Origin of the sequence: Rhodococcus xishaensis, assembly GCF_004011825.1 — a bacterium.
Classification (GTDB): domain Bacteria; phylum Actinomycetota; class Actinomycetes; order Mycobacteriales; family Mycobacteriaceae; genus Prescottella; species Prescottella xishaensis.
Genome location: NZ_RKLO01000004.1, coordinates 173015 through 230316 on the forward strand (window position 1 = coordinate 173015; position 57302 = coordinate 230316).

General features: G+C 65.6%; 54 protein-coding genes and 1 CRISPR repeat array (2 of these 55 running past the window's edge). Of the genes, 12 read left to right on the plus strand and 42 right to left on the minus strand.

The features are described 5' to 3' along the window. On the minus strand, positions 1-168 hold the 5' end (the start) of the coding sequence (locus EGT50_RS10900; protein ID WP_127954905.1) for an MFS transporter. It extends 1041 nt beyond the left edge of the window; the window shows 168 of its 1209 coding nt (coding positions 1-168); its start codon is at positions 166-168; its stop codon lies off the left edge, out of view. A 338-nt stretch (positions 169-506) separates the two neighbouring features. Next, entirely contained in the window at positions 507-1346 is an 840-nt protein-coding gene (locus tag EGT50_RS10905) for an IclR family transcriptional regulator domain-containing protein (protein WP_127954331.1), read from the minus strand. A 264-nt stretch (positions 1347-1610) separates the two neighbouring features. Here EGT50_RS10905 and EGT50_RS10910 point away from each other — a divergent pair, with 264 nt between their 5' ends. From EGT50_RS10910 to EGT50_RS10925, 4 genes are read left to right on the plus strand one after another with little or no spacing between them, the layout of a single operon-like run. Next, positions 1611-2894 (plus strand): aromatic ring-hydroxylating dioxygenase subunit alpha, encoded by a 1284-nt coding sequence (locus EGT50_RS10910; protein WP_127954334.1) that lies wholly within the window; start codon positions 1611-1613, stop codon positions 2892-2894. A gap of 32 nt (positions 2895-2926) precedes the next feature. Continuing rightward, positions 2927-4126, plus strand: coding sequence for a zinc-dependent alcohol dehydrogenase (locus EGT50_RS10915; RefSeq protein ID WP_235870702.1), 1200 nt, complete (start codon positions 2927-2929; stop codon positions 4124-4126). Continuing rightward, positions 4123-4629, plus strand: coding sequence for a hypothetical protein (locus tag EGT50_RS10920; RefSeq protein ID WP_127954340.1), 507 nt, complete (start codon positions 4123-4125; stop codon positions 4627-4629). The genes EGT50_RS10915 and EGT50_RS10920 overlap by 4 nt, the downstream gene beginning before the upstream one ends. A gap of 1 nt (position 4630) precedes the next feature. Beyond that, the gene (locus EGT50_RS10925) at positions 4631-5608 is read left to right on the plus strand and encodes a PDR/VanB family oxidoreductase (protein ID WP_127954343.1); all 978 of its coding nucleotides are present in this window, start codon (positions 4631-4633) and stop codon (positions 5606-5608) included. A 17-nt stretch (positions 5609-5625) separates the two neighbouring features. Here EGT50_RS10925 and EGT50_RS10930 read toward each other — a convergent pair whose 3' ends face one another. The 4 genes from EGT50_RS10930 to EGT50_RS10945 form a co-directional block, all read right to left on the minus strand. Beyond that, the gene (locus tag EGT50_RS10930; protein WP_127954346.1) at positions 5626-6420 is read right to left on the minus strand and encodes an IclR family transcriptional regulator domain-containing protein; all 795 of its coding nucleotides are present in this window, start codon (positions 6418-6420) and stop codon (positions 5626-5628) included. Continuing rightward, positions 6417-7664 carry an MFS transporter gene (locus EGT50_RS10935; RefSeq protein ID WP_127954349.1) on the minus strand — a complete coding sequence of 416 codons (1248 nt, stop codon included), beginning with the start codon at positions 7662-7664 and terminating at the stop codon, positions 6417-6419. Before EGT50_RS10935 ends, EGT50_RS10930 begins: the two co-directional genes overlap by 4 nt. 130 nt (positions 7665-7794) lie before the next feature. Continuing rightward, on the minus strand, positions 7795-7980 hold the full coding sequence (locus EGT50_RS10940) for a hypothetical protein (protein WP_127954353.1): 186 nt from the start codon (positions 7978-7980) through the stop codon (positions 7795-7797). A 187-nt stretch (positions 7981-8167) separates the two neighbouring features. Further along, a complete protein-coding gene (locus EGT50_RS10945) occupies positions 8168-9910 on the minus strand; it encodes a cutinase family protein (RefSeq protein ID WP_127954356.1) in 1743 nt (580 codons plus the stop codon). Between the two features lie 195 nt (positions 9911-10105). Here EGT50_RS10945 and car point away from each other — a divergent pair, with 195 nt between their 5' ends. The 4 genes from car to EGT50_RS10965 all read left to right on the plus strand — a co-directional run bounded on the left by car (position 10106) and on the right by EGT50_RS10965 (position 15798). Next, positions 10106-13627 (plus strand): carboxylic acid reductase, encoded by a 3522-nt coding sequence (gene car, locus EGT50_RS10950; RefSeq protein ID WP_127954359.1) that lies wholly within the window; start codon positions 10106-10108, stop codon positions 13625-13627. A gap of 161 nt (positions 13628-13788) precedes the next feature. Then, positions 13789-14718 carry an ABC transporter ATP-binding protein gene (locus tag EGT50_RS10955; protein ID WP_164873390.1) on the plus strand — a complete coding sequence of 310 codons (930 nt, stop codon included), beginning with the start codon at positions 13789-13791 and terminating at the stop codon, positions 14716-14718. Further along, positions 14715-15566 (plus strand): ABC transporter permease, encoded by an 852-nt coding sequence (locus EGT50_RS10960; protein WP_127954362.1) that lies wholly within the window; start codon positions 14715-14717, stop codon positions 15564-15566. Before EGT50_RS10955 ends, EGT50_RS10960 begins: the two co-directional genes overlap by 4 nt. Then, positions 15556-15798, plus strand: coding sequence for a helix-turn-helix transcriptional regulator (locus EGT50_RS10965; RefSeq protein ID WP_127954366.1), 243 nt, complete (start codon positions 15556-15558; stop codon positions 15796-15798). Before EGT50_RS10960 ends, EGT50_RS10965 begins: the two co-directional genes overlap by 11 nt. Before the next feature lie 115 nt (positions 15799-15913). Here the strand turns inward: EGT50_RS10965 and EGT50_RS10970 are convergent, their stop codons facing one another. Continuing rightward, entirely contained in the window at positions 15914-16435 is a 522-nt protein-coding gene (locus tag EGT50_RS10970) for a hypothetical protein (protein ID WP_127954369.1), read from the minus strand. A 298-nt stretch (positions 16436-16733) separates the two neighbouring features. Here EGT50_RS10970 and EGT50_RS10975 point away from each other — a divergent pair, with 298 nt between their 5' ends. After that, positions 16734-17195: a VOC family protein gene (locus EGT50_RS10975; protein ID WP_127954372.1), complete on the plus strand. Its 462-nt coding sequence runs from the start codon at positions 16734-16736 to the stop codon at positions 17193-17195. A gap of 118 nt (positions 17196-17313) precedes the next feature. Here EGT50_RS10975 and EGT50_RS10980 read toward each other — a convergent pair whose 3' ends face one another. From EGT50_RS10980 to EGT50_RS11090, 21 genes are all read right to left on the minus strand, one after another. Then, complete coding sequence (locus EGT50_RS10980) at positions 17314-17664, minus strand: hypothetical protein (protein WP_127954375.1); 351 nt, start codon at positions 17662-17664, stop codon at positions 17314-17316. 848 nt (positions 17665-18512) lie between these two features. After that, positions 18513-18731 carry a hypothetical protein gene (locus EGT50_RS10990; RefSeq protein WP_127954381.1) on the minus strand — a complete coding sequence of 73 codons (219 nt, stop codon included), beginning with the start codon at positions 18729-18731 and terminating at the stop codon, positions 18513-18515. A 147-nt stretch (positions 18732-18878) separates the two neighbouring features. Continuing rightward, positions 18879-18944, minus strand: coding sequence for a DUF2510 domain-containing protein (locus EGT50_RS17400; RefSeq protein WP_127954909.1), 66 nt, complete (start codon positions 18942-18944; stop codon positions 18879-18881). A 421-nt stretch (positions 18945-19365) separates the two neighbouring features. Beyond that, entirely contained in the window at positions 19366-19737 is a 372-nt protein-coding gene (locus EGT50_RS11000; protein WP_127947558.1) for a DUF4345 family protein, read from the minus strand. A gap of 8 nt (positions 19738-19745) precedes the next feature. After that, positions 19746-20102, minus strand: a complete 357-nt coding sequence (locus EGT50_RS11005; protein WP_127954384.1) for a hypothetical protein — start codon at positions 20100-20102, stop codon at positions 19746-19748. A 367-nt stretch (positions 20103-20469) separates the two neighbouring features. Next, a complete protein-coding gene (locus EGT50_RS17405) occupies positions 20470-20640 on the minus strand; it encodes a helix-turn-helix domain-containing protein (RefSeq protein WP_127947557.1) in 171 nt (56 codons plus the stop codon). 56 nt (positions 20641-20696) lie between these two features. Continuing rightward, positions 20697-22085 carry a replicative DNA helicase gene (gene dnaB, locus EGT50_RS11015; protein ID WP_127954911.1) on the minus strand — a complete coding sequence of 463 codons (1389 nt, stop codon included), beginning with the start codon at positions 22083-22085 and terminating at the stop codon, positions 20697-20699. Positions 22086-22625: 540 nt separating this feature from the next. Continuing rightward, positions 22626-23078 (minus strand): 50S ribosomal protein L9, encoded by a 453-nt coding sequence (gene rplI / locus EGT50_RS11020; protein WP_127954388.1) that lies wholly within the window; start codon positions 23076-23078, stop codon positions 22626-22628. Between the two features lie 16 nt (positions 23079-23094). Next, positions 23095-23337 carry a 30S ribosomal protein S18 gene (rpsR, locus tag EGT50_RS11025; protein WP_127954391.1) on the minus strand — a complete coding sequence of 81 codons (243 nt, stop codon included), beginning with the start codon at positions 23335-23337 and terminating at the stop codon, positions 23095-23097. A gap of 39 nt (positions 23338-23376) precedes the next feature. Beyond that, the gene (locus EGT50_RS11030; RefSeq protein ID WP_127954393.1) at positions 23377-23904 is read right to left on the minus strand and encodes a single-stranded DNA-binding protein; all 528 of its coding nucleotides are present in this window, start codon (positions 23902-23904) and stop codon (positions 23377-23379) included. A 101-nt stretch (positions 23905-24005) separates the two neighbouring features. Then, positions 24006-24293: a 30S ribosomal protein S6 gene (gene rpsF / locus EGT50_RS11035; RefSeq protein WP_127947541.1), complete on the minus strand. Its 288-nt coding sequence runs from the start codon at positions 24291-24293 to the stop codon at positions 24006-24008. A 509-nt stretch (positions 24294-24802) separates the two neighbouring features. Then, a CRISPR array of direct repeats spans positions 24803-27169; the repeat unit is 37 nt; unit sequence GTTGCGATCCTCATCGGCCCCGAGGGGCCGATGCTGC. 122 nt (positions 27170-27291) lie between these two features. Next, positions 27292-27582, minus strand: a complete 291-nt coding sequence (gene cas2 / locus EGT50_RS11040) for a CRISPR-associated endonuclease Cas2 (protein WP_127954396.1) — start codon at positions 27580-27582, stop codon at positions 27292-27294. 1 nt (position 27583) lies between these two features. Then, positions 27584-28606 carry a type I-C CRISPR-associated endonuclease Cas1c gene (cas1c, locus tag EGT50_RS11045; protein WP_127954400.1) on the minus strand — a complete coding sequence of 341 codons (1023 nt, stop codon included), beginning with the start codon at positions 28604-28606 and terminating at the stop codon, positions 27584-27586. Then, positions 28599-29240 (minus strand): CRISPR-associated protein Cas4, encoded by a 642-nt coding sequence (cas4, locus tag EGT50_RS11050; protein WP_127954913.1) that lies wholly within the window; start codon positions 29238-29240, stop codon positions 28599-28601. Before cas4 ends, cas1c begins: the two co-directional genes overlap by 8 nt. Next, positions 29237-30094 (minus strand): type I-C CRISPR-associated protein Cas7/Csd2, encoded by an 858-nt coding sequence (gene cas7c / locus EGT50_RS11055; protein ID WP_127954403.1) that lies wholly within the window; start codon positions 30092-30094, stop codon positions 29237-29239. The genes cas4 and cas7c overlap by 4 nt, the downstream gene beginning before the upstream one ends. After that, positions 30091-31890, minus strand: coding sequence for a type I-C CRISPR-associated protein Cas8c/Csd1 (gene cas8c / locus EGT50_RS11060; protein ID WP_127954406.1), 1800 nt, complete (start codon positions 31888-31890; stop codon positions 30091-30093). Before cas8c ends, cas7c begins: the two co-directional genes overlap by 4 nt. Further along, positions 31890-32576, minus strand: a complete 687-nt coding sequence (gene cas5c, locus EGT50_RS11065; RefSeq protein ID WP_206615798.1) for a type I-C CRISPR-associated protein Cas5c — start codon at positions 32574-32576, stop codon at positions 31890-31892. The genes cas8c and cas5c overlap by 1 nt, the downstream gene beginning before the upstream one ends. Continuing rightward, positions 32573-34852: a CRISPR-associated helicase Cas3' gene (gene cas3 / locus EGT50_RS11070; RefSeq protein WP_206615799.1), complete on the minus strand. Its 2280-nt coding sequence runs from the start codon at positions 34850-34852 to the stop codon at positions 32573-32575. Before cas3 ends, cas5c begins: the two co-directional genes overlap by 4 nt. Positions 34853-34903: 51 nt before the next feature. After that, positions 34904-36436, minus strand: coding sequence for a glycosyltransferase family 87 protein (locus EGT50_RS11075; protein WP_127954917.1), 1533 nt, complete (start codon positions 36434-36436; stop codon positions 34904-34906). Positions 36437-36506: 70 nt separating this feature from the next. Continuing rightward, on the minus strand, positions 36507-38597 hold the full coding sequence (locus tag EGT50_RS11080; RefSeq protein ID WP_127954918.1) for a transglycosylase domain-containing protein: 2091 nt from the start codon (positions 38595-38597) through the stop codon (positions 36507-36509). Positions 38598-39180: 583 nt separating this feature from the next. Beyond that, entirely contained in the window at positions 39181-39609 is a 429-nt protein-coding gene (locus EGT50_RS11090) for a DUF5318 domain-containing protein (protein ID WP_206615800.1), read from the minus strand. A 311-nt stretch (positions 39610-39920) separates the two neighbouring features. On the opposite strand from EGT50_RS11090, the gene EGT50_RS11095 reads away from it, so the two are divergent. Together EGT50_RS11095 and EGT50_RS11100 are read left to right on the plus strand one after the other, a co-directional pair. Continuing rightward, positions 39921-40484: a PadR family transcriptional regulator gene (locus tag EGT50_RS11095; RefSeq protein ID WP_127954412.1), complete on the plus strand. Its 564-nt coding sequence runs from the start codon at positions 39921-39923 to the stop codon at positions 40482-40484. After that, positions 40477-41571 (plus strand): inositol-3-phosphate synthase, encoded by a 1095-nt coding sequence (locus EGT50_RS11100; protein WP_127954416.1) that lies wholly within the window; start codon positions 40477-40479, stop codon positions 41569-41571. The genes EGT50_RS11095 and EGT50_RS11100 overlap by 8 nt, the downstream gene beginning before the upstream one ends. Before the next feature lie 146 nt (positions 41572-41717). Here EGT50_RS11100 and EGT50_RS11105 read toward each other — a convergent pair whose 3' ends face one another. From EGT50_RS11105 to EGT50_RS11115, 3 genes are read right to left on the minus strand one after another with little or no spacing between them, the layout of a single operon-like run. Further along, complete coding sequence (locus EGT50_RS11105) at positions 41718-42479, minus strand: SDR family oxidoreductase (protein ID WP_127954419.1); 762 nt, start codon at positions 42477-42479, stop codon at positions 41718-41720. Beyond that, positions 42476-43549, minus strand: coding sequence for a phosphotransferase family protein (locus tag EGT50_RS11110; RefSeq protein ID WP_127954919.1), 1074 nt, complete (start codon positions 43547-43549; stop codon positions 42476-42478). The genes EGT50_RS11105 and EGT50_RS11110 overlap by 4 nt, the downstream gene beginning before the upstream one ends. An 8-nt stretch (positions 43550-43557) precedes the next feature. Further along, positions 43558-44790, minus strand: a complete 1233-nt coding sequence (locus tag EGT50_RS11115; RefSeq protein WP_127954421.1) for an acyl-CoA dehydrogenase family protein — start codon at positions 44788-44790, stop codon at positions 43558-43560. A gap of 94 nt (positions 44791-44884) precedes the next feature. Between EGT50_RS11115 and EGT50_RS11120 the strand changes: the two genes are divergently transcribed. Then, positions 44885-45481: a TetR/AcrR family transcriptional regulator gene (locus EGT50_RS11120; protein WP_235870703.1), complete on the plus strand. Its 597-nt coding sequence runs from the start codon at positions 44885-44887 to the stop codon at positions 45479-45481. Between the two features lie 52 nt (positions 45482-45533). On the opposite strand, the gene EGT50_RS11125 is transcribed toward EGT50_RS11120, so the two are convergent. The 11 genes from EGT50_RS11125 to EGT50_RS11175 form a co-directional block, all read right to left on the minus strand. Continuing rightward, positions 45534-46763, minus strand: a complete 1230-nt coding sequence (locus EGT50_RS11125) for an alkaline phosphatase family protein (protein WP_127954427.1) — start codon at positions 46761-46763, stop codon at positions 45534-45536. Next, complete coding sequence (locus EGT50_RS11130; protein ID WP_127954430.1) at positions 46760-47662, minus strand: LysR family transcriptional regulator; 903 nt, start codon at positions 47660-47662, stop codon at positions 46760-46762. The genes EGT50_RS11125 and EGT50_RS11130 overlap by 4 nt, the downstream gene beginning before the upstream one ends. Continuing rightward, positions 47662-48501, minus strand: coding sequence for a phosphonate ABC transporter, permease protein PhnE (gene phnE / locus EGT50_RS11135; protein WP_127954435.1), 840 nt, complete (start codon positions 48499-48501; stop codon positions 47662-47664). Before phnE ends, EGT50_RS11130 begins: the two co-directional genes overlap by 1 nt. Before the next feature lies 1 nt (position 48502). After that, complete coding sequence (gene phnC, locus EGT50_RS11140; RefSeq protein WP_127954438.1) at positions 48503-49276, minus strand: phosphonate ABC transporter ATP-binding protein; 774 nt, start codon at positions 49274-49276, stop codon at positions 48503-48505. Further along, positions 49273-50166: a phosphate/phosphite/phosphonate ABC transporter substrate-binding protein gene (locus tag EGT50_RS11145; RefSeq protein WP_127954442.1), complete on the minus strand. Its 894-nt coding sequence runs from the start codon at positions 50164-50166 to the stop codon at positions 49273-49275. Before EGT50_RS11145 ends, phnC begins: the two co-directional genes overlap by 4 nt. Before the next feature lie 253 nt (positions 50167-50419). After that, a complete protein-coding gene (locus EGT50_RS11150; RefSeq protein WP_127954445.1) occupies positions 50420-52585 on the minus strand; it encodes a transglycosylase domain-containing protein in 2166 nt (721 codons plus the stop codon). Positions 52586-52745: 160 nt separating this feature from the next. After that, positions 52746-52943: a hypothetical protein gene (locus tag EGT50_RS11155; RefSeq protein WP_127954448.1), complete on the minus strand. Its 198-nt coding sequence runs from the start codon at positions 52941-52943 to the stop codon at positions 52746-52748. A 1-nt stretch (position 52944) separates the two neighbouring features. Next, complete coding sequence (locus EGT50_RS11160) at positions 52945-53793, minus strand: carbohydrate ABC transporter permease (RefSeq protein ID WP_235870727.1); 849 nt, start codon at positions 53791-53793, stop codon at positions 52945-52947. A 128-nt stretch (positions 53794-53921) separates the two neighbouring features. Beyond that, on the minus strand, positions 53922-54995 hold the full coding sequence (locus EGT50_RS11165) for a carbohydrate ABC transporter permease (RefSeq protein ID WP_127954451.1): 1074 nt from the start codon (positions 54993-54995) through the stop codon (positions 53922-53924). A 35-nt stretch (positions 54996-55030) separates the two neighbouring features. Beyond that, positions 55031-56317 (minus strand): ABC transporter substrate-binding protein, encoded by a 1287-nt coding sequence (locus EGT50_RS11170; protein WP_127954454.1) that lies wholly within the window; start codon positions 56315-56317, stop codon positions 55031-55033. 146 nt (positions 56318-56463) lie between these two features. After that, positions 56464-57302 carry the 3' portion of an ABC transporter ATP-binding protein gene (locus tag EGT50_RS11175; RefSeq protein WP_127954458.1) on the minus strand. Its footprint extends 244 nt past the window's final position, so 839 of the gene's 1083 nt are visible here — the last part of the coding sequence; its start codon lies beyond the right edge, outside the window — the gene reads right to left on this strand; it ends in the stop codon at positions 56464-56466.

Consider the following 57302-nt stretch of genomic DNA (forward strand, 5'->3'; position numbering starts at 1 on the left):
GCCGGTCATGGCGTTCGAGCACACATATCCGATGTAGTACGCGGTGGCGAACACGCCGAGGCTTGCGAGCGGTACCCCGAGATCTTCGCCCACGAAGACCGAAGCCGGACCCCAGGTGGAGCGATCCACGGAGGTCATTGTGAAGGCGAGCCAGCACAACAGGAGCATTATCCAGCGGTTACCGCTGCGGACCTGCTGTCCGCGTTTGGTTGAAGTCGCTTCCACGTCCTCGTTCCCGTCTGAGTCTGCTCGACCATTTGCCGCAGGCCGAAGTTGGAACCGAAATCCCGAAGATGCTCCAGGTGGGGCGCTGCCGCTCGGTTGGACAGCGATGCGCCCTCGAGGCTGTGTCCGAGCCCGAAGTGCGAACGGCGAAACAATGGCCGGTTCGCGTGAAGCACGAGGCGCTCAGGACTCAGTCAAGCACCACACATTTTCTACCTAGGTGATCGTGCCCACACAAGAAAAAAGTCCGTATGAAGCCGGATTGCGCGCAAAGCGGACGCTTATGTGTGCTGCAGCTCGATTCCGTTGCGCAACTCGAGGGAGATCGCTCCCGCTGTTTCGAGGAGGCGTGGAAGGCAGCGTGCGACGAATGCGCGGGAGGGTTCCTGGGACTCGACCACCGATGCACTCAGCGCACCGATCGTCCGCCCGGAGCGCGTGCGTATCGGAACCGCAAGGGCGCGGACGCCCACGTCGAGGAGTTGATCTGCGAGCGCCCACCCCTGGTTGCGGACCGTGGCCAGTTCTCGGAGGAGCCTGTCCCCCCGTGGGTCAGGGGTGGCTCCACCAGTGGGAGGTGGCGATGCCGACGACAGGTGGGCGGCAAGGTCCGGTTCGGGCAGGGCGGCAAGCAATACCCGCCCGCCGGCCGTCAGGTGCGCCGGGATACGGCTGCCGACCTTGATGGATATGGACATCGCCCCTGCGACGGATGCCCGGCAGACGTATCGCACGTCCGAGTCGGCGAGCACGGTGACGGAGGCGGACGACCGCAGCGAACGCACAAGTGAATTCAGATGCGGTTGGCACACATCTGCCAACGTGAAGTTCGAGACGTTCGCGTACCCCAGTTCCAACACTTGCGGCGTGAGGGCGAACCGGCGCCCTGTCGCTGTCACGTAACCGAGTTCGACGAGAGTCACGAGAAATCGTCTGGTTGCCGACCTGGGTAAACCGCATCGCGAGGCCGCTTCCGTGAGCGTAAGCGAGGGGTGTTCGGCGTCGAAGGCCGTAAGGACAATGATGCCTCGCTCGAGGGACTGAACCACGTCCTTCGGGCGCGCACCCACTCCGATGGATCGGGGTTCGTCCCCATCGGACGAGTTCGTGGGTTGAGGCATGTGCACTCCTGTAGGCGGTGAGACCGGCCGGGCACGCATCCGTCCGCATGGCGCGCACCTTCGATCGACTCGGTAATTGTCGCAGATCGCACGGTCGCGATCTCTGACCGGACGGGTGGAGATCCCTCGCTGGATCCGGCGGACGGTTGACGTCGAGAAGCCGGATGTGCGAACGTTTCAATATTCGCGCGCCTGCGCGCTATGCGGACACACTGCCGTGGTTTACCGGCCTCCGCTCGAGATACCCATCCGAAAGGGACCGTCATGCTGACCCGAGACCAGAACACACTGCTTGTTCAGACCGGACCGGATACGCCGATGGGACGCCTGTTCCGGCGGTACTGGATACCGGCCCTTCTCGCCGAAGAGTTGCCTGGGCCCGACTGCGACCCGGTGCGGGTCAAGCTGCTGGGTGAGCAGTTGATCGCGTTCCGCGACAGTGAAGGCCGGATCGGCCTTCTCGACGAATTCTGCAGCCACCGCACGGCATCGCTGTACTTCGGGCGTAACGAAGAGTGCGGACTGCGCTGCGCCTACCACGGCTGGAAGTACGACGTCGAGGGCAACTGCGTAGACATGCCCTCGGAGCCCGCGAATTCGAAGTTCAAGAGCCGGATCAAGCAGAAGGCCTACCCGTGTGTCGAACGTGGGGGCGTCATCTGGACCTATATGGGTCCGCCGGAACTGAAGCCGGAAGTACCCGAGCTCGAGTGGGCGATGCTCGGCGACGGACAACGCTTCGTCTCCAAGCGTCTGCAGGAATCCAACTACCTCCAGGCGATGGAGGGGGGCATCGACTCGAGCCACGTCTCGTTCGCGCACCGGTTCAACCTCGACGACGACCCGATGCACTCCGGAACCGAGGGCAACAAATACCTCAAGGCGGACACCCGCCCGAAGTTCGAGGTCGCGGAGAGTGACGGTGGTCTGGTGATCGGGGCCCGGCGGAACGCGAACGACGAGGAGTACTACTGGCGCATCACACAATGGATCATGCCGTGGTACACCATCATTCCTCCGTTCGGAACACACAATCCGCTCGGCGGTCACGCTTGGGTGCCGATCGATGACACGACCTGCTGGGCGTGGAGCATCAACTACCACCCGACTCGCGAACTGCGTGAGGACGAACTCGCCGCGATGCAAAACGGTGACGGGATCCACTCCAAGTACGTTCCTGGCACCTATCGACCTCTGGCGAACAAGGACAACGACTACCTGATGGATCGAGAGGCCCAGCGGCAGAAGAAGACGTTCTCTGGAATCGAGGGCATCTCCGCTCAGGACTTCTCCCTGCAGGAGTCGATGGGTGCGATCTGCGATCGCACCAAGGAGCGGCTGGGCACCTCCGACGCCGGCATCATTCTGGCCCGCCGACGCCTCCTCGCTGTTCTCGACAATCTCGAGGACGAGTCGCTGCCCGGCCTCGAGACCGAGCACCAGCGAGTGCGGTCGACCTCGATTTTGCTGCCGAAGGCCACTCCGTTCAAGGAAGGTGCCGGAGAGGCCTTGCACATGGTCGAGGGCGAGGACTTCGTCTCCATCTGAGGGGCTGCCGCAAAGATCGACGAGGAGATCGCGTGAACAAGGACGCAGGCGCTTCTGTGAAATCCATTGCCGCCGATACGAAACAGAGGCGGCCGCGGTTGGTTCGTGCGGCGGTTTCGCTGCCCGACGCCACGACCACGGTGCGGATGCTCGACGCCGACCTCGCGATCGACGCAGTGGGTTGGCTCGAAGTAGAGTCGTCCGCGGTGTGTGGCACCGACATCGGCCTGTACCGGTCTGGTCTCGACGGTCCGACAGTTCTCGGACACCACGTGGTGGGCTCCATCGTGTCCCTCGACGCCGCGCAAGCCGAGGCCTGGGGTGTCGCCGTCGGGGACCGTGTGGCCCTCGAGGAGTACCTGCCCTGTCAGGATGCGGCGTGCGCGGCCTGCAGCAGTGGCTGCTACCGGATGTGCCCGCAGACCGACCTGTGGAAGGGGAAGCGTCGCGTCGGTCTCGTCTCCGCAGAGGAAGGCTCCGGACTGCACGGCGGCAACGCCGAGTTCATGCAGTTGGCGGCCAACAGTATCGTGCACAAGTTGCCCGCTGATCTCGACCCGGACCTGGCGGCTTGGACCCAGCCCTTCGCCAACGCGATCGACTGGACGATCAATGTCGGCGGCGCTCAGGAAGGGACGACGGTCGTCGTCGTCGGCCCCGGCTATCACGGAATTGCCGCGGTGGCGGCGGCCCGGGCCGCCGGGGCGGCACAGATCGTCGCGATTGGGCTGTCGAGTTCGCTCGAGGGTCTGGAGATTGCGGAAGTGCTCGGCGCCACTCCGGTGGTCCACGACGGCGGTGATCTGGGCGAGGTCATTCTCCGGGCCACTGCGGGTCAGGGTACCGACGTGCTTGTCGACACCGTCGGACTCGAGGGCTCGGCCGTGGCGGCGTCCGCGCGGAGCCTGCGCACCGGGGGACGTCTCGTGGTCTCGGGCCTCGGATCGACGCCAGTGAATCTGGACCTGAAAGCGCTGGTACAGGGTGCGCATTCGATTGTCGGCGTGCGCGGCCGATCACCATCGGCGGTCACGCGCAGCATCGATATTCTCGCCTCCGGACGCTCCGGACTCGACGTCGTGCCGACGGTTGCCGTCCCTCTGGACGAGGTCGATGAGATGTTCGCCCGGATGGTTGAAGGGCGCGGTCCCTCGAGCCCCCATGTCGTTGTCCGTCCGCAACCGGTTCTCGCGGAGTCGGCCGGCCGGACCGAGGAAAGTAGAGTGTCATGACAGATACGTCCCCGCGCCGGGTTTCCTACGAAGCGCGAATTCTCCTGGTCCCCTTGGGCTCTTCCGGTCTGTCAACCGTCGAGCAGATGGCCTCGGCAGGGCTGACCGGGGTCCGGGTTGTCACGGAACAAGGGGCGTCGTCGGTGGCAGTACGCGCCATCGATGCCACCGACGAGAGCACGGAATCCCTCGACGATCTGGTCGCGGCGTCCGACATGGTCATCCTGATCGGGTCCCGGCTTCCCGAAGTACCGGTGAGGTTCGCATCGGCCATGGCCGATAGTGCCCGCCGATCGGGCAACCTACTCGCCGGAGTCCTCGTCGACCAGCAGGACTGGGAGTCCTCGCTCGGCGCCGAAGCGCTGGCGGTGCTGAGGATGGAACTGGACATGCTGGTCTCGATCAGCCAGGTGTCAATGGCCACCGCGTTCATCGACGTCCTCAAGGGCGGCTATCGCACGGAAAAGCGTTATGCCCCACTGATCACCGCGGGAAGGAACTGAGATGGCGGAGGCGGGGCGAGCGACGCTGGTGCGCCAACAGCGACTCGAATCCGACGGAGTGTTGTCGCTGCAGCTCGAAAGTCCGGACGGGTGTGATCTGCCGACATGGGAGCCGGGCGCCCACATCGACGTGATCCTCCCGTCGGGGGCTGTGCGTCAGTACAGTCTGTGCGGGGATCCCGCCGACACCGCAAGCTATCGGATTGCGGTGTTGAACGAAGCGAACGGGCGTGGCGGTTCCAGGGAGATTCACGAGGTGCTCCGTGTCGGCGATACCGTGACGGTACGAGGTCCACGCAATCATTTTCCGCTCGAGCCGGCCGCTCATTACGTGCTGATTGCCGGCGGTATCGGCATCACCCCGCTTCTCTCGATGGCGCGCCAACTGACGAAGGAAGGCGCGTCCTGGTCGCTGCTCTACGGCGGCCGATCTCGATCGTCGATGGCCTTCGTCGACGAGCTCGCTGCCCTGGGTGGAAACGTTACGATCGCCGCGTCGGACCGGGGCGACGCCCTCGATCTCGAGTCGGCGCTAGCCGACGTGCCGTCCGGAACCTCCGTCTATTGTTGCGGCCCAACGCGATTGCTCGACGCAGTGCAGGATTCTTGTGACCGTTTCCTTGGTGCCTATGCCCTGCACTTCGAACGGTTCGCCGCACCCACCACCACTCAGCTGCCGGTCGATTCCGGCACCGACACCTGCGACGGCCCAGCCGAGTTCGAAGTGGAGTTGCGCCGGAGCGGGCGCACCGTCAAGGTTCCTGCAGACCGGTCTCTCCTCGAAGTAGCGCTCGAGGTCAACCCGGATATCCTTTGTTCCTGCGAGGAAGGTTTCTGCGGATCCTGCGAGACCCTCGTACTCGAGGGTGTCCCGGAGCACCACGACTCGATTCTCACGGAGGCGGAGCGGGAGAAGGGTGAGTCGATGATGATCTGCGTCGGGCGTTCCCGCACAACGCGTTTGGTGCTCGACGCCTGACGATCACCCGTCGGTGTTCAGACGGCGGCAATATCCTTGCTGATCCGTGCCGCCGCTCTCTGCAGTGCGAACAGAATGGATCCGCGCATGTGGTCGAGCGACACCCGTGATGCCTGGGCCGAGACATTGAGGGCCGCGATTGCATGGCCATCGGCGTCGCGTACCGGCACGGCGATCGACCGGATCCCCTCGGTGAGTTCCTCATCGGCCAGAGACCAGCCTTGCTCCCGGGCAGCGAGGATCTTCGCGCGCAACTCCGCCGCGTCGATCGTCGTCGCCTTGGTGAAACTGTGTGCATCGACGGTTGCGAGGTACTTGTCGATGTCGGCGTCGGAACGGTCCGCGAGGAGTACGCGCCCGGTAGCCACCGCATACGCGGGCAAGCTGGTGCCGACCACGATCGCGACCGTGAGGACCCGGTCTGCCTGCACCCGATCGACGTAGAAGATCTTGTCGCGGTGAAGCACTGTGAGGGACACCGTCTCCTGCGTCTCCTCGGCGAGCCGTTCCAGGTAGGGATGTACGACGGCGGGAAGTCCGCTGCTGAGCACATAGGCGTCGCCGATCTCCAATACCGCAGGCCGAACCGCGTAGGCCGTGCCGTCATACGAGAGATAGCCCATGTATTCCAGGGTCAGCACCAACCGCCTCGCGGCGGTCCGGGTGATTCCCGAAAGGGTGGCAACTTCGGTGACGGAGAGGGGCCGCCGTTCCCGGCCGAAGAGTTTGAGCACCTCCAGTCCGCGCCCCAGCGCCTGAACGTGGTCGCGGTTCTGTTCCGGAGACTTCGTGTCCGCATTGTTCTTGCTCACCGAGTCAACCTATCCGCTTCGACCGTCATCGCCGGCTCCACGTCTGCCGGAGTGGTCCGGACGCCCAGGATGGCGAGAAGGGCGCACGCAGCGTACATCGTCGCTGCGACCATCCAGCCGGCCGCGAACCCTGCGGTCACGTCGAACAGGAAGCCCGTCAGCGCTGGACCGCCCGCGAATCCGAGGTACATTCCTACGGCGATCAGACTCGATGCGCGACCCACGGCGGTCCTCCCCACCACGCGGAGTACGCCAGCCATCAGCAGGACGTTGGCCGCGAGAGCGGTCGCACCGTGGAGCGTGACGCCGAGCCACAGCAACGGTAGCCATCCCACCAGTTGTGCCATGAGCAATGCGAGTGCACCCAGGGTCGAACCGGAGGCCAAGATCAGCAAGAGCACGAACGTGCCGATCTTGCCGGAGAGCGCGCGACCCCAGAAGATTCGGGAGGTGACACCGATCGCGCCGGCGATTGCCGCGGTCAGGCCCGCCACTGTCAGTGTGAGCCCCATTCCTTCGAGTGCAAACAGTGGGAGGTAGACGTTGGTGGCCTGCACGCCGGTGCCCGAAAACAGGGCATAGGCGGCGAGCACCCATACCGCCCGAGGCATCGATCGCGCCTTCGAGCCGGTCGTGCGTAGCGCGTTGACGGACGTCGCGACTTGCGTCGACGCTTGCGGGGAATGGGGGGACGGTGATCGTCGCCATGCGACCAGTGCCGACACACCCGCGACAACGGCGCCGATCCACAGGGCTCCGCGCCAGCCCCACGCCAGCGCCAGGACGGGACAGCCCACACCGGCGACGAGTTGAGCCACCTGCACCCCCGACTGCTTCACCCCGATCCACTGCGCCCGTTTGGGTTGCGGAGCGCGCTCACTGATCACGCGGTTCGTCACGGGGTTGGACAGCGCCTGAGCGGCTCCGGACAGCGCCATGGCGCCCAACAGCCAGAGATAGTTGGTGGACAGAGCGGCGAGGACGTAGGACATGGCGGCGCCGACGAACACGGTAACGAGCAGGCCACGAGTGGAGAAATGGTCGCCGACGTGGCTGAACGTAAGAGCCAGGGTGGCTGCGGTCAGGAATGTGAGGGTGGAGAGCATCCCGAACTGGGCGACTGTGATGTCGAGGGAATCTATGACCAGTGCACTGGTCGCGCTCAACGCGTAGGTCAGCAGTGGACCTATGGCCATGGCCGCGGTCAAGAGCGGAAGAAGTCCTCGTGTATCGCGGTCGGCCATTGTGAACCCTTCCCGCCGACTGCCCGGCCCCACCTGTCGACAGCGGGGCACCGCGTCGTGCCACTACCCATTGCGTCCGTATGCCGCGCAGGAAGTCTATATGCGGACACTCGATGCCGGAACCACCTCCTCACGAGAATGCGGGCGACGGTCTGGTCTGGTCGGCTCGCGCAGTCACGGCGCCGAGTCGCTCAGTGGTCGATACGCCTTGCGTCTCGTAGCGGAGCGTGCACTCGACGAAGACATTGATGCCGACGCCGCCGACGCCCTGAGAAAGGTGGCGCACAGGGAGATCGATGTACGCGGTTTCGTGCATGCGAACCCGTGGCCTCCGGCGAGCAGCGAGGGCTCCTGTCGACAATCGGCACCTGTGCCCCACAGAACGACTCTCGACTCGACAACCGCGGGCAGCCAAGGCCGCCGCGGAAGCCGAGCGCCGCTACGACACCGTCACGGGAGACCAGAGCAACGGAGTTCCTGCCGACAACTGAGCGGCATTGGGGCTATCCCGCCGGCGTCGGCACCGGGGCGGTGACGGGCGTGGTCGCCTCGGACGCGACCGTCGTCTCCGCGGGGGTGCTCGTGGTGGGTGTCGCCGTGGTCTCGGGTGTGACCGCGGTCTGGGTCGGCTCTGCAGTAGCGGTCTCGGCGGCGTCGCTGGGTGCCGGGGTGGTGGTGGGCGCAGCTCCCGGGGTGGTCGTGGGGAGCGTCGGAGCCGGTGTGGTCTCGGCCGGCTGCACTGCACCCGACGGCGTTGCAGCCAATGACGGCGCCGCACCTTCCGACAAGGTGGTCACAGCCTCCTCCAGGACCAACTCCTCGAGGGCCGCGGACAGTTCGGCCGCGCTCGGCGTCGCCTTCGGATCCACCGGCTCCCCGGCCTGAGCCTGCTGTGCGAGGTAGGTCAACCACGCTGCCGCGTAGTCGGCGGAGGTCAGGTCCTTCCCGTTCTCGGGATCGGCGTCACGCCAGTAGTCGAAGTGGTGCCCGATCTCCGGGCCGAGCGTCAACTGGTAGGGATCGCTCATGATCACCGGAATGGTGTTCTGATTCGTCACGATCAGGCCGACGATCTCCTTGAACAGCTTCTGCGGCAGGTACGCCAGCGGCGACATCTCCTCGGTCGAGATCGAGTCCTGCTCTCCCGAGACCGCAGTCATATCCGAGATGTCCGAGGCGTCGGTCTCGGGCGTTGCCGGTGCCGCGGTCGGCCCGTCGTACGACGGATCCGACACCTTGAGCAGCACCTCCAGGAACGTCTCGTCGCTGCGAATCCAGTCCGGCTGCGAGCGGATGTCCGCGAATGCGTCGAGCGCGATCCGGGACATCACCGTCGCCACGTCGATTCCCGTCGCGGGGGTCAGCTGTTCCCGTTCGAGTGCGTCGACGTCGAGTTGCCGGCCGACGTTGACGACCAGCTGCAGCAGCGAAATGTTCTCTGGTGCAGCACAGGTGAGGTCACCGTCGGCGCAGAACGAAGCGATCCGTCCATTCAGGGCCCCGAAGTCGTCGCCGCCGGTGTCAGGCAGGGCGCCCTGGCCCGGAACAGCGGCCGTGCCGTCCTGGTACTCCAGGTCGAACCCGTCCGGGTTGGTGAAGGGATTCTCAGCACCCGGGAACGGACCCTGGCCGTCGACGCGGCCGGCGTCGGCGAGGATCACGACACCGACGACGTTGGTCGGATCCACGATCCCGTACGTGCCGTCCTCGTTCGGTTCCTGGTGGCCGACGTTCATGGCGACGCGGCGTGCCACGTCGGCGCCCTCGCTGTAGCCGACGATCGCGAACTGGGTGTCCGGGCACGAGACCCGAATGGCCTCCATCACCGCTTCGGTGTTCGCGACACCGGTGTTCACCGCATCCTCGTAGCTCGACATGTCCGCCGGGTAGGCGATGTACATCGCTGCGTACGAGTCCCGCCCGACTTCGGCGAGCGGAGCACTGGATGCCTGATCGATCCACGTGCTCACGTAGTCGTCCGCAGATGCCGCGGGCAGTTCGTTGCCGTTCTCATCGACGAGCATCTTCGTGGTGCCCGGGCGCGGTGTGTCACCACGACCGGCGATCGAGAGGGTCACCATGTCCTTGCAGTCGGTGGTCGACGCCACCAGCGCAGTGTCGACCGTGCGGGTCGGTGACGACCACAACGCCCACGTCAAGGTCACCAGCAGCGCAACCGCCACCACGGCCGAGGTGAGCACCCGGGCAGCAGGTCCACGCTGCGTGAAGAACCGTCGAATTGTCATACCTAACTTCTCCCCAGACCAACCCAAAGATGACGCGCGTCCCGTCCCCCGCACCGCGCTTTATGTCAGGCGGAATGTCGGGCGGTGAGTCTGATGCGTTACATCGCGCACCTGACCCGGTGTCGCGAGAGGACAATGGCTTCTTGAAGAGACCCTGGGGTTTGTCGAAGAGACACTGGCGTCCGGAGGGCGGTCATGACCACAGACACTTCCCGAGATGCACGATTCGCCGGACGCGTCAGCGAGCTGTACGCGACCGATCCCCAGTTCCGGGCAGCGGCCCCGTTGCCAGCTGTGATCGCCGCCGCACACGAACCGGGTCTGCGACTCACGGAGATCCTCGACGCGTACTTCGATGGGTATGCCGACCGGCCCGCGCTGGGCCGCCGCAGCCGCACACTGACACGGGACGCGGACGGCCACACGATCTCGACACTGCTTCCCAGCTTCGAGACCATCACCTATCGCGAGTTGCGCGACCGTGTCGCGTCGCTGGCCGCCGCGTGGCGCACCGAGGCCGGGATCACACCGGGGGACTTCGTCGCGGTACTCGGTTTCACGAGCATCGACTACGCAGTGGTCTACCTCACCTGCCTTCACCTCGGTGCCGTGTTCGTCCCGCTGCAGAGCAGCGCATCGGCCGCCCGACTGGCACCGATCCTCGCCGAGACGTCACCGCGGATCCTCGCTGCCGGGATCGACTCGATCGACACAGCCGTGGACCTCACGACCGCCACACCGTCCATCGAACGACTGGTGATCTTGGACTACGAGGCCGGAGACGACGAGCAGCGCGAGCGCTACGAGGCCGCACGCGCCCGCGCCGCCCACTCCAGGCTCGTGGTCGAGCTCGGCCCGCTCTCTGACGACCTCGACATCGGCGAGACGCTGTCCGCGGTGCCACCCTTCGTCGCCCCCGCGGGCGACGATCCGCTGGCATCGCTGATCTACACGTCGGGTAGCACGGGCGCCCCGAAGGGGGCGATATACACCGCCGACATGGTGACGCGGATGTGGGTGCAACCGCCGAACCCCATCGAGGGCTTCGACGGCGAACTACCCGCGATTTACCTGCAGTACATGCCGCTCAGCCACATCTTCGGGCTGGGCTGGCTGACCACGACCCTGGCCTCCGGCGGCACCGGCTACTTCGCGGCGAAGAGCGACATGTCGACGCTGCTCGACGACCTCTCCCTCACCCGGCCGACCGCCTTGAATCTGGTTCCGCGCGTGTGCGACATGATCTTTCGCCGGTACTGCACTGAGATGGACCGGCGGCCCGGCGGGGATGGCGACTCCGCGGACGTCAAGCAGGCACTGCGCGACGACGTTCTCGGCGGACGTGTCCTCGCTGCTCTGTGCGGGACCGCCCCACTATCCGACGAGATGCGTGAGTTCGTGGAGTCCACCCTCGAGATCCCCGTCACCACAAGCTACGGCGCGACCGAGACCGCCGTCTCGGTGCTGCGCAACGGGACGATCATGCGCCCGCAGGTCACCGACTACAAGCTCGTCGACGTACCGGAGCTCGAGTACCACACAACCGACCAACCGCACCCGCGCGGCGAGCTACTCGTCAAGTGCGACAGCATGATTCCCGGATACTACAAGCACCCTGAGATGTCGGCGGATATCTTCGATCGGGACGGCTTCTACCGCACCGGCGACATCATGGAGGAGATTGCACCCGATCACCTCATCTACCTCGAGCGTAGGAAGAACGTCCTCAAGCTCTCCCAGGGCGAGTTCGTCGCGGTGTCGACACTCGAGGCCGCGTACGCCACGTGTCCGCACGTCCGGCAGATCTTCCTGTACGGCAGCAGCGAACGCTCCTTCCTGCTCGCAGTGATCGTGCCCAATCCTGGCGGCACCAGCGACGGCGACCTGCACGCCCTGATCACCGCCGAGCTGCGGCACGTCGCCCAGATGAATACCCTTAACCCGTACGAGATTCCGCGAGACTTCGTGATCGAATCCGAGCCGTTCAGCCCCGACAACGGACTGCTGTCCGGGGTGGGCAAGCTACTGCGCCCGGCGTTGAAGGCCCGCTACGGGGAGCGCCTCGAGCGCATGTACGTGGAGATCGCCGAGGGACAGGGCGCCGAGCTCGAACAGCTGCGGGCCGACGCCGCCACCTTGCCGACCCTCACGACGGTGCGCCGGGCGGCCGCCGCCACGCTCGGACTGTCGACGACGGAGGACTTGCCTGACGACGCGCGGTTCATCGACCTGGGTGGGGACTCGCTGTCGGCGTTCTCGTTCTCGACCCTGCTGGGAAAGCTGTTCAATTTGGAGGTGCCTGTGCAGTCCATCACCGGTCCCACCGCGGACCTCGCGACCATTTCGCATTACCTTGATCGTGAACGTCTCGAGACGTCCACTCGTCCCACCTTCGAGTCGGTGCACGGCCTTGACGCGGACGTCCTCCGTGCCGCCGATCTCGAGCTCGGCAAGTTCATCGACGCCCCGACTCTGGCCGCCGCGCCCTCACTGCCCGCACCGTCGGGCACTGTCCGGACCGTGCTGATGACCGGCGCGAACGGGTATCTCGGCCGCTTCCTGTGTCTGTCTTGGCTCGAACGCCTCGCGCAGGTCGGCGGAAAGCTGATCTGCATCGCGCGCGGCGCCGACGCCGAGACGGCCCGACGACGTATCGAGGAAGCAATCGACAGTGGCGATCCAGAACTGTCGCAGCACTTCCGTGCGCTCGCGGACGTTCACCTCGAGGTGCTCACCGGTGATCTGGCCGAGGCAGATCTGGGCCTCGACACGGCAACCTGGGATCGGCTCGCGCAATCGGTGGACCAGATCGTGCACTGTGGGGCGCTCGTCAACCACGTGCTGCCGTACCGCCAACTCTTCGGCCCCAACGTCGTCGGTACCGCCGAAATCGTCAAACTCGCCCTCTCGACGCGCCTCAAGCCGGTGAACTACCTCTCGACCTTCGCGGCCGCCTTACTGCCCGGTGGCGGTTCGATCGGAGAGGACGAGGACGTCCGGCAGGCGATTCCGACTCGACCGCTCGATGATTCGTACGCCAACGGGTACAGGACCAGCAAGTGGGCTGGGGAGGTCATGCTGCGCGAGGCGCACGACCTGTGTGGACTACCGGTGGCAGTGTTCCGACCTTCCATGATCCTTGCGCACGGCCGATACTCTGGGCAGCTCAACGTGCACGACCGGCTCACCCGGCTGATTTTCAGCATTGTCGTGACGGGACTCGCGCCGCGCTCGTTCTATCGTCTCGACGCCGAGGGCAACCGACAGCGCGCGCATTACGACGGCCTACCCGCCGATTTCGCGGCTGAGGCCATCGCCACGCTCGGGGCCGGCGCGACGTCCGGGTACCACACCTACAACGTGCTCAACACACACGACGACGGTATCTCGATGGACCGGATCGTCGACTGGCTGATCGAGGCAGGGCACGATATCGAGCGGATCGACGACTATGACGAATGGTTGCGCCGATTCCGGTCGGCCATCGAATCGTTGCCGGACGAGCAACGCCGGCGCTCCGTGCTCCGGCTGCTGAACGCCTACGCCGCTCCGGAGCCGCCGACGCAAAGCGTGCAGCCGTCGGCGGAAAGGTTCCGTGCAGCAGTGCAATCCGCCGGGATAGGGGAGACCGGAGATGTGCCGCACCTGACGTCGTCGCTGATCAACAAGTACGTCGCCGACCTGAAGCAACTCGGCCGGCTCGACGGCGCCAAGTAGTCATAAAGCTGCTGCGTTCTGCAACAGCTTTCGTTCCCACGCGTGCCCAGTCCATCCGGGCGTGACGAGCACGAACGGCCTGCCATCTCCCCATGAGTATTGCCACAACGCTATGTAGTACATATGCTACGAAGCGTCTAAGAGTAATGATGGGGAGGCTCATGAATTCGCGAAGTGGGATCGTGCTCGACGTCGACGGACTGCGGATGCGATACGGCGACAACGATGTTCTGCTCGACGTGACGTTCCAGGCCCGGCGCGGCGAGGTACTGGTGATGCTCGGTCCCAATGGGGCCGGCAAGACGACGACCGTCGAGATCCTCGAAGGGTTCCGCAACCGCTCGGCGGGCCGCGTCACGGTGCTGGGCGTCGATCCCCAGGACGGCGACGAACACTGGCGCGCTAGCATCGGCGTCGTTCTGCAATCCTGGCGCGACCACGCCAAGTGGCGTGTGCGTGACCTGCTCGCCCATCTCGCCGCCTTCTATCGGCCGTACTCCACGGTCGACGGCCAACAGTCCTGGGATACAGACGAACTCCTCGACCTCGTGGGGCTCACCGAGCAGGCACGAGCCAAGATCGCGAATCTCTCGGGTGGTCAGCGCCGCCGACTGGACGTCGCGATCGGCATCGTAGGCCGACCGAAGGTGCTGTTCATGGACGAACCCACCGCCGGCTTCGACCCCGCGGCTCGCAGAGACTTCCATGATCTCGTGCATCGTCTGGCCGACCTCGAGGAGACAACGGTGTTGCTCACCACCCATGACCTCGACGAGGCGGAGAAGATTGCCGACCGGATCCTGATCCTCGCCGGCGGCCGCATCGTCGCCGACGGCTCGCCCGATGCGTTGGGTCGCGAGATCGCGAGTGAGGCCGAGGTGCGCTGGACCGTCGACGGCCAGCGCTTCGTACACACCACCACCGAGTCGACGAAGTTCGTCCACGAATTGTTCAGGCAACAAGGTGATTCCATCGGTGAGCTCGAGGTGCGCCGTGCCTCGCTGGAGGACACCTACATGGCGCTGGTCCGCCGCCACGAGACTGGCGACGTCGAGACCAGCGCAGTCACTCTCGCGGAGGTTGCACGATGAACCCCACTGCCAACGCAGTCCGCGCCGGCCTCGCCCGCGGCTGGATCGAACTTCGCCAACTGTTCACCACCGGTCCCGACCTGATCGGTCAGTTCATGAGCCCGGCCATCGCACTGGTCGTGCTCTACCTCCTACGCAATCGTGAGTACGCGGGCAGCGACCTCTCGATCGCCGAACTCGCGGTCCCCGGTCTCATCGGGTCGATCATCGTGTTCAACGGACTGTTCGCGATCACCAATGTGCTTGTCCTGGACCGCGAGGACGGCACGCTACTGCGGGCCAAGGCGGTGCCGGGCGGGATGATCGGCTACGTGGTCGGCAAGATCGTCTCGGCCGCAGGATCTGTCGTCGTGCAGGTGGCGGTGGTGCTCGCGGTGGGTATGGCGGTAATCGGAGGGGCGTCGCTGGGCGGCCTCAGCGTGTGGGCGACCTTCGTTTGGGTTCTGCTGCTCAGCCTGCTCGCCGCCCTGCCGCTCGGCGCGATCCTGGGCGCCGTCCTCGACGGCCCCCGCGCGACGTTCCTGCTGACGATGCCGCTCATGGGGCTCGTCGCCATCTCGGGGATCTTCTACCCGATCACGGCGCTGCCGGGGTGGCTGCAGGCCATCGGCCAGATGTTCCCGATCTACTGGAGCGGCCTGGGGATGCGCTCGGCATTGCTTCCCCCTGATGCAGTGGCGGTCGAGATCGGCGAGTCCTGGCGGCACGCCGAGACCGCCGCCGTGCTGGGCGCCTGGGCTGTCGCGGGACTGCTGATCGCGCCGGTAGTGTTGCGGCGCATGGTGCGTCACGAATCGGGATCGAGTATGGCCGCACGACGTGAGAGGGCGATGCAGCGTGCCTTCTGAGGTCATCTACAACCGCATCGCGATGCTGCGCGCCGAGCGGGGCATCTCGCGGCGGGAGTTGGCCGAGGCGCTGGGCGTCCACTACCAGACGGTGGGCTACCTCGAACGCGGCGAGTACAGCCCCAGCCTGCACCTGGCGCTGCGTATCGCCGCCTACTTCGAGGTGGCGGTGGAGGTCGTGTTCTCCACCGAGCCGTTTCCAAGGCTGGGGTCGGGCGCCGAGTCAGCGTGACCCGACGTCTGGCCCGGGAAGATGATCGCCTGTAGTTCAGCTCCCCACCGGAAGGCGACAACCGGTGAGGAGCTGAGCGCAGGTGCCGGGTCAGCTACCGAAAAGCAGGGGTCCCTCAGCTACCGGAGCTGCCGAAAGCAGGGACCTCGGCACTGCCGGAGCTACCGAGGCTGCCCGTGTCCAAGTCCACCACTGCAAGAACCTCGGGCTCGGTGATCGTCGGGCCCGCGACGAGGTCCAACAACGATATGCACCCACCGACGACGCCATACAGGCCGGGCTCCACGTCCTCGACCTCGTAGTGTCTCGTTTGGCCTGGAAGGACGCCGAACAGGGACTCGACGGTGTCGAACAGCGGGAAGACCACGACACCGGGCTGGAGGAGCTCGAGGGGATTGTCGACGATGGCGGGAATGCTCGAGGCGTCGACGATCATCGCGTTGCAGCCAGCTAGCTCGATAGGCGCGTGCGGGTTGGTGATCGAGATGTTGATCGTGGTGCCGGACGACGACGCCTCCACTAGCGGCGGTTGAACGGCGGCCGATGCGGTGGCCGGCGCGGCGAGCGCGATGGTCGCGACGGTAGCCGCCGTGGTCACGGCACCGGCGGCGAACCTCTTCATGCGGGCAGCAGGCATGGATTACCTCCCAGTTGTCTTGTCCGAGTTGGCTTGCGCTCGTTCGTTGGTCGTTAGATTTAACCGCTAAGAGGGCTCCGCCTGACCGAGTTTCGGAAAGATTCTCATTCCGTCGCGGTCGGATCAATGCACCGAAGCGGTCGCGGCTGGCGCCATCGAAGCCCGATCGACCTACTTCTCAGCAGTTCAGGAGACGATTCGACTCTTCCCACTCGGGCTCGCCGCTGTTCGGAATCTTCACCGACGCCCGCGCTGCGGGACTTGACCTTTACGCGGCGTCAAGTTGGAGGCTGGAGTCATGACGATCTCAACGGAAGCGGCTATCGACCGCTCGATCTATCCCATGCCCATGTTCGCGTCGTTCCTGGTGCGCGATCTCGACACCAGCGCGAGGTTCTACAACCAGGTTGGGTTCATCACCCTGGCTTCGATTCCCGGACCCACCGGAGTTCAGTTGATTCACCTGCGGCGCGAGAAGTACCAGGATGTGCTGCTCACGCAGGGCGAGGCGGTCACCGGTAGCGTCACGGTGTCGTTCGCTGCCGGCGCCGACGACCTCGCCGCCCGGGCGGATGCGCTGGCAGGAATGCCTGACCTCGCGGGGACCGTCGAGGGCCCGACGGACACCCCCTGGTTCACGACGGATCTCACGATCACTGATCCCGACGGCAACCGCATCATTCTGACCGCTCCTCGAACAGCCGATCACGCTGCCGCAGCGGAATGGTTGGAGAGCGCAACTGGAGAGTTCCGTTCGTAGGAGGCAGTGAGCTCCAGCGCCGACGGCACCGCGAGATGGATGGGTCACCGCTCGCGGTGCCGTTGTTGTGGTCGAGATGCACGGGAGAGGCAGTCTCGGCGGCTGTGGCCAGGTCCCCTCAGCGAGCTTGCATATCGGTGAGCTCTGTCCCAGCAGGGAATGGAAGCGTGAACTCTTCGCCGACATCGCCGACGGCATCGGAGACTGCGGTAGACACAATGACACGGTCCTCGTAGAGCTGCCGGATTCTCACAGTGTGTCCGCGGTAGTGGAACCGATTCAGCAGAAAACCCATGCCACGCTTCTCGAGTGCTTCCTCCGCGGCGGGCCAGTCGGGAACTGGTTCGAGGGGCCGGCCCAGACGATCGACGGGGATCAGGTCAGGCGCCTGAGAGTCCAGGTCGATCCAACCGACAACTTCACCGTCCTCACGGCGGTGTGGAATCCAGTGACTCGGAATGGCGCTCATGGACCCTCACACTATCCGGACCCCGGGATGTAACCGGTGTCGATCCGCGGTGCGTCGTCCCGGTTTGATTCGCTCACCGGCCACCACGTGCTCGATTGTCTCGGCCGGACGCGCATTTCGCCTACTCTTCGCTGCACCTCGACAATTGCGCCCGGCCGCCGCTGTCGAGTTCCGCGATGTTCGCGCCGCGCACCTTGCCGTGAATGGCTTTTGCGCACGCTCTACAGATTCGACTGAAGAGAATGGCGAGCTCGAGATCAACTACATGGATGGCCCAACCCCCTACCCTCGTTCGAATGCGTGCATTGAGGAAGAACGAGGTCCGCGGCCTGACCGCTGGGTTGGTGAGTCTGACGATAAGTTCGGTCGCCATTGGTGTGGCGAACCAGTCCTGGACCAACTTCGTGCTGATGTTCCTCGTGGGGCTAATCTTCTTAGCTGCAACGCTTGTGGCGGTTCGTCTCCTGGCCTCGCCGAAACGCTAGCAACTGAAGAACGACGAGTGACACAGCTCACCGAGATCCAAGCCGGCTGAGGGGACCTGGCCACAGCCACCGAGACTGCCTGTCACGTGAAACTCCAACCCCCGGGCCGCACACCGTGCACCTACTTGGACGGGCGTCGGCGACTGGCGCGGGATCCGTCAAAGTAGCAGGGCGTGTCTCGCTAATCTTCGCTGCATCTCGACAACTATGTCGAGATGCAGCGAAGATTAACGGGACTCGCCGGTGCAGTTTGACGGACCTCGGGCGTGTCGAGGGGTCTCGCTAATCTAGGTGCAACGAGCGGAGCTGAACGCCGCCGCGCGTAGCTACTCGCGAAATTCGGGCAGCGTGCCCTCGCCACTCTCAAGCCTGCTCCTCCTTCGTTGAGTCCCGCCTCAAGAATGCGTGGAACGCGCCGAGGATCCAGCAGCCGATCCCGGCCACCACGGACACGATCACCCAGTTGATGCGCCTCTCCCATGCATCCGCGCAGAGCTGGGTGTTGGCGAAAGGCGTGTCAAAGCCGTTGGACACACTGCCACAGGCGATCGGGCCGGCCGTGACGTCGAGGAGGAGCAGCACTATAGGGAGGAGGAATATCCCAACGAGTGCTAGTGCGCCGAGAGCCGTCTCAATGTTCGAAGACGGGCTCTCGCGGTATACCTTGAAGAACTTCGTGTTTCGCTGCTGTGGGCGGGAGCGCGTGCCGTTGGTCCATCGAGTGCCGTCCTAGTACCGCTCGTCGTGCTTGCCGGAGGGGTCGGGATACCAGCCAGCGGGCCGTGAGGATTCCATGAGGGCATCAAATCAGGAGAGCCAACCTCGAGGTGATGCCAGGGTGCTGACAACGAGCCAATGACCCGTTGTAGGGTCCCGGCGTTTGCCTGCTGGGAGCGGACCACTCCTCGGCGGCGGGGGAGGCCGCGGCGACAGCGGCGGGCGGCGGCCCGCGACGCCGAGATTGACCTGTGAGTGCGCGTCGCGGCGAGGGTGTTCCGTAAACGACCGAATTTGAACCGTGAGAGACAAATCTGGGCGATGTGACTCGCGGCGATAGGTGGCGGTGTTCTCACGTCGTCAAGTGGCGCCAACGACGAGCGTGCTGCGGCCCGGGCTCGACAACGTCGGCGGTGATGCGACCGACCCGTCGTTCCCGCTCTCCGATCACGGCGGCCTTCGCCGCCAGCGGGCGCCTGGTTTGCTGGGCAGGCGAACCTTAGTTGAGGACGAAGTGTGCGGCTACGAGCAGGGCGCCGATCACGAGCTCGATGAGCAGCGGTGGCAGGACTGCCTTGTCGAACCCGTCGGCCACGATCCCTACGATGCGACCGATTGCTGCAGCCCCCATCAGAATTGCGACTGCGAGAAACCAGAGGGTCTCATCGGCCGCGAGCCCCACGACGAGCATCGTGACACAGGCCAGGAAGAACCCGCCGAGCACACTTCGGATCTCGCTGAGTCCGGGTATCCCGACCGGTGACAGTCCTACGGCCTCGCCCATGTTTGTCGGCATGAACATGGATCTGAGGCCGAGGGCGACGAGGGGGACGGCGAGTAGGCCGACGATGATTCGCATTGCGAGTTCCATGCTGGTTCCTAGGTGTTGTTGGGGCTGTAGGCGTTGGCGATGGCCTCGGCGATCCGTTCGGGTTCGTCTTCTTGGAGATAGGGGCTGGCAGTGTCCAGCCGGATGACCGCGGCCTGGGGGAACGCTGTCTCCCAGTGCTGGAGGATGCCGCGGAAGACGGGGTCCTTGGTGCCCCATACGAGGACCAGGGGTTTGTCGCTGAGGTTGGCTTTGACCCGTTGTTCGAGTTCGGCGAGCCAAGGTTTGGCGGCCCGGATCTGTTTGGGGAACGCTGCGATGCCTTTTCGGGACTCAGGTGTGGGGACGACGGCGGTGTAGTGCTCGAACTCCCACTTCGGGTTCACACGCCCCGCCCCGGTTCCCATCACACAAGTGTGCACCCCAAGGCAGCAAAAACAGAGCAGGTGACCGGTTCTCGATTCTGAGTCCACCTGGTTCCAGAGTCGTTTTCGGGTTCAGTGGACCTCGGAGCCCGCGGAAGTGTGGCTCGGGACCGGAAGCGTGCGGACCCCGGTCGGCGATGTGCGTCACTGCTGCCGCGCCACCGCTACGCGCTGGCTTGCCCTCTTATCCCGTGGCTGGGTCGTGGGGAGACGAGCGCCCGGCCGCAAGGGGTACGGGCCGGGCGTTCGGGTGTTGATCGTCTCAGGATCGGCGAGTTTCGAATGGGATCACCTCAGTGGAAACGGATTTCGTGGTATGCCGAACTCAACCGACTCGTCCGTCGCGCACTCAACCGCGAGGAGCCTGCGGGGTGATCGCCGCCGTGAATAGTTTCGGTATCGGCCCGCACCCATTTCCAGTTAGAGGTCGGCTGGTAGTTTCCGTCTCGACGGTGGCGAGTAGCCGGTACACGGTGGCGCGGGACATGCCTGTGAGCTTTCCGATCTCGACGGCACTCATGCCCCGGTCGCGGTATTTGCGCGCCACCTAACGGCGCGAAAACACCGCCATCTACCTCAGCCCCGCGCCATATCCACGAAACGCGAGTAGTGCAACTGGTGCGCGACAGTGATATTCGCCGTCGGTCCGCCACGGTGCTTGCCGAGGATGATGTCGGCCTCGCCGCCGCGCGGATCGTCCCGCTCGAACGCGTCAGGGCGGTGCAGCAGCATGACCATGTCCGCGTCCTGCTCGAGCGAACCGGACTCGCGGAGGTCGGAGACCTGGGGGCGCTTGTCGGTTCGCTGTTCGGGACCACGGTTGAGCTGACAGATCGCGACCACCGGCACCTCGAGTTCCTTCGCGAGCAGCTTGAGGCTACGGGAGAACTCGGAGACTTCCTGCTGGCGGGACTCGAACTTCTTGCCCGACGACATCAGCTGCAGGTAGTCGATCACGATGAGGCGGATGTCGTGCTTCTGCTTGAGCCGGCGCGCCTTCGCGCGGATCTCCATCATCGTCAGGTTGGGGGAGTCGTCGATGAACAGCGGCGCCTCGCTGATCTCACTCATCCGCCGCGCCAGCCGCGTCCAGTCTTCGTCGGACATCCTGCCCGAACGCATGTCCGCGAGCTTGATCTTCGCCTCCGCCGACAGCAGTCGCATCACGATCTCGGTCCGGCTCATTTCGAGCGAGAACACGACGCTCGCCATGCTGTTCCTGATCGAGCACGAACGCATGAAATCTAATCCGATTGTAGATTTGCCGACGCCCGGCCTCGCCGCCACGATGATCATCTGCCCAGGGTGCAGGCCGTTGGTGACCTGGTCGAGTTCGCTGAACCCGGTGGGAACACCCAGGGAGATGCCGCCGCGACTGGCGATGGAGTCGATCTCGTCCATCGTCGGCTGCAGCAGTTCCTCGAGCGGGATGAAGTCCTCGGTGGTGCGCCGCTCGGTGACCTCGAAGATCTCCGCCTGCGCCCGATCGACGACCTCGGCGACGTCCTGACCGTCGGCACCGGAGTACCCGTACTGCACGATGCGGGTGCCGGCCTCGACCAGCCGGCGCAGTACCGACTTCTCGGCCACGATCTCGGCGTAGTACGCCGCGTTCGCTGCGGTGGGGACTGTCTGTGTGAGGGTGACAAGGTAGGGGGCACCACCGATGCGCCGGAGTTCTCCGCGTCGCTCGAGTTCCGCGGAGACAGTCACCGGGTCGGCCGGCTCGCCGCGGCCGTAGAGGTCGAGGATCGAGTCGTACACCGCCTGGTGCGCGGGACGGTAGAAGTCTCCAGGGCGTAGCACCTCTAGGACGTCGGCAATTGCGTCCTTGCTGAGCAGCATGCCGCCGAGCACCGACTGCTCGGCGACCATGTCGTGCGGAGGCTGCCGACCGAACTCCTCGCTCGACTCCCCCGGGGGTCCCGGGTACTCGGAATGACCACGATCATCCACAACCGCCAACGCGACCGCCTTCCCCGCGACGAGCACTCGACGCCGATCTGCGCGCAGCTCGAACAATGGCACGGACTGCGTCAAACACTGTCTGTCGCTGTCTCCACACTCTTTGTACCCGCATACCCCGACAAAACCGTGCCGCCTCGCGGACGGTTCGAAAGACACACTCGCGACGACGGTAGGACCGGAAACGCCTCTCGCCAAACCGCCCTGTGGACACCACTGTGGATGAATTGGGGACGCGGCTCGAACGAGTGTTGACCGTCTGGGGATAACTGGGGATGAACTGGTGACGAACGAAGACCCGCGGGAAGAATCCGCAGGTGGTGGGGGGTATTTTCAATCACACCCCTGTGGATTTAAGTCCCTCCGGCGTGTCGCCCGAGTTGACAACCCGGGCGTGTTGGGTGACGAACAGTTGAACGGAGTATGACCGGGGTCACTGCAGGTGCACCTGGGTGGTGAGTCTATCCACAGGGCTTTCGTAGCCACACGAAGGGCCCCGTGGACGCGATGTCCACGGGGCCCTTCGACCGAAAGTGTCGCCTACGCGGCGACGACGTTCAGGTGGAACTTGGCGGCAACCTCGGGGTGGAGGTTGACCACGATCAAGTGCTTGCCAGTGTTCTTGATGTGAGCCTTCGGCAGCTCGAGGTTCCGCTTGTCGACAACCGGGCCGCCGGCAGCCTTGATGGCGCCCGCGACGTCGGTAGCGGTGACGGAACCGAACAGCTTGCCCGCGGCGGAGGTCTTCACCGACAGGGACACGCCCTCGAGACCCTCGATCGCGGCCTTGAGCTCCTTGGCGTGGTCGAGACCGCGGACCGCGCGCGCCTCCTGGGCGCGACGGATGCCGTCGACCTGCTTCTGGGCACCACGGGTGGCAACGATGGCCAGGCCGCGGGGGAGCAGGTAGTTGCGGCCGTAGCCGTCCTTGACCTCAACGGTGTCGCCGGGCGCACCGAGGTTGTCCACGTCAGCGGTGAGGATCAGCTTCATGTCGTCCTCCCTTTCCTTAGCGAGCCGTCGAGACGTAAGGCAGCAGGGCCACCTCACGCGAGTTCTTCACGGCCACCGCGACGTCCCGCTGATGCTGGACACAGTTGCCGGTGACACGGCGTGCGCGGATCTTGCCGCGGTCGCTGACGTACTTACGCAGCAGCGTCGTGTCCTTGTAGTCGATCTGCGTGTTCTTTTCCTTGCAGAACGTGCAGACCTTCTTCTTCATAACCTTGTCGCGCAGCGGCGCCTTCGGCATGTCTTTCCTCGTTTTCTGGATGTTCCGATCGGGTACGGATCAGAACGGCGGTTCGTCGTCGGAGCCTTGGGAGCCTCCGTAGGAACCCGCCTGCGAAGCGGTGTTCCACGGATCGTCTCCGCCTTGGCTGTAGTTGCTGGATGCCGGACGTCCGCCGCCGGATCCGCCGGAGGAGCCACCGAAGCCGCCCCCGCCACCACCACGGCTGACCTTGTTGATCTTCGCCGTGGCGTAACGGAGCGACGGGCCGATCTCGTCGACCTCGAGCTCGACGACAGTGCGCTTCTCACCTTCACGAGTTTCGAAGGAGCGCTGCTTGAGCCGTCCACTCACGATCACTCGCGAGCCGCGGGTCAAGCTCTCCGCCACGTTCTCCGCCGCCTCGCGCCAGATGTTGCAACGCAAGAACAGAGCCTCGCCGTCTTTCCATTCGTTGGTCTGACGGTCGAAGATGCGAGGCGTGGACGCGACAGTGAAGTTCGCGACCGCTGCACCCGACGGGGTGAAACGAAGCTCGGGATCAGCCGTCAGGTTTCCGATGACGGTGATGACGGTGTCGCCTGCCATGTGGTTCCTCCTGCAGTGTGTGGAGTTCCTGTTGTTCGAGAGCCTAGGTGCTCGCGGGGACAAACAGCTGCCCCGACGCCCAGGCCCGAATCAAACGGGAATCACTTGCCCTGGCGCAGGACCTTCGTGCGGAGCACCGACTCGTTCAGACCGAGCTGACGGTCGAGCTCGTTGACGGTGGCCGGCTCGGCAGTGATGTCGATGACCGCGTAGATGCCTTCGCTGTGCTTTTCGATCTCGTACGCGAGACGCCGCTTGCCCCACACATCGACCTTGTCGACATTGCCGCCGTCCTGACGGACGACGTTGAGGAACGTATCCAGCGACGGGGCGACAGTGCGCTCGTCCAGGCTGGGGTCCAGGATGACCATCAATTCGTAATGACGCATAAGACCTCATCACCTCCTATGGACTGTGAAACGGCCACGGGCTGTCCGTGGCAGGAGGGTCGTTGCGTCAGCAACCTTTGCAGGCTACACGAGGGCCCTGTGACCTGGGAAATTGATCTCCGGACCCACCCCAAGAGGAAGTGGTCAAGGGAATCGGAGCACCCGGACGTCGCGCTGGCGGAACAGGCCCCTGCTCATGTTTGGGACGTTCCCCTGGTGCGCAACTTCGAGGTAAGCGCGAGATTTTGCCACGAGGCTGGGGTGTCAATCACTCAGGGGCGCGCGTGAAGGCGCGTGAGGGGACTGTCTCGGTTTCCCGCTGGCGCGGCAGACCTGGCCGTCCGAATGGCCGCACTGGCCAGCGCTACCGACGTCCCGGGGGACGGGGTAAAGGGGCTTCACGCTTGCTTAGAGGGCCGGGGATGCTGCGCCAGCCGCGTAGTCGCGTGCCCCGTGCCGCCGATCTTGCTGCGTTCATCGTTGTTGAGTAAGTCGTTTCGTACGACGGTGTTGCGATCCTCATCGGCCTCGAGGGGCCGATGCTGCATCCCCACGTGTGATTCATGACGGTCTCGCGGGCCTCGTTGCGATCCTCATCGGCCCCGAGGGGCCGATGCTGCCTGTGCGGCCTCGGGGACTTTGAGCCAGGGTGATTCGTTGCGATCCTCATCGGCCCCGAGGGGCCGATGCTGCCAGCACTTCCGCGTCCAGAACGCCAAACGACCGCGTTGCGATCCTCATCGGCCCCGAGGGGCCGATGCTGCCGTGCCGCGGTAGGTGGCCTTCTTCGACTCCCCCAGGTTGCGATCCTCATCGGCCCCGAGGGGCCGATGCTGCTGGCGGTGCGGTAGCCGACCACGGACAGGTTCTGCGCGTTGCGATCCTCATCGGCCCCGAGGGGCCGATGCTGCGCTGGGTGTCCCGGAAGAATGGGGTCTGGAAACGACGTTGCGATCCTCATCGGCCCCGAGGGGCCGATGCTGCAGGCCGACGACGCTAGTCCGTCGCCGCAGAAGAATCGGGTTGCGATCCTCATCGGCCCCGAGGGGCCGATGCTGCTCACTCACTGCCCGCAAGGGCACGAATACACCCGCGAGTTGCGATCCTCATCGGCCCCGAGGGGCCGATGCTGCCAGGTTCGGGTCTCCCGCACGGTTGTCGAAGTGATCGTTGCGATCCTCATCGGCCCCGAGGGGCCGATGCTGCCTGCCTGCGTGCGCACGGCATTGGCGCCGAGGAACTTCACGGTTGCGATCCTCATCGGCCCCGAGGGGCCGATGCTGCCATCCGCCGAATCGAGCTGAACCGCAGGTCAGACGGCAAAGTTGCGATCCTCATCGGCCCCGAGGGGCCGATGCTGCATCGTTGCGCGGTGGCCTGAGGGAAGCGGGCCATGCGTTGCGATCCTCATCGGCCCCGAGGGGCCGATGCTGCCCTCGACACTCCCGTCCACCAGGTTGACACCCTCGACGTTGCGATCCTCATCGGCCCCGAGGGGCCGATGCTGCTTCCCATCAGTCTCTGTGGTTGTCGCCAGCGATTGTGTTGCGATCCTCATCGGCCCCGAGGGGCCGATGCTGCCCCCCATCGCATGACTGCGACAACGGCTGGCTCGGCGTTGCGATCCTCATCGGCCCCGAGGGGCCGATGCTGCATGATCGTCAACCCGGCAGCGTGGGCTGAGGCACCGGTTGCGATCCTCATCGGCCCCGAGGGGCCGATGCTGCCCCCCATCGCATGACTGCGACAACGGCTGGCTCGGCGTTGCGATCCTCATCGGCCCCGAGGGACCGATGCTGCCCGCACGGGCCTCGATCAACTCCCGCACTCTCCGGGGGTTGCGATCCTCATCGGCCCCGAGGGACCGATGCTGCTCCTCATCGAGGAGGTGGCCTGATGCTCGTGTGCGACTGCGGTTGCGATCCTCATCGGCCCCGAGGGACCGATGCTGCAGTCAGACCCGGCATCATTCCGACCAGCAGGTCACCGTTGCGATCCTCATCGGCCCCGAGGGACCGATGCTGCCTGCGATCTGGAGTGGGACATGCGTGTCGCTGTGCCCGTTGCGATCCTCATCGGCCCCGAGGGACCGATGCTGCCGCCGAACGCGGGGTGGTACACGGACCCTCAGGGGGGCGCGTTGCGATCCTCATCGGCCCCGAGGGACCGATGCTGCTGGATTGGATGGTGGCGCAATGGACGTGAGCATTGTGGTTGCGATCCTCATCGGCCCCGAGGGACCGATGCTGCAAGTCGGTCCGCCGCTGCCCCGCCGGGATCGGATAGAGGTTGCGATCCTCATCGGCCCCGAGGGACCGATGCTGCTCGGGGACTCCGGTGTCCAATCGCCGTCGCCGTTGGTGTTGCGATCCTCATCGGCCCCGAGGGACCGATGCTGCACGCGAGCGTGCAGGCAAGGCCCTCACCCCACCACCGGTTGCGATCCTCATCGGCCCCGAGGGACCGATGCTGCAGTCGTTGTCATATCTCTCCGGGCCGGTCCCCCAGGTGTTGCGATCCTCATCGGCCCCGAGGGACCGATGCTGCAGTGAGAGGGTCCGTGCTCCTCGCCGCGATCGAGCAGGGTTGCGATCCTCATCGGCCCCGAGGGACCGATGCTGCTGGGCCAAACGCCTCGGCCTGCTGTGGTCGAAGAACGCCTCGGCCTGCTGTGGTCGAAGAGCCCGAAGTTGCGATCCTCATCGGCCCCGAGGGACCGATGCTGCATGACGGATGTGCAGTTCTTGGCCTGCGAAGACTTCGCGTTGCGATCCTCATCGGCCCCGAGGGACCGATGCTGCGTCTCCTGGTTCGCGCCGATCGGCACCACCGAGACCTCGTTGCGATCCTCATCGGCCCCGAGGGACCGATGCTGCCGTCTGTGACCAGCGAGGTCACGTCAGGGTTCATATGATATTGGCCTCTAGCGCCTGCTGGCGCCCGAATCGTCCGCTCTTTGCCTAGGCGCCCCCGCCGGTTGCGCGCCCACTTCCGGTTCCTAGATCACTATGGGTCCCCGCGGGTCGATCTCCCGTGATACTCCGAGGTGTTCAACTTCGTCGAGTGCACCAGATGGCAGTGAGTAGAGGCGAATGCTGTCACGCTCGTGGTCGATTGTTGCGCGGAGCGTAGCGATCAGGCGCAATTCGTCGGTATCACGGCACACGACTTCGAACACTGATTTCTGAACTCGGTGCCCATAGGCCTCGCATATTTTGGCGACCCGTCGTAAACGTCTTTGCCCTTCTCGAGTTGTGGTGTCTACGTCGTAAGTAACGAGAAGATCCATGTCAGTTCACGGTCCAAGGTCGGTATGTGGCGAGGTCGCCACGTAAATGCCGGGCGAGTAATCGTGCCTGAACGAGAGGGATTAGTGCAGCGGGGATCTCGCGGTCGAGTTGTGCGTGTGGCCACATACGTTCTCGGCTGTGTTGCCACGCATTCAGAACGGTGCGCCGACCAGCGTCGGTGAGCCGCACCGCCCCGTTCGGTAGGTGCTCAAAGTCCCTCTCTTGCACCTCGTTGCGGTTGAGAAGGGTGAGAGCGAGTCGATCGGCGAGAAGGGGGCGGAATTCTTCCATGAGGTCAAGGGCGAGTGCGGGTTTGCCAGCTCGGACGGAGTGCAGGTAGCCGATGTACGGGTCAAGCCCGACTTGCTCTAACGCACCGTGAACGGCGACCCGCAGCATCCCGTACAGAAACGACAGCACACAGTTGGCCTGGTCGACAGGTGGCCGTCGCGATCGTTCGAACGGTGCAGAGATGCGAGTCGAAAGAGCCGGGTAGGCACCGAAGTAGTCACGAGCCGCGGTACCTTCCACTCCGAGCAGCGCTTCCATGTGCGGGACGAGTGCGGCGGCACGAAGTGTCTCGGCGTGACGTTGTGCCGCAGCCCTCAGCACGTCCTGTCGTTGTCCCGCAACGTCTCGCGCGGCTCGGAGCAGGACTTGCCGGGAGTTGTGGATCTTCCCGGCAACCATCCCCTGGGCGATCTCGAGCCTACGTTGAGAATCTTCGTGTGCTCGATGCTGCGCCCGACGGAGTAGAGGGTTTCCCACAGTGGGGCCGTCCAGCCGGGCACGGAATCGGCCGAAGCTGGTGAGCCAGCTGACAGTTCGGCGGTCGTCGGCGCACCGCAGCAGCAACTCGTTGGTGGTCGTGACTCCACCGAATAGGACGAGGTGGTCGATACGTGCTAGAGGGAGAATCCGTCGACCTGGATGGTCGGGGTGACGGATCCTGACGGTGTCGCCATCGAGTTGAAGACTGGTTCCCGGTGTCTGCGCGTATAGCGTGTTGAGTAACTCAGTCATGCCAACCCCCAAGTGGGCGCGGAGTGAACAGGTCCACTGGCGGGTCAGCACGATGCGTAAGGGTTGGCAGGCAGTCGTCCCGGAGGGAGCAGCGTCGACATCGTGCGTCGTTCCGTGCTCGCGGGAGTTGGTCATGTTCGAGTAGAGCGCGCAGGCGGTCGGCGGCTCGGCGCATCCGGTCGAGGAGGTCATCGGTGATCGGCACGGCGTGCCTGTGTCGATCGGCCGCGGAGTACACGTATCCGACTGGCACCGCAAAGCCAGCACCAGTCAGGCAGGCTGCCTGTCCCGCGAGCTGAACGTCCGCTGGTCCACCGGCGCGGTATGCGCCGGCCTTGTACTCGACGGGGACGGCGTGGTTGCCGCTGAACTCCACAAGATCGCAGACTCCGTGCAAACCGAGTTCTGAACTGAACACCGGCAACGCACGAATCCCGTTGATGCCCTTGCGGCTGCGTACACCGGGGAGATCGACGCCTTTGTGGACCAAATCGCCGCGCACGGTGTGGATGTTCTCCGACCAGATCCCTTCGATCTGGATTAGGGCAGCTTGTCGTTCGCAGTACTCGACGTGTTCGAGGCCTGCGAGTGGGACACTTCGCAGTTCCGTGGCGTCGTCGGCGATTCCTGTCATGGCCACAGATCGACGAGTTTGGTGAAAGTGACACCATCGGGGAGGTCGTCGTTGTGAATGACTCGCTCGTAGTCGGTGTGGTGTCGTGGTGGCTTTTCCTCATTGGTGCGGCGGAGTTGGACGCGGCTAGTAAGACTGGCCGCGCTGGCCGCGCCGAAGGCGTCTTGATGGCTGAAGACGTATAGCCCGCACATCTTCATGTCGCCCCGAGTGGCGGAACGGTCGTGGTCGAACATGTTGAGCAACGCTGTCCACAGGGTCTGCAGGTCCTGGTCGGTGATGCCAGTCTTGGTGCCGCGGCTCCCGGAGTAGTAGGCGTGTGCCTGGTACAGGCCGTAGGGAAGGGTCCACTTCGAGCCCATTTCGGTGCGTTCGCCTTTGTCGATGTCCTCCTGGCGAGTCTGGGTGACCCGGGTAATGGTGTGGTCGCTCGGTAGAACGGGGTCGAGGCTACGGGCGAAGGTGAGCTGGAGGGGTCCGCGGACCTGGCCGGCTCCGCCGGCTTTGCCGGTGCTCAGCACTGCGCCGAACATGCGGACGTCGAAGTAGTGGTCGCACAGCCAGCGCTGTGCATCGTCGATGCCCTCGGTTGCTGTGAGTGCTTCCTCTATACGGGTATTCAGCGCGTGCCCGGCCTCGACGAAGATGCCGTATCGGGGATCGCCGGACTTGATCTCTGGGACGATGTCGCGGATCTTCCGCTTCATAGCTACGTCAGTGATCAGCCCATGGCCGGTTTCGTCGTCGGTGCGAGGCTGGTTACCCGCGTCGGGGTCGCCGTTGGGATTGCCGTCCGTGACGTCGAACAGCAGCACGACATCGTGACGGACGGAGGGGTCGAGGTGGGCGGTCATGCGGAAGCTCCTTCGTTGGCGGCAATGGAATCGTCGATTGCGGTGACCCGGTCGGCCCGGGAAGTGCGGCCAGCCCGTGTGTCTGCGCGTTGCTGGTGGTAACCGAGGATGAACGTCGCCTGGTCTGCTAGGACGAGGGCGTGGGGAATCCCGTCGTCTGCTATCTGGGCGAACAGCTCGTCGAGTTGCTGCTCGGCCTTCGCGGCCCAGGTTGGGCGGTACCGCCTGAGCTGTTTAAGCCATGCTCGGGCATCGCGGCGCCCGGCTACCAGAGCGACCCGGGGGCTGGTGACGGCGCGAGCAAAGTAGCGGTCGGTGAAGGTGACGTTGAGTGCTTGGTCGCCGCGGGCGCGGACCGCGGATCGTTGAATGTCCTCGAGCACTGCGAACAGTCGCCCGGCCAGATAGGCGGGTTGGTTATTGTCGGTATTGAGTTCGGGCATGTACACCTCCGGATTTCGGATGCCGGGTCGGCGGAGCAAAGCGAGGCGAATCAGTGCGACACGACTGGTGTCGATCCGCCCATCGCTGCGGATGCGGTTGACGAGGTGGGCAAGTAGCTTCGGCGGCAGCGGCTTTGCGAGCAGAGCTGTGCGGGTCAAAGCGGCGTAGATGCCTTCGGGCCGGTCCGCGCCGGGGGCATCGAACCTCGCATAGGATCCGTTCTCCCCTCCGCGTCCGGCGATCCAGCGGCCGGAAACTGACGCGAGTGTACGAAGTCCCTTGTGGTGGACCTCCCCAGTCCAGGTGTCGACCATGGCGTGGTCGCCAAACCAATTCGACAAATTCTCCTGGATCTGCGGCAGGGGCAGCTCGATCCATTCGCGGACGACGACTCGGGCGATGTTGCCGCCTATCGCGAGAGCACAGAATTTGGAAACGTCCTGATCAGCCGATGGCCGCCCGCGAGCGGCCGAACCGAGGAGATCGGCCACCTGAGCCGGATCGGGATCATCGAGCACGTCCAAACTGAACTCGACACCCCCGGTGACCCACCAGGCCAGCCGGGTGTTCTGGCCGGGGATGGGGGTGCTGGAGGAACCGGCGAGCAGTTCCCCCAGAGCATGCATGAACAGTTCCCCGCAGGTCATGCAGATCGGGGTGTGAACCAGCTGCTTCTGGAGGTCGAAGCCGTGCGTAGCCTTGTTGATGCTGACCAAAGCAGCCTGGCTGCTGGTCCCCGGCACCGAGCGGGCTGGCAGTGGTTTGGGGATGGTCTTGAGCAGCCGTTCCTGGCGTCCGCATACCAGGCATATCCCTTCGCGATTGCTGACCTTGCGTCCGGAGGCCTCGGCGGCCCAGAAGGACTTGGCGGACTCTGTCTCATGGAGGAACTGCCCGCCGACCCGATAGGCCACAAGATCACTGTGCACCCACTGCTCTGGCTCGAGTAGTCGGTCTTTCTCCTGGCCGGACAGGAATTTTCTTACGGCCTTGGCTGCATCGGTCGGCTCGTGGTCGCACCAGCGGTCGACGAGATCCCTGAAGGTGGCGTGATATCTCCCCGCCTTATCGCCCCGCTCGTCGGCGGCCCAGCCGAGGGCGTACTCGACGGTATCGACCAGCAGCCTCGGTTGCGGAGCCGTGCCGGAGCGGTATATGAGCGGCACGAGATGTTCCACACCCCGCCGACGGGCGGGATCGGATGGGTCCGAAAGAGGCGTGAGCTGGCTGGAGGCCAAGGTGCCGTCGGCGTCCAGCTCGACGACCCAGCGGACAATGGCCGGGCTGTAGAACGATGGCGGACGAACACTGGATCTGGTTCGCGCGTACTCCACGAGACGGGCGAGCAGCATCAGGCCTCACCACTCGCGCTGGCGCCGGGCACCTCGATACCACGAAGCGGCACGTGCAGCACCCCGCGGTCAAGGCGTGCTGTGAACCACTCCATGTGCACGGGCGGGCCGAAGTGAATGGTGTGCAGCATGACGCCAAGATCCTCGGTGTGGTCGATTGCCGGAGTGTCGTCCGGTTCGCCGAAGTCGGCGCTGAACTCGCGGGTGCCCAGGTAGGGCTGGTGGAAGCATGCACCTCGCGCAACTCGCCGGCGGAACTGATCGCGATAGGCGGCGGCGGGTTTGGTGGCCCGGTCCGTGACTTCGATGTGGGCGTGGATCCGATAGGCGACGTCGCGGAGGCAGATCGCGTTGCGCTGATCTCGGTGCGCGGCGGTGTCGACACGTTTGCCTCGGCGGGCGTCGTCGAGCGAGACAATCTGGGAGGTCTCGTTGCGGCGGATAGAGAACTTGCGGATCGGCTCGAGGACCTCGATTGCCGCCACGCGGTAACGCATCTCGGGCTTCCAGAAGATCGCTTCCAGGACGCCTCGGGCAGAAGGCGGCGTCATCACCGGGTAGGTGACCCGTTCAACCTTCAGCTCCGGCCGGGAGAACAGGGCAGCATCGCCCTTGACCTGAACCACCACGGGCGGGTGGCCCTCGGAGCTGCGGGGCAGGGCGAGTGCAGGGGTAGGAACATTCACAGGATGAACTCCTCAGGACGGGGATCGAGGTCAATGCCGACATCAGGGTCGTAGCTTCCGACCCATTCGGCGAGGCCACCGCGCCCGCCGGGTTCACCTATTACGGGCCTCAGCAGCGCGATAACGCCCGGCTGGCGCAGCACGGACCGGTGCACGGTCGTGACGTAAGGCTGGAGCTGTCGCAACCAGGATCTTTCGGGCCGAGTGCCCTCTCGCAGCGCTTGCATCAGCCGGTCGATGTTCTCTCGGGTTGTCGGGTCAGCTACGGCCTGCGGCGTGACCACCGCGATCGAGTCGTCCTCGATCATCCGGAACGCCTGTGTGCGGTCGGGAATCTGGGTGATTGGATCGCGGGGTCCGTCGGTGACGGCTGGGAAGTCAAACCCCCTGCGATGGAACTGGATTTGCTGCCCAAGGTGGCCACGGCCTTCAAGGTTCAGCGACCCATAGACCGACCGGTAGTAGTTGCGGAGAGCGTCGAGATCGTCGGGATCGGCCCGGCCCGGTCCGAAGTGCGTCCGGGTGAGATTGACAAGCGTGTTGTAAGGCGGCGGCATGCCGGCGTCCTGCGGATCCACGATGACCACCCGGCCCGGCCTGCCGAGATTTCCTTCCCTGTTCGCACGTCCGGCCGCCTGTAACAGCGAGTCGGCTGGGGCGAGGGTGCGGTACACGACGGGAAAGTCGACGTCGACCCCGGCCTCGATGAGCTGCGTCGAGACCAGCAGTGTCGGTTCACCGGCGCCAAGGGATGCGTGGACCGCGGCGAGAACGCGGCGCCTGTGGTCGGGGCACATCCGCGTCGACAGTTGCCACACCGCGGCAGACGAGACAGTTTCACGCCACCTGTTGAACACGGTTGCGGCGTCGGCGGTTGTGTTGACCACGACCAAAGCCTGGCCGCACTCCGCCGCCTCGTCGGCAACCTGGGTCAGCGTCGGGCTCGGGTCGATGCGCCAATCAAAGACAACGCGCCGCAGCTGCGCGACCAGCTTCGCTGGCTTTGGGATGATGTCGACGGCTGGTAGGTCACGGAACGGGCTAAGGTGCCAGAAATCGGGTTGAGTGGCCGAGGTCAACAGCACAGTGGTCCCGAAGTGCTCGACCAGGGTGCGAAGCGCGTCCAGGATCGGGACGAGCAGACGATGCGGCAGAGCTTGCACCTCGTCGAGGATGATCACCGCACCAGCGAGCCGATGAACGCGCCGCATCGCAGCTGGCTTTCGTCCGAACAGCGCCTCAAACAGTCGCACGGTCGTAGTGACTACAAACGGAGCGTCCCAGTTCTCCGCGGCCAGCCGCTGCCATCGCTGCCCACTGTCGAGGTCCACGCCGCTGTGGTGCTCCAACACGATCTCGGCTCCGGCTACGTCCAGAAGTGAGCGATAGACCGCTGCGTTCTGTTCCGTGATGGTCAGGAACGGGACAGCAACGATGACGCGTCCAGCCCCGTGGGTGGCGGCGTGGTGCAGCGCGAAGCCCGCGGATGCGAGTGTCTTGCCCGCGCCTGTGGGAGCGGCGAGACGATAGATGCCCGGACGATCCGCGGCGGCAGCGATGCACTCGCGGTAGACCTCTTCGCGCACAGAATCGATCGCCGCCGCCGGTCGGTGCTCGAGCAGCTTCTTGCGCTCGTGTTCGAAGAGGACACTTAGCGCCGCGAAGTCCGCATCGGGGCGAACCGCGACGGGAGCGGCTGCGAAATGCGCCGCCGTATCGAGGAAGTCCGCGTCGCACAGCGTGCTGAACAGCAGACGTAATGCCATCTCGGCGACGAGCTCATCTGCGCGCCAGGCGTCCGGAATCTCGACAGGTCCGGCGCTGAACAGCTCGGGAAGCACCGAACGCAGCAGATGCTCAGCTTCCCGGTTGCGTTCTCGTGAGGCGGGATCCAACCCATCGAGTCGGCCCCTGAGGTCTCTCCAAGCGCTCAGACCCCCGTGGTGTCCGTCGATGGCAAGCGCGAACGGGCGCAGGCCACAGTCTATCCCGAGTTGGGCTCCGAGTAGCTTGTGATCGATACCGACCCGGCCGCCGGCTGCCTCGGCGCGCAACAAACCCGCTTGCCATGCGCACGAAGCCTTTCCCGCGTCGTGAAACAGCCCCAGACGGTGTGCGATAGCCTCTCCGCCGAACGGCTTCGCGAACCTTGCGGCCAGCTCAGCCGTACCATGGAGATGGTCCGCCAGCAGATGCCGGTGACCGGCTTCGCCAGAGCTGTGAGCCCACAGCGTCGATCGCTTTGCATCGCATCGATAGCCGGTATCCTCCGTCACGCCAAGTATCGTCGCAGAGCCCCCCGACAAATAGCGTGAGCGAATCGACCTCTACCTGACGCCCACCCGCGGCCGCAACCATCCCGGCAGCCACCGTGGCGGCGCGTCCTCGGCCTGGTCGAGGACGCCACCGACCGGGTCGTCGATGAACCCGAACCGCACCAGGTCCTCCGAGGGCCGGTAGATCTGCCGCAGGACGAGCGCGCACAGGACGAGGACGGCTAGGTCCCGGATCACCACGGTGCCGGTGAACCACTGCTCGGGCAGCCCCTTGTTGCCGACTCCGAGGTAGTACATCATCCGCGGCACCCAGACGAAGGCGTCGATCGTCATCCACGCCAACAGGATCCGTCGGTGGGGCAGTGCCAGCACCGCGAGCGGCACCAGCCACAGCGAGTACTGCGGACTCCACACCTTGTTGGTGAGCAAGAAGCCCGCGACCAGGAGGAAGCACAGCTGCGCCACCCGCGGACGTTGCGGCGCCGTCAGCGCGACGTAGCCGATGCCGACGCAGACCGCGACGAAGGCCAGCAGTGACACCGCGTTGAGCACGTTCGGGGACTCGCCGGGAGCGAGTGGTCCGTCGAACCCGGCCCATCCGGTGAACGACGAGATGACGTTGTAGATCGAGTCGGGGTCCGCACCCCGCTCGGAGTTGAGGCGGAAGAACTCCGCCCAACCGCGCGGAAACAGCAGTGCGATAGGTAGGTTCACGACCAACCACGCGGCGATCGCGGCCATCGCGGTCTGGGCCCACACGCGGATCCGTCCGGCCCGCAGGCACAGCACGAGCAATGGGCCGAGCAGCATCAGCGGATACAGCTTGACGGCACCCCCGAGCCCGAGCAGTACTCCCGCGAGCACCGGACGTTTGCGCGCCCAAGCCAACAAGCCTCCGGCTGCGAACACCGTCGCGAGCGGGTCGAAGTTGGTGAACGCGTGCACAACCACCAGCGGCGAGCCTGCGATCAACGCGGCGTCCCACACACGGCGGCCGGCCAGCAGCGCACTCGCCCAGACCGTCGCCAGCCAAGCGACGGCCAAGCCGAAGGCGACGACGTTGAAGTAGATCGCCACCTGAAGGCCGCCGGGCAGCCACGTCGACGAGTGCCACGCCTTCGCGACCAACATCGAGCCGTATTGGTAGAGGCCGGACAGCACGGGGTACTCCATGTACCGCTGCTGCACCGAGCCGTCAGGCCTGGGTTCTTCCCACGACTTCTTGTACGGGAAGGCGCCTTCGTCGAGGCGCTCGGCACCGTAGAGCGGGACGGTGTCCGAGTAGCACATCGCGACGTACTGCCGGTTCCCGCTCCAGTCCAGGCCGAGCGCACCGTTCACGCCGACCGGAGCTTGCTGGATGCAGCCCGCCTTGGTGAACCAGCCGAGTATGAGGAACAGCACGGCGAGCAGCAGGATCGCCCGCATCGGGGTGAAGAATCGGTTCCGGCCGATCAGTGCGTGCCGCCCGACCGGACCTCCGATGGTCGACGAGAGCCGTGACGTGAGCGGATCGGTGTGTCCTGGCACGTCGCGCCAGTCCGCGGAACGCCGATCGGCGGCGAGAGGTGCCGGGGACACCATCTCGCCGCCGTCTCGGGTTTCCGTACCACCCGTTGTGCTGTCGGCCACTCCGCGAGGCTACCGGGATCGTTTACCCGGCGGGCACCGGCTGCGGGACGGGTTGGCCCTGCGCATGCGGAACTGCACCGTTCGCGGGGGGTTGCTGCTGCGTCGTCGTCAGGTTCGGTGACTCGAGTGTCGATTCATCGGGGCTCCGTCCCGGAGCGATGCCCGGGATCGGGATCGTGACACCCGGCAGGATCTCCACGTTGCTGGTGGTGATCTCGAGCGGCAGCCCCGGCAACGTCAGCTCCGGCGACGGCGGAGGGGTGGTGGTCGTCGGCGGGCCCGTGAACGTGGGAACACCCGCCTGCCCGCCGATCGCGTCCGGCTTCGGGAACTTCTCGATGGCAGTGCCCTCCAGTGCGCCGTCCATCGTCGCCTTCCAGATGTCCGACGGAAGCCCCGACCCCCACATCATTGCGCCCGAACTGTCCACGAGCGGCTCATTCTGCTCGGTGCCGACCCACACCGCCGTCGACAACGACGGCGTGAATCCGACCATCCACACGTCCTTGTTGGATCCGGTATCGCCGAGCTGGGTAGTTCCGGTCTTCGCGGCCGACGCCCGTCCACCCGCGAGGTCATGATTTCGCGAGTACCCGGCGATCGGCTCCATCGCGGCGGTGAGGTTGTCGGCCACCGCGGCATCGATACGGGTCTCACCGGCCGGCGCGCCACGGTCGAGCAGAACCGTGCCGTCGGAGGCGACGACCCTTTCGACGAAGTACGGCTCGTAGTACTCGCCCGACGCCGCGAACGTCGCGTACGCGGACGCCATGTCGATCGGCCGTGTCTGGTACTGGCCGAGCACGATGCCGTTGTTGGGACCCCGTCCGTCAGGCTCGGTAAGTGTCTTACCCACGCCCGGGATCTCCTCCGCGATTCCGGCCTTGTGGGCCATGTCGGCGATGTCGTTCGGGCCGGCGTCCAGCTCCAGCTGCATCCGGTACAGGGGGGTATTGAGCGACCGCTTGAGTGCCTCGGCAAGGGTGCACGTCCCGCAGGACACACCCTCACTGTTGTTGATTGTCAGGCCGTTGATGGTCAGCGGCGAGCTGTCGTACATCTGCGACAGCGGGATGCCTTGGTCGAGCGCGGCGGCGACGCCGAAGACCTTGAACGACGATCCGGTCTGTAGGCCGGCCTGCGCGAAGTCGAATCCGGTGCCGTTCTCCCCACCGTAGTAGGCGCGCACGCCTCCGGTGCGCGGATCGATCGAGACGACCGCGGTCCGCAGCTGGGACGGCTCGCCTTCCATGGAGGTTTCGACCGCGTCGAGCGCGGCCTGCTGTGCCTGTGGGTCGATCGTGGTGGTGATCTGCAGTCCGGCGGTGTTGAGGTCCTGTTCGCTGATCCCCATCGCCGCCATTTCCTTCAGGACCTGCTGCTTGATCAGGCCCTCCGGGCCGAGACCACCGGAACCGGCGTTGACCTCGGCGAGCGGGACAACCGGCGGGAACTGGATCGCGGCACGGTCGGCGGCACTGAGCGTGTCGCTTTCGACCATGCCGTCGAGAACGTAGTTCCACCGCGCCTCGGCACCCGTCGGGTTGGTCTCAGGTTCCAGCAGCGAAGGCAGCTGGATCACCGCGGCCAGCAACGCTCCCTCGGCGACGGTGAGGTTCTCGACCGGCTTGCCGAAGTATGCCTCGGACGCGGCCGCTACGCCGTACGCGCCCCGGCCGAAGTAGATGGTGTTCAGGTACGCCGCGAGGATCTCGTCCTTGGACCACTCGCGGGCCATCTTCGACGAGATCACGAGTTCTTTCATCTTGCGGGTGAGGGAGCGTTCCGAACCCACGACAGCGTTCTTGACGTACTGCTGGGTGATCGTCGAACCGCCGCCGGCGCTGTCGCGTCCGAGCACGTTGTCGCGTGCGGCGCGCGCGAAACCGGTCACTGAGAAGCCAGGGTTGCTGTAGAAGTCGCGGTCCTCGGCCGCGAGCACGGCGTTGCGCACGTGGACCGGGATCTGGTCGATCGCGACCTCGGTGCGGTTGCCCTGCGGTGGCACGACACGGGTGATCTCGGTCTCCCCGTCGGACGCGAGGATCGTCGCGACCTGGTTGGTCGTCATGTCACCGGGGCGCGGAACGTCGGTGACGGTGTACGCGATCATTAACGTCAGGATCGGCACGATCAGGCCCAAAGCGACGGCCACGTAGGCGGTGCGGCGAACGATCTTCCACCGTTTCGACTTCTTGGACGTCGTCTTCTTGGGCGGCTTCGGCGGCTCATCACCCGAACCACCACCGGGCTTGCGGGCGGTGGGAGGCGGACCGCCCGGTGGGCGTCCACCCGGTCCGCGGCCCCCACCCTGGACCGGACGTGCGCCCCCTGGAGCGGGGCGTCCTCGAGGAGGTCCTCCCCCCTGCGGTGGGCGACCCTGCGGCGGGCGACCGCCCTGGGGCGGACGACCCTGTGGAGGACGACCACCCTGCCCCTGCTGCGGCCCTGGACGGCCGGCGGGCGGAGGCCCCGGGTTGCGGCGGGGAGCCGGAGAACCGGTCCCACCGACGGGACGGCCGGGCTGCTGCCCGGCCGGTCGTCCACTCTGCTGGGGCCCGTTGGGTTGGCGCGGTCCGTCGGGCCACCCACCCTGCGGGTTGTTGGGGGAAGTCACGTACGAATCTCCAGTAGTCAGGCGACTGTGGGCAGTCCTCGGTTGCGTCGGGCGGTCGGCACAGCTGTCGGCGTCCTAACTACTCGATCGCGGTGCGGCGGCGCGGCGAACGGCTCGACGAGGACCTCCTCGTTTGCCTGGGCACCGGCACCGCACCGAGAACGTAGGACTGGACTAGATGATTCCAGCTGCATGTGCGGCACACCTCGACCACGTGAACGGAGAATTCCTCCTCGGTCGCGGCTAGCCGAACCAGTTCCTCCGGTGTTCGCGCCGAGCCCGAGATCGTGCCCAGCTTCTCGCCGAACACCCAGGACACGAGAGTCAGTTCTTCCTTGCGGCAAATCGGGCACACCACCGAACTGCTACGGCCGTGGAACTTGGCCGCGCGCAGCAGGTAGGGGCTCGCGTCGCACACCTCGCTTACGCCGGTCCGCCCCGAGTAAACCTCGGCGAGCAGAGACCGTCGCTGCAGCGCGTAGTCCACGACCTGCCGCTGTATCCGCACGGACACCAGAGTACGTGCGTTCGACGCCGATCGGGCGGGCCGGGAGGGGCTGCGTGTGTGGCAGACGACACCTTGTCAGGAGGGCCGGCAACGGGAGTGGATCGGATTCAGGCGAGCAACCGGCCCGCCCTCCAGGACCCGCCGCCTCCTACTGACGATGGCCGTTTCGACGGCTCCGTCCTCGGAATTTTCCATACCGGTCCGTGTGTCGTCATCAGCCACTTGCCCCACCCTGTTTCCGTATATATCGGTGCGATATAGTTGGTACTCGCATCAATCAGTTATGTTCGGGACACTCAGGGGGTGTGTGCATGCTCGAGCTGGCGATACTCGGGCTGCTCCTCGAGTCACCCATGCACGGTTACGAGCTGCGGAAGCGGCTGACCGGTCTGCTCGGGGCGTTCCGCGCCTTCTCCTACGGCTCGCTGTATCCGACGCTGCGTCGCATGCAGGCCGATGGGCTGATCGTCGAGGGCGCAAGTGAGGACGGCACCGTCAGGCGTCGTGCGCGCCGCGTGTACGAACTGACACCGGCCGGTAGGAAGCGATTCTCCGAGCTGGTGGCGGACACGGGACCCCAGAACTACACGGATGACGGATTCGGCGTTCATCTCGCCTTCTTCAGCCGCACCCCCGCCGAGGCGCGGATGCGAATTCTGGAAGGCAGGCGACGCCAGGTCGAGGAGCGCCGCGAAGGCCTACGCGCCGCCGTCGGGCGGGCTACCGGATCGTTCGACCGCTACACCCGTCAGCTCCACCAGCTCGGCCTCGAGTCGAGCGAGCGCGAGGTGCGGTGGCTGAACGAGCTGATCGCCGCAGAACAATCATCAACAGCAGCACCCGAGAAAAAAGAAGGAGAACCCGACCATGGGTGACAACAGCACTGCGGTGCGCGTAGCCATTGTGGGCGTGGGCAACTGTGCCTCGTCACTGGTCCAGGGCGTGCAGTACTACAAGGACGCTGACGAGAACTCCACCGTCCCCGGTCTGATGCACGTCAAGTTCGGCCAGTACCACGTCCGTGACGTGCAGTTCGTCGCCGCCTTCGACGTCGATGCCAAGAAGGTCGGGTTCGACCTCTCCGAGGCGATCCTCGCCAGCGAGAACAACACCATGAAGATCGCGGACGTCCCGCCGCTGAACGTCACCGTCCAGCGCGGTCCGACGCTCGATGGCATCGGCAAGTACTACTCAGAGACGATCGAGGTCTCCGACGTCGAGGCCGTCGACGTCGTCCAGGCCCTCAAGGACGCCCAGGTCGACGTCCTCGTGTCCTACCTGCCGGTGGGCTCGGAGGAGGCTGACAAGTTCTACGCGCAGTGCGCCATCGACGCCGGCGTCGCGTTCGTCAATGCGCTGCCGGTCTTCATCGCCTCCGACCCGGAGTGGGCTGAGAAGTTCACCGCTGCCGGTGTCCCGATCGTCGGCGACGACATCAAGAGCCAGGTCGGCGCCACCATCACCCACCGGGTGATGGCGAAGCTGTTCGAGGATCGCGGCGTCGTACTCGACCGCACCTACCAGCTCAATGTGGGCGGCAACATGGACTTCAAGAACATGCTCGAGCGTGAGCGCCTGGAGTCCAAGAAGGTGTCGAAGACGCAGGCCGTGACCTCGAACCTCGACGGACCGCTGTCCGGCAAGGTCTACGACCGCAACGTCCACATCGGCCCGTCGGACTACGTCGAGTGGCTCGACGACCGCAAGTGGGCGTACGTCCGCCTCGAAGGCCGGGCCTTCGGTGACGCCCCACTGAACCTGGAGTACAAGCTCGAGGTCTGGGACTCCCCGAACTCGGCCGGCATCATCATCGACGCCATCCGCGCCGCGAAGATCGCCAAGGACCGCGGCCTGGGCGGCCCGATCCTGCCGGCCTCCGCGTACCTGATGAAGTCGCCGCCGGTCCAGATGGCCGACGACAAGGCTCGCTCGGCGCTCGAGGCCTTCATCATCGAGGCGTGAGCCTCGGCGGCTGCACTGTAGGCGTGAGCCTCGGCGGCTGCACTGTAGGCGTGAGCCTCGCGGCGGTAGCCCGCAAATACGCTGTGGCGGTGGTCGAGTCCGAGGACTCGCCCACCGCCACAGGTGTTCTCGGGCAGGGAGATGCGCTACGTCATCTTCGCCACCAAGGACAGGGGCAGCACCTTCATCGCCACGGACAGCGGCGCCCACGGCCACGCGGGGACGTAGGCCTTGCTCGGTTCCTTCTCGATGGCCGCGGCCAGTGCACGGCAACCGGTTTCGGTATCGACGATGAACGGCACGTTCTTCACCTTCTCGTTGATCTCCGAGCGGATGAAGCCGGGGAAGATGGTGCTGACGTCGATATTGGTCTTCGCGAGGTCGGCGCGCATACCTTCGCCGAGCGCCCCTACCCCGGCCTTCGACGCCGCATAGGTCGTGAGATTCCGGGGCATGCCACGCATCGCGCTCACCGACGAGATCAGCACGACGTGGCCTGCGTTCCGGGGCCGGAACAGCTCGAGCGCCGCCTCACTCTGGGCGAGCGCGCCGAGGAAGTTGGTGCGCGCGGTCTGCACGTTGGCGTGAAAGTAGCCGGTACCCAACGGCTGCCCCTTGCCGAGACCCGCGTTGACGATCACCCGGTCCAGACCACCGAGTTCCTCGTCGAGTTCGGCGAAGACGCGAAAGACCTCGTCGTGCACGTCGACGTCCAGCTTGCGGATCTCGACTTTGATCTGCGGGTGCGCGGCCAACAGTTCGTCGCGCAGTTCCTCGAGCCGCTCGGTGCGCCTGGCTGCCAACGCGAGATTGCGTCCGCGTGAAGCGAATTCGCGGGCCATGCCGCGTCCGAGTCCCGAGCTGGCACCCGTGATGAGAATGTTCTTGCGTGTCGTGCGCCGGCTCAAGCGTCGCCCTCCGTATCGGTGTCAAGGCCGTCGATCAGCTGGTTGCAGCGGGTATCCAGGTATCCCACGGCGATCCAGAAGTTCTCGAAGGCTGGGTTGGTGGTCTGTCCATGGTGGAACCGGTAGTAGATCTGCTGGGCGATCACCGCGAGTCGGAACAGCCCGAACACTTCGTAGAAGCGCCAGTTGTCGATCGGCAGTCCCGTGCGCTGACCGTAATACTCGACGATCTCGCGGCGGGTGAGCATTCCTGGCAGGTCGGTGGGCTGCCGCTTGGTGGCCTGCATCATTGGGTGATCGCCCTCCTCCACCCAGTAAGCCAGGCTGGACCCCAGGTCCATGAGCGGGTCACCGATCGTCGCCAGCTCCCAGTCCAGGACCGCACGCGGCTGCAGGTCGTCGCCGAGGACGACATTGTCGAGCCTGAAGTCGCCGTGGATGACCGCGGACGCGACATCGGCCGGTTGATTGTCCGCGAGCCAGGTCGTCACCCGCGCGAAGTCTGGCACGTTGTCGGTCCGGGCGGCCGCGTAGCGCTTCGTCCATCCCGCCACTTGTCGGGCGACATAGCCTGTGCCACGGCCGAACTCGTCAAGCCCGGACGACGCTGGGTCGACACCGTGCAGTTCGATGAGCAGGTCGATCACCCGCAGGCACAGTTCCCGAGTGTTCTCGGGGGTGAGGCCGAATTCATCCGGGGGAGCAGAGCGCAGAATGGTGCCCTCGACACGTTCCATGACGTAGAAGTCGCTGCCCAGCACCGATGGATCGGTGCAGAGCCCGACCATCGTCGGCACGTGCGGGTACACCGGTGCGAGCAACGACTGGATCCGGTACTCGCGGACCATGTCGTGCCCGGACGACGGCTTGGCCCCTGCTGGCGGGCGGCGCAGCACGAGGTCGCGATCGGGGTAGCGCAACAGGTAGGTCAGGTTCGATGCACCCCCAGCGAACTGGCGGACCTCGGGGGTTGCGGTCAGATCGCCGGACCCGTTCTCGCGCAGCCAGTTCGACACGGCCTCGACATCGAAAGCATCCTCGTCACGGACGGTTCGGGCGTTGTCCGGCATGTTCGAGGTCACTGGTACTTACCCAACTCGAAGCGGGCCACCAGCCCCTGGTGCACCTCATCGGGGCCGTCAGCGAGCCGGATCGCCCGCGCCGACGTCCACGCGCCCGCGAGCGGGAAGTCATCGGACAAACCGCCGCCGCCGTGGATCTGGATCGCGAAGTCGATCACCTGCTGTGCCACCCGAGGTGCGGCGACCTTGATCTCCGATACCGCCGAGCGCGCCCCGGCGATGCCCTGCGTGTCGAGCAGCCACGCGGTGTTGAGCACCAGCAGCCGCAACTGGTTGATCGCGATACGGGCGTCGGCGATGCGTTCGCGATTGCCGCCGAGGTTGATCAGCGGCTTTCCGAACGCGACGCGTTCGGTGCCGCGGCGGATCGCGAGTTCGAGCGCGGACTCGGCGAGACCGACCAAACGCATGCAGTGGTGCACCCGGCCGGGACCGAGCCGGCCCTGGGCGATCTCGAATCCCCGCCCGGGACCTGCGATGATCGCGTCGAGAGGCAACCGCACGTTCGTGAACGACACCTCGCCGTGGCCGAAGGGCTCGTCGTAGAAGCCCATTGTCGAGAGCATTCGCTCGACCTTGACACCGGGTGTGTCCATCGGCACGAGAACCATCGAATGTCTCTGATACCTGTGTGCTTCCGGGTCGGTCAGGCCCATGAAGATGAGGACCTTGCAGTCCGGGTTGCCGACGCCGGTGCTCCACCACTTGCGGCCGTTCAGCACCACCTCGTCGCCCTCGACGACGGCGGTCGCGGCCATGTTGGTGGCGTCGGACGACGCGACGCCGGGTTCGGTCATGCAGAACGCGGAGCGGATCTCGCCGTCGAGCAGCGGGCGCAGCCAACGCTCCTTTTGCTCAGTGCTGCCGTAGTGGTAGAGCACCTCCATGTTGCCGGTATCGGGAGCATTGCAGTTGAAGACCACGGGCGCGAAGGGGGAGCGCCCCATCTCCTCGGCGAGTGGCGCGTAATCGACGTTGCTCAGGCCGGCACCGAGTTCGGCGTCGGGCAGGAAGAGGTTCCACAGTCCCTCCGCCCGAGCCTTGGACTGGAGTTGCCGGAGCTCCTCGGGCACTTGCCACATCGCGGCGCCGGGGACGTCGGAACGCTGCGCGAACGGCTCCACCCGCTCGGCCCGCAGGCGCTCCTCGACGGGGGCGACCTCGGTAGCGATGAATGCACGTAACCGGTCGAGGTACTCCCTCGACCGCGCGCTGTGGGCGAAATCCATGCCTTCCTCCATGACGTTGCAACTAACTAAGCATTGCTCAGTTAACCTAAACGTAGACTTGCCCGGCAATCAAGATCCTGGACGGTGCCATCCCGTGTCGACCGAAACCTCAGTACCCGGAGCAGCCACCAACAGGCGGCGGCTCCCAGCGGAAGAGCGCAAGCGGCAACTCGTCGCGATCGGCCTGCAGGAGCTGGCGACCCGGCCCATCCACGCGTTGTCCATCGACCGGGTGGCCGAGAAGGCCGGGATCTCTCGCGGGTTGCTGTTCCGGTACTTCCCGACCAAGCAGGACTACTACGTGGCCGTCGTGGGCGCGGCGGCGCGGCGCCTGCTCCGCGCCGCGAAGGCGGACCCCGGCGACGCATCCGGCGAGCCGTTGCGGGCCGTGGTGCGCGCGTTCGTCTCCTTCATCGACCGGCACGGCGCGCACTACCAATCGTTCTTCCACGGCGGCTTCGGCGCAGATCCGCAGATCCGGGAGATCCGGAAGAACCTGCAGAACACCATGGTCGAACGCACCCTCGACGCCACAGGCGCCGAGTCGTCGCCCGCGAACCGTGTGCTGCTCCGCGCTTGGTGGTCCATGGTCGAGAGCCTCGCCATCGACCGTACTGTCGATCCCGTCTTCACCGTCGACGACATCGTCGACCGGGCGATCCAGATGCTCCCGGTCCCCCACGGACGTTGACGCCCGCCCGGTGGTCACTCGCGTCTCGCCGTCCCGCTGAACGTCGTCGAAGTCAGGCACCGACGTGGTTCAGGACGAGGTCGTGGATGTCACGGCTGCGCAGGATGCCGGCCTCGAAGGGGTGGGCGAGCGGACCGTCCACGCTGCCGCTCAGAATGAGCGGCACCGGCTGCTCGTGCCGACCGCCGTGCGACCGGAGGGGCCCGTGCAGCTGGGTCAGATCGTGGTCGGCGGCCGCGCTTCCGAGCGCGGTGTCGGCGGAGGCCGTCACCGCCAAGTCGCCGATCCGGTCGCGGGGTAGCTCGTACACGGTGGCGGCCTGCTCGCGGTCCCAGATCTCCTCCACGCCGGGCAGTGCGCTCAGTACCCGGCGAGCGGGTTCGCGGTGCTCGGCGGACAGGTGGAGCCAGGCGAACGAGCCAAGGGCGCCGTGGTGTTTCACGTATGGGTCGGTGATCGGCAGCACGACCCCCTCGACCGGGATACCGGCCGCCTCCAGCACGTCCTTCAGGTAGTGAACGCGGGGCTCGCCGTTCGCGTCGTGCTTTGCGTTCATGCCGTGGTCGGCGGTGACCGCCACCGTGCAGCCGGTGTCGAGGTACTCGCCGAGCAGCGCGTCGAACTCGGTGAAGAACAGGTCGGCGACATCCTCACCCGGCGCGTGTGCGTGCTGGACACGGTCGGTCAGCGACACGTACAGCAGCCGGATCTGTGGCGCGACGCGCAGCGCACTCAAGCCGATCCGCATCGCGTAGTGACTGGCCAGCGGGTCGTAGACTCCTGGCGCCGGGTCGCCGACGAGTTCCTCGATCGACTCGATGCCGTACTCGGGGATGCCGGCGCCGGCAGCCCGCTCGACACTGACGCTGGGCACGCCGCCGTTGCCGAGTAGCTGGCGCAGCTTATCCTTGGTCGTCACCATCAGGGTCGGCACGCCGGCCTCCTCGAACCGCGCGTGGATGCTGGGTGCGCGCAGGTACTTGGCATCGTTGAGGAGCACGAGCCCGTCCTCGGGCGTCCGGCAATAGTTGCCGGGAATCCCGTGGATAGCGGGCGGCACACCGGTGACGATCGAGATGTTGTTGGGGTTCGTCAGGCTCGGGACCTCGGAGGCGCCCAGACTGAACACGCCGCCCTCCTCGAGCATCCGTTGCAGACGGGGCATGATGCCCCGCTCGAGCCCGTCGTGGAAGTAGCTGGGGTCGCCGCCGTCGACGGTGATGACGACGACGGGATGAACCGGCACTCGATATGCGCGGTTGTTCGCGGTGACGACGGTCATTCCACACCTTCCTTTTCTCGAACGTGTCCGAGGAAGAGTTCTTCTATGAGGGTCAACGGCCGCTCTGCCAGCCGGACCAGGTTGATCGGGCGAGTGGGCGGGGCCGGCTCGAGATGGACCTCGGAGATGCGACCCAGCTCGTGTGCATCCGCGGCGCAACTTCGGGGGAGGCAGGAGATGCCGAGGCCGTGGGCAACCGCACCGATGATGGCGGCGTTGCTCGCGATGGTGCTGGTGTGGGCGCGCGGGATACGCCACTTCTCCAGCAGAGCGACTTGGTATCGACGGCTCGCCGACCCTTCCTCGCGTAGGAGAATGCGGCTGCCGCGCAGTTCGTGGGGGCTGGCCTCACGCCCGGCGAGTGGGTGGTCACTGGCGACGATCATGGTCTGCGGTTCGCTGCCCACTCGAGTCGCTTCCAGTGACGGCTTGTCGGTCTCTGCGGCGATGACGGCGAGCGGCAGGCGACCATCGGTGACTGCCCGGACCACCCCGGCCGAGTTGTCGACGTGCAGATCGATCTCGATGCCTGGGTACCTGCCCGCGAACGACGTCAGCAGCCGCGGCAGCACCTGCTGTGTCACCGTGGCCGTGCCGCCCACTTCCAGCACGCCGGAAATGGGAGCACTGCGCAGCCGCGTCACCTGGTCGGCCGCCTCGGCGGCGAGCGAGAGCAGCGCGCGGGCGTGGTCGATGAGAACCTCCCCCGCATCGGTGGGCCGGGCGGCACGGCCGGATCGGTCGACGAGGACCACGCCCAGTTCGCGTTCGAGCAGCTGCAGATTGCTCGAAACGGTGGACTGCGCAATGCCGAGCGCTCGGGCTGCGGCGGAGAGCCCCCCGTGCTCGACGACAGCGACGAATGTCTCGAGCCGCTGGAGGCTGAGCTTGGGGGCCATCAAATGACCCGCGCGCGGATACGAGAGGAGATGAAGTCGATCGTTGCCACCGTGACGATGATGACGATGAGGATGGCCGAGACCTTGTGATACTGGAACAGCCTCATCGACACCGACAACTCGAAGCCGAGTCCCCCAGCACCGACCATGCCGAGGACGAATGCATGGCGCACATTCGATTCGAGACGGTAGAGGCTGTAGGTGATCACCTCGGGAAGGATCTGCGGGATGACGGACCAACGCAGGGTCGTGAACAACCCGGCACCCGTCGACTCGAGTGCCTCACGCGGGCCCGGATCGATGTTCTCGACTGCCTCGGCGTAGAGCTTGCTCAGCTCACCGCACGAGTACACGGTCAGCGCGAGCACACCGGGGAAGGGGCCGAGGCCCACGGCCGCGACGAAGATGAGCGCCCAGATCAGGTCGGGCAGCGAGCGCAGAATACTCAAGATCGTTCGGGATGCGGCGTAGACGAACGGGTTGTGGCCGAGCAGGTTCTTCGCCGCGCCGAGCGCCAGGAAGAAGCTGATGAACATCGCCAGCAGGGTGCCCCAGAGCGCCACCGCCACCGTCGTGAGTATCGCGTCCCACAGACCGGGGATGACCGTCAGGTCTGGTGGGAACATCCGCAGGAGGAACTCGACCAGGCGCGGGATGCCCTGAATGAACCGTTGGGGGCTCAGACCGAGGTCGCTGGCACTCCATCCCAGGAAGGCAAGCACCAGCAGCACGACAACGATGTTCCGGGCCCACAAGAGGTTGCGTCGCCCGCTCGACTCGAGCTGCGGGGAAGGAGGCCTCGGCGCGGCCGCTGGCGAGGCCTTGTGGTCCACCGACATGTCAGGCCGCCTTCTCCGCACCTCGTCCGTAGATTCGGTCTATCTCACCCTCCGAAAGTCCACCGGGAGTGGTATCGATCCCGATCCGGCCATCGAGGAGCGCGACGATCCGCTCACCGTAAGTGCGCGCGAAATTCAGCTGGTGCAGACTCAGCACGACCGTGATGCCGTCGCGTTCGTTGATTCTCTTGAGCAGGTCGAGAATCTCGCCCGCCGTCACCGGGTCGAGGCTTGCAATCGGCTCGTCCGCGAGGATCACCTTGGGGTTCTGCGCGAGCGCTCGCGCGATTCCGACCCGCTGCTTCTGTCCGCCACTGAGTTGGTCCGCACGCTGGTTGGCGTAGTCCGCAAGCCCCACGGTGTCGAGCAGCGACAGCGCCTGCTCACGCTCCCCCGCTGTGAAGATCCCCGGGAGCGATCGGTAGGCGGGTACATCCGGAAGGATGCCGGCCAGCACGTTGTGCATGACGGTGAGCCGGTTGACGAGGTTGTATCCCTGGAAGATCATGCCGACCTTGCGGCGGATGTCTCGTAGCGTGTTGCGCTGGGTGGTGTGAACCTCTTCACCGCCGACAGAGACCGTGCCCTGGTAGGGGGCGACGAGCCCGTTGATGCAGCGCAGCAACGTCGATTTGCCTGTGCCGCTGCGGCCCAACAAGATGCAGAAGTCCGACGCTGGAATCTCGAGGTCGACGCCACGCAGGACCGCCTCGTCCTTCTGCCTGTAGGTGAGGTGGACGTCGCTGAAACTGACGGCCTCACCTACGCCGGTCATAGCTCGGGCTCCAGGCCGGACACCTTATAGGCGGTGCGGACCACGTCGTAGTCGGAGTCGCTGACCCTTCCGAACGAGGCGAAGCCTGTTCCCTCCAAGGCAGCCGACAGCGCGGGGGTCTCGTCGAGGAACGCGCGCTGGAGCAGCTCCTTGGTCTGCTGTGGCAAGTCCGCACGGTAGGTGATCGGGTCTGCGGGAATCTCTTCGGATTCGAAGACGGTCTTGATCTCGTCATTGCCGGCGACGCCGGTCCTGATGAACTCGGGGATCTTGCGGCTCGAGATGGCCGCGACGTCGACCCGCCCGTTCAGCAGCGAGAGCAGGGACGCATCGTGGCTGCCCGAGTAGACGATCTGCGAGAACAGGGTGTTGGCGTCATAGCCGGCTTCGGCAAGCGCATATTGACCGAAGACGTGTCCGGAGGTCGACGCCGGGTCGGTGAACGCGACGATCTTGCCCTGGAAATCTTCGGGTCCCTCGATGCCCGAGTCGGAGCGCACGATGAAGCTCGAGCGGTACGGCACGCTGTCGTCGGTCTGGATGGCCGATGCGAACGGCTCGACGCCACCGTGGACGCGCTCAGTTGCAAGCACATACTCCGAGGGGCCGAACCAGGCCAGGTCGAGGTGCCCCGAGTTCAGCGCCTCGATGACGGCCGTGTAATCGGCTCCGACGTAAGGCTCGACCTCGAGACCGGTGGCATCACTCAAATACTCGACGAGCGGTTCATACCTGGCGAGCACCGCCGCCGAGTCTTCGTCGGGGGAGAGGCCCAACCGGATGGTCTCGGTCGAGTCGTTGCTCGAGACGCCGCACGCCACGAGCGGCAGCGCCAGCAGAGCGATCATTCCGGCGACCACTTTGGTGCGCCGAAAGTTACTGATTCCCATCAGGAGTCACCTTTCTCCGCGCACGCGACGCGGCCATGCCTGAACGTTGCAGCCCACACGGTTACGAAGACTAGACAGCGGAGCGTTGCAGCCGGGATTCGCTGCGGGGAACGTAAAGTGAACAGACAGCGAGCGCCCGATGACATATATCGACAACATCGATAGCTGGTGCTACCGATTTGATCTTGATGAAGTACTCGGAGTGTCTCGAAGCTGGCGAACTCCCCGGAGTTCCTCACTCACCGAGTCGAACTCAGCCCGGCAGTGGAATGATCACGCCGGGGAAGATCTCGATCCCCGGAGCCGGGGTCGCGGGAGGAGGAGTCGGCGACTGCGGTCGCGGCGCACGCTCCCGCTGCTGCGGGTCGGTGCGCGGTGTAGGGGCGGTCCGCTCGGTCTCCCCGTCCTGGTTGGCCTGCCCCGGTCCCTGTCGCGTCGGCGCCCGGTTGGTGTCGACCCGGTCGTTGGTACCGAACGAACTCCCGCTCTCGGCAGTTGTACCCGCCGCGCCGAACTGTTCGTTCGGTGTACCGGCCAGCGCTCCGTCCATCGTTCGCTTCCAGATGTCCGACGGCAGACCGGATCCGTATACCGCTCCACCCCAACTAGTCTCGAGGGCCGAACCGTCAGCGGTACCCACCCAGACCGCGGTCGACAGCGACGGCGTGAAGCCCACCATCCACGCGTCCTTGTTCTCGCCAGTGTCACCCAACTGCGCGGTGCCCGTCTTCGCGGCCGACGGACGCCCGCCGGCCAGGCCGTGGTTGTTCGAGTAGGCCGCGATGGGGATCATCGCCCGCGTGACGGAGTCGGCGATGGCGGGGTCGATCCGCCGGTCGCCATCGGCCGGTTCCCGCTCGAGCAGCACCCGGCCGTCGCCATCGACGACCTTCTGGACGAAGTACGGCTCGTGGAACCTGCCCGAGGCGGCCAGCGTCGCGTACGCCGACGCCATGTCGATCGGACGAGTCTGATACTGCCCCAACACGATTCCCGTCTCTGGTGGGCCACCGAACTGGGTGAGCGTGTCGTGGTCGAGACCCGGAATCCGCTCGGGGATCCCCGCCCGGTGAGCGGCATCGGCGATCTTCTGCGCGCCGTTCTCCATCGACAGCGTCAACCGGTAGTAGGCGGTGTTCAGCGACCGCTCGAGCGCCACCGCGAGACTGCACGTTCCGCATGTCTGACCATCGACGTTCTCGATGGTCAGATCACCGACAGTGAGCGGCGCACTGCTGAACTGCGCGCTCAGCGGCACATCGTCCTCGAGGGCCGCGATCGCACCGAACACCTTGAACGCCGAACCGGTCTGCAACCCGGCCTGCGCAAAGTCGAAACCGGCGCCCTCGGCGCCGCCGTAGTACGCGCGCACCGCACCCGAGTGCGGGTCGACCGACACGACCGCCGCGCGCAACTGGTCCGGCTGATCGTCGAGCGTGCGGCTGACCGCGTCCACCGCGGCCTGCTGGGCCGTCGCGTCGATCGTGGTGGTGATCTGCAGTCCACCCGTGTCGAGCTCACGTTCGCTGATTCCTGCCGCCTCGAGCTCCCGCGCCACCTGCGTCCGGATCAGCCCCTCCGGGCCGGGCGCTACCTCGGACGGCTCCGGCGGCGCCTCCGGCAGCACCCTCGGGAATTCGGTGTTCGCTCGCTCGGTCCCCGCGAGCACTCCCATCTCGACCATGCCGTCGAGCACGTAGTTCCACCGCTCCCTCAGCCCCTGGGGGTCTGTGTCGGGATCGAGCGCGGACGGGCTCTGGATCACCGCCGCCAGCACCGCGCCCTCGGCGAGGGTCAGTTGTTCGACAGGCTTGTCATAGAACGCCTGCGCCGCCTCCCCGATCCCGTACGCGTTGCGCCCGAAGTAGATGGTGTTCAGATAGGCGTCGAGAACGTCGTCCTTGGACCACTCCCGCGTCATCTTCGCCGACACCATCAACTCACGGGCCTTGCGGACCACGTTGCGGTCGGTACCGACGAGCGCGTTCTTGACGTACTGCTGCGTGATCGTCGAGCCGCCGCCGGCGCTCTCGCGGCCCAGCAGGTTGTCCCGCACGGCGCGGACAAGCCCGGAGATCGAGTACCCGGGATTCGAGTAGAAGTCACGGTCCTCCGCCGACAGCACCGCGTTCCGGACGTGTCCGGGGACGGCGTCCAGGGGGACCTCAGTCCGGTTCCCTTCCGGTGGCACCACCTTCGCGACGACCGTCGAACCGTCGGAGGCGAGGATCGTGGCCACCTGTTTAGACCGCATCTGCTCGGGGCTGGGGACATCGACCAACAGATAGGCCACGCCGGCCAGCACGATCGGGACGGTCACCAGCACCGCGAGGATGCGCACGACGATGCGGCGGCGATATCGGGATCCCCGCCGGGGCGACTCGACATTCTTGGGTTTCGGGCTGCTCGTGGAACTCACGCGCGCAACTTCCGGTCCGCAATCGGCGATCCGACCGAGTCCCAACCGGGATCAGCCGAATCCGGTCGTCCCCCGATGGTCCCATCTTGCGAAGCGCTCGGCACACCGAGCCCCCTGGGGCAGTGACGGACCGGGTACTCCCCGCACGCGGGAGGGGAGGTCAGCTGCGCCGATGCAGGACGATCACGCCGCCCAGGAGCACAACACAGACCAGCAGCACCAGCGATGCCGTGACCGACGGCTCGCCGCGCACGATCGGAACGACCGCGGCGACGAACGCCATGAATGTGAAGAAGCCGAGGATTCCGACGAGCATCTCGAGGGGCTGACGCCCCCGCGACGGTCTACCGGGTGGCATGTCAGCTCTTCACGCCGCCCGCGGTCAGGCCCGAGACGATACGGCGCTGGAACACCAGCACCATGATCACCAGCGGGATCGTCACGATCGTGCCGGCCGCCATGATCGCCGCGTACGGCTGCTCCCACGAGTTGGCGCCCGCGAAACGGGCAATCGCGACAGTGACCGGTTCGGTGCTCTCGTTCGACAGCAGGCTCGCGAGCATGAACTCGTTCCACGTCGCGATGAACGCGAGGATCGCGGTCGTGAACAGTGCCGGCGCGGCCAACGGCAGGATCACCAGGCGGAACGCCTGGAGCCGGCTGGCACCGTCGATCCGGGCAGCCTCCTCGAGTTCCCACGGCAGATCCGACAGGAACGCGGTGAGCGTGTAGATCGTCAACGGCAGGACGAACGAGATGTTCGGGATGATGAGGGCCTGGTACTGCCCGATCCAGCCGAAGTCACCGAACAGCTGGAACAGCGGCGTCATGAGCGCGACGGTCGGGAACATCGACGCGCCCAGGATGACGCCGGTGACAACGTACTTGCCGCGGAAATCGATGCGGGCGAGTGCGTAGGCCGCGAACACGCCGAGCAGCAGACCGACAGCCGTTGTCACCGCACCGATGATGAGGCTGTTGAAGATCGCACCGAGGAAGTCGTTGCCCTTGTCCGTCGCCAGCGCGTCGCGGAAATTGTCGAGCGTGACGTGCGTCGGCCACGGCGTGGTGTCGAAGGTGTACTCGACCTGACGGAACGCGGTGACGACCATCCAGTAGAACGGCGCCAATCCCCAGATCAGGATGATCGCGACCCCGAGGTAGGTGCGGGTCAGCTTCGCGCGGTCGGTGCGACGCCGCGGCTTCATCGGGGCCGTCGCCCCCTGCTCGGCGGCGTCGGCCGGAGCGGAGACGGCCACGGGCGGCGCAGACACAGGCATCGGCTCGACGAGGGCACCGGGGCTGTCGAAGTCCTGGGGCTTGTTGTGACGTCCCATCAGTGATCAGCTCCCTTCCGCTGCTCGTCCTGCGTGCGCACGGCATTGGCGCCGAGGAACTTCACGATCACGAACGCGACGGCGAAGATCATCAGGAACACCACGGTCGACAGCGCCGATGCGCTCTGGAAGTTGCCCTGGCGGATGTCCGCCATCACCAGGATCGCCATCGTCGTGTTCGGCGCCGCACCGGACGTGCCGGACAGGATCGCGGGAAGGTCGTACATGCGCAGCACGTCGAGGGTGCGGAACAGTACCGCCACCATGAGGGCCGGTTTGACCAGCGGCAACGTGATCTTGGTGAACCTCTGCCATGCGCTGGCGCCGTCGACCTTCGCGGCTTCGTAGACGTCCTGCGGAATCATCTGCAGGCCCGCGAGGATGAGCAGCGCCATGAAGGGCGTCGTCTTCCACACGTCCGCGATGATGACTGCGAACCGCGAAGCCCACGGGTCGGTGGTCCACGCGATGGTGGTGCCGAGCAGGCGGTTCGCGATGCCGTTCTCAGCGAAGATGAAGAACCACAGCTTCGCGGTGACCGCGGTCGGGATGGCCCACGGGATCAGCACGCTCGCGCGGAGCAGGGACCGACCCCAGAAGGTCTTGCCCATGACCGTTGCCATCCACAGACCGAGAATCACCTCGATCGTGACCGTGACGACGGCGAAGAAGAACGTGACGCCCACGGCGGACCAGAAGTCGTGGGCCAGGGTGCCGGGGGGACACGTCCCCGCGCCGCCGCCGCAGTCCTGCACCAGCCACAGCAGGTAGTTCTTGAACCCGGCGAACCCGCCATCGACGAAGCGGCCGGTGTTGGGATCGATGCCCCTGTTCGATTGGAACGACAGGTACACCGCCCGGATGACCGGGTACACGATGACGACGGCCAGGATCGCCATCGTCGGGGCGATCAGCCAGATCGGCCGGAAGTCGCGTTTTTTGCGCGGAACGATCGTCCGTTTTTCGTCATCGTGACCCGTGCGCCCTGGAGCGCGACCGCCGTGGTCGGAGTCGTCGACCCCGACCACGGCGCGGGCCTCGTCTGCTCGCCTCAGCTCAGCAGAGTCAGCCATCGTGCGTTACCTGATCTCTCGTGTTCGGAACGTGCCTACTGAACGGCGTTGTTGATCGCCGCGGTCATGTCGGCAGTCGCCTGATCGACCGTGACGTCACCGTTCAGTGCCGCGCTTGTGTTGTCCTGGACCGCCTTGGAGACTCCGGTGTAGAAGGGCGTGACCGGACGCGGCTTGGCGTTTTCGAGGGCCGCCTTCAGCGCCGGCAGGTACGGGTACTGCTCGACCAGCGCCGGGTCGTCGTAGACCGACGCCAGGACCGGCGGGAACGACTCGTCCGCAAACGCCATCTGGTTCTCGTCGTTCTGGATGAACGCGATGAAGTCACGTGCGGTCGCCTTGTTCTCGGAGAACACGTTGATGCCGTTGTTGTAGCCGCCCAGCGTGGACGCACCGGCACCGTCCGGGCCGACGATCGGTGCCACACCGACGTTGCCCCTCACCGACGATTCATCGGCCTGAGCGTTGTCCCACATGTACGGCCAGTTGTAGGCGTACATCGCCTCACCGCCGACGAACGCGAGGTTGGTCTCCTCCTCGGTGAAGCCGATGGAGCGCTCGGCGATCTGGCCGGCCTGGTAGGCGTCGACCAGGGCCTGCAGACCCGCCTTCGACTCCGGCGACTCGACCTCGGGCGTGCTGCCGTCCGCTCCGACGACCGCGCCTCCCCACGAGTTGATGAACTGGGTGGCGTTGACGGTCAGACCCTCGTACAGCTTGAGCTGGGTGATCATGCAGTCCTGGACACCGTTCTCCTGTGCAACCTGGCAGCTGTCCGTGAGCGCGCTCCAGTTCGCCGGGGCCTCCGGCATCAGGTCGGTGCGGTAGTACAGCAGCTGCGCGTTGGTGTTCTGCGGAGCCGCGTACAGCGTGCCACGGTAGGTGGCGGACTCGACGGTGGCCGGCAGCAGCGGGGCGGTGTCGATCGCCAGCTCACCCTCGAGCGGCTGCAGCCAGCCGTTCGCAGCGAAGCCCGCGGTCCAGACCACGTCGAGCGCCATCACGTCGTAGTCGTCGTTGCCGGCCTGCAGCGACTGCTCCAGCCTGTTGCGCTGGTCGTCGGCCTCACCGGGCAGCTCCATCAGCGACACCTGCTCGTCCGGGTTCGCCGCATTCCACCTTTCGATGACGGGCTGCAGCTTGTCGGTGTCGTTCCTGCCCATCGCGAACGTGATCGGGCCGCGGCCATCGAGGTTCTGCGTCGCAGCATCGTCGGCGCTGGCACTGCCGCCACCGTTGTCGCTCGCGCAGCCGGCGAGGGCGAGCAGCGCCACGGCCGAAGCCGCGACCGCAACCCGCGAACGGGTATTGAAAGAACGCATGGTTCACCTTTCATATAGACGTATCCGGTCCCGGCGCAGGGACGCTGCGGACGTGCTCGCTGCCGGAGTGTGACGTATGTCCCCGCCTACTCTGGCACGAATGGATTATGACTTCGGTCATAACCCCCACACTGGATCAGTAGGGCTCACCCGATGCGTCTGCCGTCGGTGACCGAGAACAGATGCACCTCGGACGGGTCGACGTGCAGGTTTATACGCGCGCCGCGAGGCGGCGGATTGCGCCAGTCGGCCCGGGCGATCAGCTGGTGTTCGCCAGGACCGCCCAAACCGGTGCGGCCGTACACGAAGGCGTCGGCGCCTAGTTCCTCGACCACGTCGACCTCCATCGGGATGCCCTCCCCGTTCGGGGCCGGCTCGAGGTGCTCGGGCCGGATACCGAGGACGACTTGGCGCTCGGGGATCTCGGCGACGGTTTCACGGGAAACCGGGATAACCGTTTCACCGAGCACGACCCCGGCCTCCACAACCGGCAACGTCAGCATGTTCATCGACGGCGAGCCCATGAAACCGGCGACGAACTGGTTGACCGGGCGGCTGTAGAGCTCGCGCGGTGGGGCGCACTGCTGCAGGATCCCGCCCTCGAGCACCGCGACCCGGTCGCCCATCGTCATGGCCTCGACCTGGTCGTGGGTGACGTAGACGGTGGTGGTGCCCAGCCGCCGCTGCAGCTGCGCGATCTGGGTGCGGGTCTGTACCCGCAGCTTGGCGTCGAGGTTCGACAGCGGCTCGTCCATGAGGAACACCTGCGGCTGCCGGACGATGGCGCGGCCCATCGCGACGCGCTGTCGCTGGCCGCCGGAGAGCGCCTTGGGCTTACGGCCCAGGAACGGTTCGAGGTCGAGCATCCTCGCCGCCTCCTGCACGCGGCTCTTGATCTCGGCCTTGGGTATCTTCGCGAGCTTGAGGGCGAAACCCATGTTCTCCGCTACCGACATGTGCGGATACAGCGCGTAGTTCTGGAAGA

Bases quoted from the DNA above. Each gene is read 5' to 3' on its own strand.
- EGT50_RS10905 (WP_127954331.1), bottom strand. From the start codon at position 1,346: ATGCCTCAACCCACGAACTCGTCCGATGGGGACGAACCCCGATCCATC.
- EGT50_RS10910 (WP_127954334.1), top strand. From the start codon at position 1,611: ATGCTGACCCGAGACCAGAACACACTGCTTGTTCAGACCGGACCGGAT.
- EGT50_RS10920 (WP_127954340.1), top strand. From the start codon at position 4,123: ATGACAGATACGTCCCCGCGCCGGGTTTCCTACGAAGCGCGAATTCTC.
- EGT50_RS10925 (WP_127954343.1), top strand. From the start codon at position 4,631: ATGGCGGAGGCGGGGCGAGCGACGCTGGTGCGCCAACAGCGACTCGAA.
- EGT50_RS10935 (WP_127954349.1), bottom strand. From the start codon at position 7,664: ATGGCCGACCGCGATACACGAGGACTTCTTCCGCTCTTGACCGCGGCC.
- EGT50_RS10940 (WP_127954353.1), bottom strand. From the start codon at position 7,980: ATGCACGAAACCGCGTACATCGATCTCCCTGTGCGCCACCTTTCTCAG.
- EGT50_RS10945 (WP_127954356.1), bottom strand. From the start codon at position 9,910: ATGACAATTCGACGGTTCTTCACGCAGCGTGGACCTGCTGCCCGGGTG.
- car (WP_127954359.1), top strand. From the start codon at position 10,106: ATGACCACAGACACTTCCCGAGATGCACGATTCGCCGGACGCGTCAGC.
- EGT50_RS10955 (WP_164873390.1), top strand. From the start codon at position 13,789: ATGAATTCGCGAAGTGGGATCGTGCTCGACGTCGACGGACTGCGGATG.
- EGT50_RS10960 (WP_127954362.1), top strand. From the start codon at position 14,715: ATGAACCCCACTGCCAACGCAGTCCGCGCCGGCCTCGCCCGCGGCTGG.
- EGT50_RS10970 (WP_127954369.1), bottom strand. From the start codon at position 16,435: ATGCCTGCTGCCCGCATGAAGAGGTTCGCCGCCGGTGCCGTGACCACG.
- EGT50_RS10975 (WP_127954372.1), top strand. From the start codon at position 16,734: ATGACGATCTCAACGGAAGCGGCTATCGACCGCTCGATCTATCCCATG.
- EGT50_RS10980 (WP_127954375.1), bottom strand. From the start codon at position 17,664: ATGAGCGCCATTCCGAGTCACTGGATTCCACACCGCCGTGAGGACGGT.
- EGT50_RS11000 (WP_127947558.1), bottom strand. From the start codon at position 19,737: ATGGAACTCGCAATGCGAATCATCGTCGGCCTACTCGCCGTCCCCCTC.
- EGT50_RS11005 (WP_127954384.1), bottom strand. From the start codon at position 20,102: ATGGGAACCGGGGCGGGGCGTGTGAACCCGAAGTGGGAGTTCGAGCAC.
- EGT50_RS17405 (WP_127947557.1), bottom strand. From the start codon at position 20,640: ATGAGTGCCGTCGAGATCGGAAAGCTCACAGGCATGTCCCGCGCCACC.
- rplI (WP_127954388.1), bottom strand. From the start codon at position 23,078: ATGAAGCTGATCCTCACCGCTGACGTGGACAACCTCGGTGCGCCCGGC.
- rpsR (WP_127954391.1), bottom strand. From the start codon at position 23,337: ATGCCGAAGGCGCCGCTGCGCGACAAGGTTATGAAGAAGAAGGTCTGC.
- EGT50_RS11030 (WP_127954393.1), bottom strand. From the start codon at position 23,904: ATGGCAGGCGACACCGTCATCACCGTCATCGGAAACCTGACGGCTGAT.
- rpsF (WP_127947541.1), bottom strand. From the start codon at position 24,293: ATGCGTCATTACGAATTGATGGTCATCCTGGACCCCAGCCTGGACGAG.
- cas2 (WP_127954396.1), bottom strand. From the start codon at position 27,582: ATGGATCTTCTCGTTACTTACGACGTAGACACCACAACTCGAGAAGGG.
- cas1c (WP_127954400.1), bottom strand. From the start codon at position 28,606: ATGACTGAGTTACTCAACACGCTATACGCGCAGACACCGGGAACCAGT.
- cas4 (WP_127954913.1), bottom strand. From the start codon at position 29,240: ATGACAGGAATCGCCGACGACGCCACGGAACTGCGAAGTGTCCCACTC.
- cas7c (WP_127954403.1), bottom strand. From the start codon at position 30,094: ATGACCGCCCACCTCGACCCCTCCGTCCGTCACGATGTCGTGCTGCTG.
- cas8c (WP_127954406.1), bottom strand. From the start codon at position 31,890: ATGCTGCTCGCCCGTCTCGTGGAGTACGCGCGAACCAGATCCAGTGTT.
- EGT50_RS11075 (WP_127954917.1), bottom strand. From the start codon at position 36,436: ATGGTGTCCCCGGCACCTCTCGCCGCCGATCGGCGTTCCGCGGACTGG.
- EGT50_RS11080 (WP_127954918.1), bottom strand. From the start codon at position 38,597: ATGATCGCGTACACCGTCACCGACGTTCCGCGCCCCGGTGACATGACG.
- EGT50_RS11095 (WP_127954412.1), top strand. From the start codon at position 39,921: ATGCTCGAGCTGGCGATACTCGGGCTGCTCCTCGAGTCACCCATGCAC.
- EGT50_RS11100 (WP_127954416.1), top strand. From the start codon at position 40,477: ATGGGTGACAACAGCACTGCGGTGCGCGTAGCCATTGTGGGCGTGGGC.
- EGT50_RS11110 (WP_127954919.1), bottom strand. From the start codon at position 43,549: ATGCCGGACAACGCCCGAACCGTCCGTGACGAGGATGCTTTCGATGTC.
- EGT50_RS11115 (WP_127954421.1), bottom strand. From the start codon at position 44,790: ATGGATTTCGCCCACAGCGCGCGGTCGAGGGAGTACCTCGACCGGTTA.
- EGT50_RS11125 (WP_127954427.1), bottom strand. From the start codon at position 46,763: ATGACCGTCGTCACCGCGAACAACCGCGCATATCGAGTGCCGGTTCAT.
- EGT50_RS11130 (WP_127954430.1), bottom strand. From the start codon at position 47,662: ATGGCCCCCAAGCTCAGCCTCCAGCGGCTCGAGACATTCGTCGCTGTC.
- phnE (WP_127954435.1), bottom strand. From the start codon at position 48,501: ATGTCGGTGGACCACAAGGCCTCGCCAGCGGCCGCGCCGAGGCCTCCT.
- phnC (WP_127954438.1), bottom strand. From the start codon at position 49,276: ATGACCGGCGTAGGTGAGGCCGTCAGTTTCAGCGACGTCCACCTCACC.
- EGT50_RS11145 (WP_127954442.1), bottom strand. From the start codon at position 50,166: ATGGGAATCAGTAACTTTCGGCGCACCAAAGTGGTCGCCGGAATGATC.
- EGT50_RS11155 (WP_127954448.1), bottom strand. From the start codon at position 52,943: ATGCCACCCGGTAGACCGTCGCGGGGGCGTCAGCCCCTCGAGATGCTC.
- EGT50_RS11160 (WP_235870727.1), bottom strand. From the start codon at position 53,793: ATGAAGCCGCGGCGTCGCACCGACCGCGCGAAGCTGACCCGCACCTAC.
- EGT50_RS11165 (WP_127954451.1), bottom strand. From the start codon at position 54,995: ATGGCTGACTCTGCTGAGCTGAGGCGAGCAGACGAGGCCCGCGCCGTG.
- EGT50_RS11170 (WP_127954454.1), bottom strand. From the start codon at position 56,317: ATGCGTTCTTTCAATACCCGTTCGCGGGTTGCGGTCGCGGCTTCGGCC.